The 57,671-nt window shown below is 31.1% G+C and carries 49 protein-coding genes (1 of these 49 running past the window's edge); 21 read left to right on the top strand and 28 right to left on the bottom strand.

The window, feature by feature from the left end:
- From BVC87_RS16770 to BVC87_RS16755, 4 genes are all read right to left on the bottom strand, one after another.
- On the bottom strand, positions 1-2,865 hold the 5' portion of the coding sequence (locus BVC87_RS16770) for a sensor histidine kinase (RefSeq protein WP_083629562.1). The gene continues 72 nt to the left of window position 1, outside the view; 2,865 of the gene's 2,937 nt are visible here — the first part of the coding sequence; it begins with the start codon at positions 2,863-2,865; its stop codon lies off the left edge, out of view.
- 66 nt (positions 2,866-2,931) lie between these two features.
- Positions 2,932-5,052, bottom strand: coding sequence for a Tex family protein (locus tag BVC87_RS16765; RefSeq protein WP_075343558.1), 2,121 nt, complete (start codon positions 5,050-5,052; stop codon positions 2,932-2,934).
- Between the two features lie 46 nt (positions 5,053-5,098).
- Entirely contained in the window at positions 5,099-6,163 is a 1,065-nt protein-coding gene (locus tag BVC87_RS16760; RefSeq protein WP_075343557.1) for a right-handed parallel beta-helix repeat-containing protein, read from the bottom strand.
- A gap of 52 nt (positions 6,164-6,215) precedes the next feature.
- Complete coding sequence (locus tag BVC87_RS16755; protein ID WP_075343556.1) at positions 6,216-7,118, bottom strand: histone deacetylase family protein; 903 nt, start codon at positions 7,116-7,118, stop codon at positions 6,216-6,218.
- A gap of 207 nt (positions 7,119-7,325) precedes the next feature.
- On the opposite strand from BVC87_RS16755, the gene BVC87_RS16750 reads away from it, so the two are divergent.
- The 6 genes from BVC87_RS16750 to BVC87_RS16725 all read left to right on the top strand — a co-directional run bounded on the left by BVC87_RS16750 (position 7,326) and on the right by BVC87_RS16725 (position 16,579).
- Complete coding sequence (locus BVC87_RS16750; protein ID WP_075343555.1) at positions 7,326-7,829, top strand: hypothetical protein; 504 nt, start codon at positions 7,326-7,328, stop codon at positions 7,827-7,829.
- A gap of 98 nt (positions 7,830-7,927) precedes the next feature.
- A complete protein-coding gene (locus BVC87_RS16745; protein WP_075343554.1) occupies positions 7,928-9,043 on the top strand; it encodes a hypothetical protein in 1,116 nt (371 codons plus the stop codon).
- A 138-nt stretch (positions 9,044-9,181) separates the two neighbouring features.
- Complete coding sequence (locus BVC87_RS16740) at positions 9,182-9,610, top strand: T9SS type A sorting domain-containing protein (protein ID WP_075343553.1); 429 nt, start codon at positions 9,182-9,184, stop codon at positions 9,608-9,610.
- An 881-nt stretch (positions 9,611-10,491) separates the two neighbouring features.
- Positions 10,492-11,469 carry a T9SS type A sorting domain-containing protein gene (locus tag BVC87_RS16735; RefSeq protein ID WP_075343552.1) on the top strand — a complete coding sequence of 326 codons (978 nt, stop codon included), beginning with the start codon at positions 10,492-10,494 and terminating at the stop codon, positions 11,467-11,469.
- A gap of 23 nt (positions 11,470-11,492) precedes the next feature.
- Positions 11,493-14,444 carry a G8 domain-containing protein gene (locus tag BVC87_RS16730; protein ID WP_083629559.1) on the top strand — a complete coding sequence of 984 codons (2,952 nt, stop codon included), beginning with the start codon at positions 11,493-11,495 and terminating at the stop codon, positions 14,442-14,444.
- A 134-nt stretch (positions 14,445-14,578) separates the two neighbouring features.
- On the top strand, positions 14,579-16,579 hold the full coding sequence (locus BVC87_RS16725) for a T9SS type A sorting domain-containing protein (protein WP_075343550.1): 2,001 nt from the start codon (positions 14,579-14,581) through the stop codon (positions 16,577-16,579).
- Between the two features lie 142 nt (positions 16,580-16,721).
- On the opposite strand, the gene BVC87_RS16720 is transcribed toward BVC87_RS16725, so the two are convergent.
- Entirely contained in the window at positions 16,722-18,257 is a 1,536-nt protein-coding gene (locus tag BVC87_RS16720) for a hypothetical protein (protein WP_075343549.1), read from the bottom strand.
- Between the two features lie 85 nt (positions 18,258-18,342).
- On the opposite strand from BVC87_RS16720, the gene BVC87_RS16715 reads away from it, so the two are divergent.
- From BVC87_RS16715 to BVC87_RS16700, 4 genes are all read left to right on the top strand, one after another.
- Positions 18,343-19,524, top strand: coding sequence for a helix-turn-helix domain-containing protein (locus BVC87_RS16715; protein ID WP_234974692.1), 1,182 nt, complete (start codon positions 18,343-18,345; stop codon positions 19,522-19,524).
- Positions 19,525-19,748: 224 nt separating this feature from the next.
- Positions 19,749-20,231 carry a DoxX family protein gene (locus tag BVC87_RS16710; protein ID WP_075343547.1) on the top strand — a complete coding sequence of 161 codons (483 nt, stop codon included), beginning with the start codon at positions 19,749-19,751 and terminating at the stop codon, positions 20,229-20,231.
- A 20-nt stretch (positions 20,232-20,251) separates the two neighbouring features.
- Positions 20,252-21,136, top strand: a complete 885-nt coding sequence (locus BVC87_RS16705) for a GIN domain-containing protein (protein WP_075343546.1) — start codon at positions 20,252-20,254, stop codon at positions 21,134-21,136.
- Between the two features lie 6 nt (positions 21,137-21,142).
- Positions 21,143-21,520: a CBM20 domain-containing protein gene (locus BVC87_RS16700; RefSeq protein WP_075343545.1), complete on the top strand. Its 378-nt coding sequence runs from the start codon at positions 21,143-21,145 to the stop codon at positions 21,518-21,520.
- 29 nt (positions 21,521-21,549) lie between these two features.
- Here the strand turns inward: BVC87_RS16700 and BVC87_RS16695 are convergent, their stop codons facing one another.
- The gene (locus BVC87_RS16695) at positions 21,550-23,013 is read right to left on the bottom strand and encodes a hypothetical protein (protein WP_075343544.1); all 1,464 of its coding nucleotides are present in this window, start codon (positions 23,011-23,013) and stop codon (positions 21,550-21,552) included.
- Positions 23,014-23,033: 20 nt separating this feature from the next.
- Complete coding sequence (gene metG / locus BVC87_RS16690; protein ID WP_075343543.1) at positions 23,034-25,094, bottom strand: methionine--tRNA ligase; 2,061 nt, start codon at positions 25,092-25,094, stop codon at positions 23,034-23,036.
- A 97-nt stretch (positions 25,095-25,191) separates the two neighbouring features.
- Here metG and BVC87_RS16685 point away from each other — a divergent pair, with 97 nt between their 5' ends.
- From BVC87_RS16685 to BVC87_RS16675, 3 genes are all read left to right on the top strand, one after another.
- Positions 25,192-26,151: a S66 peptidase family protein gene (locus tag BVC87_RS16685; RefSeq protein WP_075343542.1), complete on the top strand. Its 960-nt coding sequence runs from the start codon at positions 25,192-25,194 to the stop codon at positions 26,149-26,151.
- A gap of 473 nt (positions 26,152-26,624) precedes the next feature.
- Positions 26,625-26,981, top strand: a complete 357-nt coding sequence (locus BVC87_RS16680) for a YraN family protein (protein ID WP_075343541.1) — start codon at positions 26,625-26,627, stop codon at positions 26,979-26,981.
- 162 nt (positions 26,982-27,143) lie between these two features.
- Entirely contained in the window at positions 27,144-29,618 is a 2,475-nt protein-coding gene (locus BVC87_RS16675; RefSeq protein ID WP_200799207.1) for a glycoside hydrolase family 2 TIM barrel-domain containing protein, read from the top strand.
- A 1-nt stretch (position 29,619) separates the two neighbouring features.
- On the opposite strand, the gene BVC87_RS16670 is transcribed toward BVC87_RS16675, so the two are convergent.
- Positions 29,620-30,111, bottom strand: coding sequence for a TlpA family protein disulfide reductase (locus tag BVC87_RS16670; RefSeq protein WP_075343539.1), 492 nt, complete (start codon positions 30,109-30,111; stop codon positions 29,620-29,622).
- A 3-nt stretch (positions 30,112-30,114) separates the two neighbouring features.
- Positions 30,115-31,512 carry a TlpA family protein disulfide reductase gene (locus BVC87_RS16665; protein ID WP_083629555.1) on the bottom strand — a complete coding sequence of 466 codons (1,398 nt, stop codon included), beginning with the start codon at positions 31,510-31,512 and terminating at the stop codon, positions 30,115-30,117.
- A 122-nt stretch (positions 31,513-31,634) separates the two neighbouring features.
- Here BVC87_RS16665 and BVC87_RS16660 point away from each other — a divergent pair, with 122 nt between their 5' ends.
- Positions 31,635-32,429: an SDR family oxidoreductase gene (locus BVC87_RS16660; RefSeq protein WP_075343537.1), complete on the top strand. Its 795-nt coding sequence runs from the start codon at positions 31,635-31,637 to the stop codon at positions 32,427-32,429.
- On the opposite strand, the gene BVC87_RS16655 is transcribed toward BVC87_RS16660, so the two are convergent.
- On the bottom strand, positions 32,422-32,778 hold the full coding sequence (locus BVC87_RS16655) for a hypothetical protein (RefSeq protein ID WP_075343536.1): 357 nt from the start codon (positions 32,776-32,778) through the stop codon (positions 32,422-32,424). The genes BVC87_RS16660 and BVC87_RS16655 overlap by 8 nt on opposite strands.
- A gap of 63 nt (positions 32,779-32,841) precedes the next feature.
- Here BVC87_RS16655 and BVC87_RS16650 point away from each other — a divergent pair, with 63 nt between their 5' ends.
- Positions 32,842-33,369: a CvpA family protein gene (locus BVC87_RS16650; RefSeq protein WP_075343535.1), complete on the top strand. Its 528-nt coding sequence runs from the start codon at positions 32,842-32,844 to the stop codon at positions 33,367-33,369.
- A 5-nt stretch (positions 33,370-33,374) separates the two neighbouring features.
- On the opposite strand, the gene BVC87_RS16645 is transcribed toward BVC87_RS16650, so the two are convergent.
- Both BVC87_RS16645 and BVC87_RS16640 read right to left on the bottom strand, forming a co-directional pair.
- Entirely contained in the window at positions 33,375-33,803 is a 429-nt protein-coding gene (locus BVC87_RS16645) for a hypothetical protein (protein ID WP_075343534.1), read from the bottom strand.
- Between the two features lie 67 nt (positions 33,804-33,870).
- Positions 33,871-37,548, bottom strand: coding sequence for a T9SS type A sorting domain-containing protein (locus tag BVC87_RS16640; RefSeq protein ID WP_075343533.1), 3,678 nt, complete (start codon positions 37,546-37,548; stop codon positions 33,871-33,873).
- Between the two features lie 380 nt (positions 37,549-37,928).
- On the opposite strand from BVC87_RS16640, the gene BVC87_RS16635 reads away from it, so the two are divergent.
- A complete protein-coding gene (locus BVC87_RS16635) occupies positions 37,929-38,696 on the top strand; it encodes a DUF2490 domain-containing protein (RefSeq protein WP_234974691.1) in 768 nt (255 codons plus the stop codon).
- 10 nt (positions 38,697-38,706) lie between these two features.
- Positions 38,707-39,570 (top strand): MORN repeat-containing protein, encoded by an 864-nt coding sequence (locus BVC87_RS16630; protein ID WP_159439375.1) that lies wholly within the window; start codon positions 38,707-38,709, stop codon positions 39,568-39,570.
- 169 nt (positions 39,571-39,739) lie between these two features.
- Here BVC87_RS16630 and BVC87_RS16625 read toward each other — a convergent pair whose 3' ends face one another.
- The 14 genes from BVC87_RS16625 to BVC87_RS16560 form a co-directional block, all read right to left on the bottom strand.
- Positions 39,740-40,369 carry a carbonic anhydrase family protein gene (locus tag BVC87_RS16625; protein ID WP_075343530.1) on the bottom strand — a complete coding sequence of 210 codons (630 nt, stop codon included), beginning with the start codon at positions 40,367-40,369 and terminating at the stop codon, positions 39,740-39,742.
- 13 nt (positions 40,370-40,382) lie between these two features.
- Positions 40,383-42,245: a SulP family inorganic anion transporter gene (locus BVC87_RS16620; RefSeq protein ID WP_075343529.1), complete on the bottom strand. Its 1,863-nt coding sequence runs from the start codon at positions 42,243-42,245 to the stop codon at positions 40,383-40,385.
- A gap of 73 nt (positions 42,246-42,318) precedes the next feature.
- Positions 42,319-43,929 (bottom strand): SulP family inorganic anion transporter, encoded by a 1,611-nt coding sequence (locus tag BVC87_RS16615; protein WP_075343528.1) that lies wholly within the window; start codon positions 43,927-43,929, stop codon positions 42,319-42,321.
- A gap of 270 nt (positions 43,930-44,199) precedes the next feature.
- Positions 44,200-44,496, bottom strand: a complete 297-nt coding sequence (locus BVC87_RS16610) for a hypothetical protein (protein ID WP_075343527.1) — start codon at positions 44,494-44,496, stop codon at positions 44,200-44,202.
- 74 nt (positions 44,497-44,570) lie between these two features.
- Positions 44,571-45,335: a tetratricopeptide repeat protein gene (locus BVC87_RS16605; protein ID WP_234974690.1), complete on the bottom strand. Its 765-nt coding sequence runs from the start codon at positions 45,333-45,335 to the stop codon at positions 44,571-44,573.
- On the bottom strand, positions 45,332-47,092 hold the full coding sequence (locus tag BVC87_RS16600; RefSeq protein WP_075343526.1) for a BatD family protein: 1,761 nt from the start codon (positions 47,090-47,092) through the stop codon (positions 45,332-45,334). Before BVC87_RS16600 ends, BVC87_RS16605 begins: the two co-directional genes overlap by 4 nt.
- Before the next feature lie 89 nt (positions 47,093-47,181).
- Entirely contained in the window at positions 47,182-48,015 is an 834-nt protein-coding gene (locus BVC87_RS16595; RefSeq protein ID WP_075343525.1) for a tetratricopeptide repeat protein, read from the bottom strand.
- 1 nt (position 48,016) lies between these two features.
- Complete coding sequence (locus BVC87_RS16590) at positions 48,017-49,060, bottom strand: vWA domain-containing protein (protein WP_200799206.1); 1,044 nt, start codon at positions 49,058-49,060, stop codon at positions 48,017-48,019.
- A gap of 66 nt (positions 49,061-49,126) precedes the next feature.
- On the bottom strand, positions 49,127-50,131 hold the full coding sequence (locus tag BVC87_RS16585) for a vWA domain-containing protein (RefSeq protein WP_075343524.1): 1,005 nt from the start codon (positions 50,129-50,131) through the stop codon (positions 49,127-49,129).
- Positions 50,121-51,203: a hypothetical protein gene (locus BVC87_RS16580; RefSeq protein ID WP_075343523.1), complete on the bottom strand. Its 1,083-nt coding sequence runs from the start codon at positions 51,201-51,203 to the stop codon at positions 50,121-50,123. The genes BVC87_RS16585 and BVC87_RS16580 overlap by 11 nt, the downstream gene beginning before the upstream one ends.
- Before the next feature lie 2 nt (positions 51,204-51,205).
- The gene (locus tag BVC87_RS16575) at positions 51,206-52,072 is read right to left on the bottom strand and encodes a DUF58 domain-containing protein (protein ID WP_075343522.1); all 867 of its coding nucleotides are present in this window, start codon (positions 52,070-52,072) and stop codon (positions 51,206-51,208) included.
- Positions 52,073-52,075: 3 nt separating this feature from the next.
- Positions 52,076-52,405 (bottom strand): hypothetical protein, encoded by a 330-nt coding sequence (locus tag BVC87_RS16570; protein ID WP_075343521.1) that lies wholly within the window; start codon positions 52,403-52,405, stop codon positions 52,076-52,078.
- A gap of 66 nt (positions 52,406-52,471) precedes the next feature.
- Positions 52,472-53,461, bottom strand: a complete 990-nt coding sequence (locus BVC87_RS16565; protein ID WP_075343520.1) for an AAA family ATPase — start codon at positions 53,459-53,461, stop codon at positions 52,472-52,474.
- Between the two features lie 223 nt (positions 53,462-53,684).
- Positions 53,685-54,449: a UDP-2,3-diacylglucosamine diphosphatase gene (locus tag BVC87_RS16560; protein ID WP_075343519.1), complete on the bottom strand. Its 765-nt coding sequence runs from the start codon at positions 54,447-54,449 to the stop codon at positions 53,685-53,687.
- A 60-nt stretch (positions 54,450-54,509) separates the two neighbouring features.
- Here BVC87_RS16560 and BVC87_RS16555 point away from each other — a divergent pair, with 60 nt between their 5' ends.
- Entirely contained in the window at positions 54,510-55,067 is a 558-nt protein-coding gene (locus BVC87_RS16555; protein WP_075343518.1) for an MOSC domain-containing protein, read from the top strand.
- Positions 55,064-55,510, top strand: coding sequence for a nucleoside deaminase (locus tag BVC87_RS16550; RefSeq protein WP_075343517.1), 447 nt, complete (start codon positions 55,064-55,066; stop codon positions 55,508-55,510). The genes BVC87_RS16555 and BVC87_RS16550 overlap by 4 nt, the downstream gene beginning before the upstream one ends.
- A gap of 58 nt (positions 55,511-55,568) precedes the next feature.
- Here BVC87_RS16550 and BVC87_RS16545 read toward each other — a convergent pair whose 3' ends face one another.
- Both BVC87_RS16545 and BVC87_RS16540 read right to left on the bottom strand, forming a co-directional pair.
- Positions 55,569-56,054, bottom strand: a complete 486-nt coding sequence (locus BVC87_RS16545; protein ID WP_075343516.1) for a methylated-DNA--[protein]-cysteine S-methyltransferase — start codon at positions 56,052-56,054, stop codon at positions 55,569-55,571.
- Positions 56,047-56,811: a TatD family hydrolase gene (locus BVC87_RS16540; protein WP_075343515.1), complete on the bottom strand. Its 765-nt coding sequence runs from the start codon at positions 56,809-56,811 to the stop codon at positions 56,047-56,049. Before BVC87_RS16540 ends, BVC87_RS16545 begins: the two co-directional genes overlap by 8 nt.
- Positions 56,812-56,852: 41 nt before the next feature.
- On the opposite strand from BVC87_RS16540, the gene BVC87_RS16535 reads away from it, so the two are divergent.
- On the top strand, positions 56,853-57,332 hold the full coding sequence (locus BVC87_RS16535) for a retropepsin-like aspartic protease (RefSeq protein ID WP_075343514.1): 480 nt from the start codon (positions 56,853-56,855) through the stop codon (positions 57,330-57,332).
- A gap of 84 nt (positions 57,333-57,416) precedes the next feature.
- A partial coding sequence (locus tag BVC87_RS16530; RefSeq protein ID WP_143569814.1) for a hypothetical protein occupies positions 57,417-57,671 on the top strand: 255 nt, incomplete at its 3' end.

Raw genomic sequence — 57,671 nt, 5'->3', positions numbered from 1 at the left:
TTGTTTTTTGATTTGGTTATTATTAATTAAATATAATCGTTCTTTGAGTAAATCCATTCCTAACGATTCTTTTTCTGGATTTTTTATTAAACAAGAAGCTTGTCTACCGACACCATTATCCACAATTTCACAAATAAGTCTGTTATTTTCTGTATAAATGGTTAAAGAAATGATTCCATTTTTATCGTTCTTAGGCATAATACCATGCCATATGGCATTTTCTACGTACGGTTGAAGTAGCATAGGAGCAATTCTAGTCGTTTTTACATCTACATTATCATGAATAGTAATATGAAAAGAGAAAGCATTTTTCAAACGTTCTTTTTCTATAGTAACATAAAGTTTTAGGGCTTCTATCTCTTGATCTAAAGAAATAGTTTCTCTTTGAGTATGTTGAAGAATACGTCTAATGAGTGATGAAAATTGATAGATGAAATGCAGTGCTTTATCAGTATTGTTTTCTTGAATATAATACTGAATACTATTCATGGCATTAAAAGTAAAGTGAGGATTCATTTGAGAACGAAGAAGCTTTAACTCCGTTTTAATAACGCGTTGTTTTAAATATTCTCGTTTTTTTATTCTTTTAATGCGGTAGTAAACGAATATGACAATTAGAAAAATGAAAATAAGTAGGGAGGACAATATAAAATGTAAGGTTTCCCAAAAATGAGGTTTTTTAATAATGTTCAGTGTTCCTATTTCAGTACTAGAAACTCCTTGGTGGTTCACAGCTTTAATTTCAAAAGTATAATTACCTGCAGGAAGTGTTGAATATTGTACAGATCTATTTTTAGTGGTACGCCAAGTGGTATCTAAACCTTTAAGACGGTATTTATATTGTAAATCTCCTTGTTCTCTATAGGAAAGGCCTAAGTAATTTATTTGTAATAAATTATTGTTTGGTGGGATGATTATATTTTTATGATTTGTTACGAGATTATCATCAATGTTTACCTTTTCTATAAAGATTTTTGGGATGTATGTTTTTTTTGAATAATCTGTATGGATGTATGATAATCCTTTGTCTGAAGCTACCCAAATTTTATTGTCAAATTCATGTATGTCATTAATTTGGTTAGAAATGAGTCCATCTTTTTGTGTAAAATTATCAATATTAGTATAATCATCTAGTTTAATACCTGATAATCCTTTTTCGGTAGCAACCCAAACCCGTTTTTTTCCAATGTACAATCCCGTACAAATATTACCGAGCAAACCAATATTGGTTGTTATATTAATTACACTGTCTTTATCAATAACAATGACCCCTTTTTCTTTCGTAATCATCCAAAATCTACCAGTTTTATCTTTATTGATTTTGTCAATACGAGTTTTAAAAATAGGATTTTCATCTCCTTTAAAAAAGATTTTCCAAGTGTCATTTACTTCCCATAAACCTTGCCTAGAAGCTATGTAAATGGTGTTTTTGTCTTTATAGCAAATGTTTTGTATAGCAATATTTTCTTTTGAAAAACTGTAAGAAAAAAGAGGTTGCCTATGTTTGTTAAACATATGTATTTTTAATCTAGAGTATAAAGTAAACTGATTATCGTTAAAAGAAGATATATATCCACCTTTGGGGAGATGGTGGAACAACGGCTTATGATCTATGGTTTTTAGTGTTGCATCTATAATATCATTGTAAGCAATTGTATCTCTAAAATTATATAACCTTCCATGAAGTCTGTTAAAAAGAGCATTTTTAATTTTTGCAAACTTATAGTTGTTTAATAGCTTAAATATATTACTATTTTCAGATCTTAAATACAACGAAGAAGAGTTGCTAACCATATTAACAATAGCTTCATTTTCATAAGCGTTAGCATGAATATTATAAATTATTGTTTTAGGCTCATAAAATACACCTTTATCATGTGTTGCCGTCCAAGTGCCTCCTTGATGATCTGTAATGGCATTGATGAAAAAAAAATCTTTGGTTTCAATAGGCTTAATAAATGGGGGTGAGTCTAGAATAGCGAAGATCTTTTTTCGACTCATGTTATTAAAAACATATTGGTTTTTATTCTCCTCTATAACAGTTCCAGTTATTCTACCTTCGAATTTGAAGTGTATAGTTTTTAGTGTTTTTGAATTCAGATCGAAAATTAAGGCTTGATGATTATAAGAATTGTAAATTACATTATTATGAATCAACCAACTGATACCAGCGTAGCTTTTTCTTGTTTGATGATCTGTTTTTTTTGAAGGAAGAATAACTCCTTCTTGCGAATAATTTAAAATGTATTCATTGTCAAGTAACTTGATAGCATAACTAATTTCATTATTTTTTTTATAGTGTTTTCCAGAAAATATATATCCTTTATCATCTATTTGTCTCAAGGCATATTGTTCTTTTGTGGGGGTTACTTTTAGTTTGTTTTGCGTACTAAAGGTTGCTTTAAATTCTCCTTGGGCGCTACCAATCCATAGGATGTTTTTAGCATCCAAATACAATGATTTAATGTGCCCAATATCATTGTAATGAATGTCATAATCAACTGCATATATTTTGCCATTGAAGTAATAGGACAGTTTACCATTGAATGATAAAAACCACAACCGTCCTAAAGTATCCTCATAAAAATTAAAAATAGTATTATCACCTAAACCGTCTTCTACTGTATAATTTATAAACTCATATCCATTGTATTTACTGACACCTTTATCGGTGGCAATCCAAATAAAATGATGCGCATCTTCATATACCTTGTATGTTTCATTACTAGGTAACCCTTCATTAGTTGTAAAATGATAGGTATAAGTTTGTTGAGCAAATGAAAGAAGAACAAAAAAAAGTGCAACTACTAAAGGCAATCTTTTTTGAAAGAAAATGCCTGCAAAAAAATGGGGATTAAAAAGCATGTGGGGGACTATAAAGTTATTTTGATTTAGTTGTTGATTAAAAAACCATCAAATATAGTACCGAATTCAACTCTTTTTAAGCTGAATTCTTTTTCTATGAATATCAATTTCTAATACTTTCACTGTAACCTGTTGTTGTAAACGTACAATTTTATTGATGTCGTCTACAAACGTATCTGATAAATTAGAAATGTGAATCAATCCACTTTCCTTAATTCCAATGTCTACAAAACATCCAAAATTAGTAATGTTATTCACAATACCAGGTAATACCATTCCAACTCTCAAATCGTCTATAGTTTTTACCGTGTCATCAAAAGAAAAAGCTTTGGCTTTTTCTCGTGGGTCTAGTCCTGGTTTTTCCAGCTCCTTCACAATATCTTTAAGCGTCGGTAAACCAAAAGTATCAGTTACATAGTTTTGTAACTTAATCTCTTTTAGTTTAGTAGTGTTCCCAATTAGGTTTTCAGTTTTTAATCGTAAATCTTTAGCTATAGTTTTTATCAAAGTATAACTTTCAGGGTGAACACTAGAATCATCTAACGGATTATTACCTTGTTTAATACGTAAAAAACCTGCTGATTGTTCAAAAGCTTTTCCTCCTAAACGAGCTACTTTTTTAATATCGTTTCTAGTTTTAAAAACACCATTTTGATTTCTGTGATTGACAATGTTTTCAGCTAGTTTTGGTCCAATACCTGATACATAACTCAATAACGATGCGCTTGCTGTATTGATATTTACACCTACTTTGTTTACACAATGTTCTACTACGGTATCTAAGGATTTCTTCAATTTATTTTGATCTACATCATGTTGATATTGCCCAACACCAATAGATTTTGCGTCAATTTTAACCAATTCAGCTAACGGATCCGCTAAACGTCTACCTATAGATATAGCACCACGTACAGTTACATCTTCTTTAGGAAACTCATCTCTAGCAATTTTAGAAGCTGAATAGATAGAAGCACCCGCTTCGTTTACAACAAAAACCTCTAAATTTTTAGTGATTGATATACTTTTTACAAAACGTTCTGTTTCTCTAGAAGCTGTTCCATTTCCTATTGAAATGGCTTCAATGTCATACTTTTTAATTAAATGCTCAATAGTATGAGCTGCCTCGGTAGTTTTATGTTGAGGGGCATTAGGATAAATAGCGGTATTATCTAATAAATCTCCTTGTGCACTTAAACAAACTACTTTACATCCAGTTCTGTACCCAGGATCAATGGCTAAAATTCGTTTTTCACCTAAAGGAGCTCCCAATAATAATTGCTCTAAATTCTTTTTAAATACAGTAATTGCAGCTTCATCTGCTTTTTCCTTGGCTAAATTTACAGCTTCAGTAGTTAAAGAAGGTAAGAGCAAACGTTTGTAAGCATCGTCTACAGCCGATTGGATTTCTGCGCTACATTCATTATTGCTTCTAATTAATTTTTGATCGATTTTTTCTAATACTCGATCGTCATCAATTTCTATTTTTACTCGTATGAATCCTTCTTTTTCTCCACGTAAAATAGCTAATAATCGATGCGAAGGAATACGACTTAAATTTTCAGACCAATCAAAATAATCCTTAAATTTCTGTGCATTATCTTCTTCTTTTTTTGTTTTAATTATTTTGGTAGTAATGGTAGAAAAACGTTCTAACTGATAACGAATTAAATTTCGAATATCCGTACGCTCGTTAATCCATTCAGCTATAATATGTCGTGCGCCTTCCAAAGCTTTATCTACATTCTCAACATTATTATTTATATACTTAGAAGCAACATAATCTAAATCATCACTGCGTTGACTCATTATGATTTTAGCTAAAGGCTCTAATCCATTATTACGAGCAGTTTCGGCTTTGGTTTTACGTTTCTTTTTATAAGGAAGGTATATATCTTCTAAAGTGGTTAAATCTTTAGCATTTTCTACTTTAGACTTTAAATCACTAGTCAACACTTCTTGTTCTTCTAGTGCTTTTAAAATCGTAGTTTTTCTTTTTTCAAGAGCTTCAAAAGTTTCTTTTAGTGCTACAATTTCTCCGATTTCAACTTCATCTAAATTTCCTGTTCTTTCTTTTCGATAACGAGCAATGAAAGGAACAGTACAATCTTCATTTAATAACTCAACTGTATTTTGAATACTTTTTTCTGAATATGAAGTTTGAGAAGAGATATAAGATATAAGTTGCATATATACGTATTGAATTTATACTACAAAGAAAGGTTGAAAATTTGTTTTATTGTATATCGAAGTCTGAAAATTTAACGGTATTGCTAGTGTCGAAACTATCTATTACTTCTTGATCAATTTTAAAGTTCTCGTTATCTTTTATATAGCAATTAGAAAAATTATAACTGGATTTATCGTTAAAATTGATGAGCTTTCCAAAATAGGTTTTATTTCCAGAAATTTCGCTACCATCAATATAAATAGTACTATCGTATAAATTGATAATATGACTTTCTAAATTATTATTTTCAATTTTTGAAATGTTAAGGTAGCATGATCCAACATTATGTAAATCGATTCCTATATTATTACAATTGTAAATAGTAGTTTCATTAATGGTAATATAATCCACTTCATATGCAAATACACCTTCAGTACCTGATCCATTTAGTGAACAATTATTTACCATAACATTTTTATCCATACTGAATTTGAGTACTGGAGCGTTAGGTCCACATTCTTGGAATTCAGGGTTGTTATGTACAACATCACAGTTTTCAATAGTTAAATTTTCATTTTTCAGAAAAGATAAAACAGGAGAATATTGATTAGCAATTGTGAAAGTAATGTCAGGGACAATACCCTTTATAACTAAATTTCTAGTGTTTTTTATGATCAAGTGAGTGTCATTTTTTAAAAACAATTCTCTAGGTTGTAAGGTATCTCTTTCTTGAAAATCAAAACCATGATACGAAGCAATTCCTGTTCCATCAAACTTAAAATACTCATCCTGATATTCCAAATAAGCATCATCTGAATTCTCCACAGGGACCCAGTGAAACCTATTGAATAAATTCACCATTCCATTTGTGATATCAATATTTTTTGTGATTAATAAAGTACGGTCGTCACCAAGGTTATCAATAAATTCTTCAAAAGAAGAAATTTCAATTTCTAAATGATTTGAAGAGGCCTCTTCTTCTATAATTTCCTCTGTTGATGTGAAATTTTCTTCAGGAATTTTTTCGATAAATTTAGGATCATTCTTTGTTGTTAAAAAATAGTAAGTAACAGAAAAGCTTAACAATAATAAAAAGATTAATCCAAGAATGGTTTTAGCATTTAATTTCATATACAGTTATTTATAAGCTCTCAATCAAAGCGTCACAAATGTAATAAATAAATTAAAAGAAAATTTCCTGCGCTAATCGAAACGTATTGGCATGAGCTTCTACTATAATTTTAATATCTTTTGAGTACCCGCCGCCCATACTACACATTACTGGTATTTTTTGATCATAACAAGTTTGTAATACAAAACGATCACGTACCGCACAGCCTTCTATAGAAACACTAAGCTTACCTAATTTATCGCTTTCTAAAATATCGACACCACAGAGGTAGAAAATAAAATCAGGTTTATGATCAGCAATAAGTAGTGGTAGCGTTCTTTTCAAAATAGAAAGATATTCATCGTCAGAAGTTTCACTTTCTAAGGCAATATCTAAATCAGACTGTTCTTTATGAAATGGATAATTAGCCTTTCCATGCATAGAAAATGTATAAACAGAAGGGTCATCACCAAAAATTTCTGCAGTTCCATTTCCTTGATGAACATCTAGATCTACAATTAAAATTCTATCAGCTAAGCCCTTTTGTTGTAAATAACGAGCAGCAACTGCTTGATCATTCAATAAACAAAATCCTTCACCGCTATTAGAAAAAGCATGATGAGTTCCACCAGCAATATTCATAGCAATACCATTCTCTATAGCAAATTCAGTAGCTTTCATACTTCCATCAGCAATAATCATTTCTCTAGCAATTAGTTGTTCACTTAGAGGAAAACCTATTTTACGTTCTTCTTTTTTTGATAAAGTAATGTTCAATAAATCAAAAAAATATTCAGAGGTATGAACAGTGAAAAAATGCTTGTTATTAGGTATTTCTGGCTCAAAGAAATTATCTTCAGTACAGGTACCTTCATACATCAATTGTTGAGGTAACAAATCATACTTTTCCATGGGGAATCGATGATTTGCAGGCAAAGGGTGATTGTAAATTTCATGGTAGGCGATCTTAAGCATAGTAGCTATAAAGTTTAGAGCTAAATTACAGATAAAAGATTATATAGCTTGTGTGAAATTTGATTTCTAGGGTATATGATGGTTTATTTATATGTATAAATCTTAATCTGAATAGACTAGTAATAGTTTGTTATTTATTTTCACTGTATTCAGTGAGAATAAAATAGAATTGTTCTAATAAGTTTGCATTGTTAAAGTAGATTAACCATGAAAAAAACAGCATACCTTTTATTACTAACACAAGTATTTGTTTTTTGTCAAAATAAAGAAAGTCAATTAGCATTTTCTGCATTTAAAATAATAGACAAAGAAGATTTTTCATTTATTGATTTGAATGAGAAGGGTGAGGTGTATTATAATATATTCGGTGAAAAATTAGTAGCAAAAATTGATAAAAAAGCTAGTGTTATTCTATCTGATAAAGACGAAAAAATGTTATTAATAGGTAATGAAACTGTAACAGATGCAAAAGGTGAGTATGTTTTTTCTATTAGAAAAGAAGGAGATAGAAAATTTCGTTTTTTTAAAGAAAAAGGATATAGGAGAACAAAATCAGATGATAAAGTTTTTGATATAGAATGGTCATCAGAAGGCGTATTGTTTATAAATGGAAAAGAGGATGGAACTAAAATAGAGTTTTTAGAACTTCCAAAGCTATATAAAGTACCATCACTTTTATTGTTAATGTTACATCCAGGAATTGGAGACTAAACTATTTTGTATTTAAATTAATGGAGATGTTATTTTACCTTAATCATTGTAAGATACCTATTTAGAATATATCGATAATCCCAATACATAAAAACCTCATGAGATTTAAAGTAAATTTATTTAAAAAACTAATATGTTGTGTTTTAGTAATTAGTTTGTGTAATTGTTCTAAAAAAAGTGAACAAACGATTTCAGAAATTCATAATCCTTTAGAAAATCCGGATAATGGACCAGCGGCTGGAAACCCCAACGGGAATTCATCAATACCCAACGAAGCTAATTTAGAAGATGTTTCTAATCCAGATACAGTGGTAGGAAATGGAACACCAGAAAGTTGTACATGTGAAGCTGTGGTTGAAGCAGTAGCGAAAGGAGGAAAAATAGTATTTAATTGTGGATCAAAGCCAGTAACCATAAAAATGGATAAACCAGCTAAAGTATTTAATAATGCAAATGATGAAGTAGTAATAGATGGTGGTGGATTAGTCACCTTAAGCGGAAGTGGAAAAACAAGAATTTTGTATATGAATACTTGTGATAAGAATCAAGTATGGACAACAGCGAATTGTCAAAATCAAGATCATCCTAAACTAACAGTTCAAAATATAACATTCGCAGACGGAAACTCGACAAATGAAAATGAATATGATGGTGGAGGAGCGATTTGGGTAAGAGGAGGAAGATTTAAAATAGTAAACTGTCGATTTTTTAATAACAAATGTCAAAATGTAGGACCTGACGTTGGTGGAGGAGCGGTAAGAGTTTTTAGTCAGTATAATAAATCTCCAGTTTACATAGTCAATAGCACTTTTGGAGGAGCTGAGGGGTATGGAAATGAAGGATCTAATGGAGGAGCGATTAGCAGTATTGATGTTTCTTGGACAATTATTAATAGTGTATTCTCTCATAATAAAGCAGTAGGAAATGGAGGGAATCCAGCAAGTCCAAATACACCCGGTGGAGGTAGTGGAGGAGCAATTTATAATGATGGGAATACAATGACATTAAATATTCAAGGGTCTATATTAGAAAACAATGAAGTAGTAGCATTCGGTTCATCTATATTTTTTGTGAGTAATAATAAAACAGGAGATATTGTAATTAACGATTCTACAATCAGAAATAATATAGGTGGGTCATGGTATCCAGTATATCCAAGTATTTCTATGCATAAAGAGACACCTATAAAAGTTACCAATTCTATTATTGAGTAATTAATTTTAAGATAAAGTAAATCTAGAAATTAGTTTACTGTAAAAACCCCTGAATTCAGGGAGGTATTTTATTTAAATTGATCTTAATTTTGGAGGACTATTTACCAAGTAAATATAGTAATCAATCAATCCCTAAAAATGAAAACCCAACATCAGTTTTTTGTGTTGTTAAGTTTCCTTACTGTAGGAGCTACAGCACAAGTTAAAGAAAGAGTTTCTTTAGTTACCCAACAATTTAAAACTTCTACAACAGATCACAGTGTTGTTATTAATACAGAATTTGTTTCTTGTAAATCCTTATCTGTTGAAGATGTCGAAAATCCAAATGACCTGAGATTTCAAGTGTTACCGAATCCCATTAAAGGAGGTTATTGCGAAATAAAATTCCCTAATAGTTACCAAAAAGCTAAAGTTGTTATTATAGAAACTTCAGGAAAAGTATTACACGAAGTAGAGGTTTCTGTAAATCAGCCAAAAGTTTTTGTTGGTGATTTAGCTAAAGGATTTTACATTTTACAACTTAAAGCAAGGGGGCAGAAAGCAATATTTAAAATTATCAAAGAATAATTTTTTATTACTAAATTATTTAGAATCCAAGTTTGGATGGCACTTGTGATTGCAATGCTATTATGTTATAGATATTGGAAGAAAAAATAAGACTACACACTTAAAAAGTATGAAAACTTCTATGCTTATGATGAGAATAAATGAGTTAAAAAGAAGTATAGGTACAGTAGATCAACATGAAATATAAAACTTTACAAAATATATAATTGATATGGGTATTGGGCCCCATAAGGTAATTACGTCGTATAATGACAAACCTGTTTTATTACTAAAATAATAAAATAGGAGTGAGTATCCCTCAGCCTTGGGACGCAAAACGCATGGGGGTGTCAGCGTTCCAAGGCACTTTTTATACAATTTACAGATAATTCAGATTCTCATAATGTAGCCGTGAAGTAAATTAATCAAGAATAGAACGAATGTTTTAATAGTATTCTCAAAAATAGTGCTGAAAATATAGTGTATTGTGAATTTTAAACTTGTTTTTTGAACTTTTAATAAATGATGGAAACAACTATTTTTTTCACTGAAAACGGGGTAAAAGTAAAAGTGTTTTAGTTCTAGTTTTGAAGTATCAATCATTTAAATAGTATATAATCTCCTAAAAACAAAATTTATGAAGAGTACATTAAAAATCTAAAAGAAAGTACTGCTTACAAAGTATAATATCAGTATGCAAATTCTTTAACTTCAATTAAAAAAATAACCTTATAGTTCGCCTTAAGTAAGGAATATTACTAAAAAAGCAGATAAAATATTAATTAAGAAACCAGATTTTGCAAGGATCTAGTTACTTGTTATTGTCTAATACTCATTGAGTAAGGTAAATTTAAAAAATGAGAAGTAATATTATGTTTTACTTCTTTAAATCAATCAAAAAAATGAAATTAATTTTAAATATAAGTGCTGTGTTATTGTTTTTTAATACATCTTTTGCACATAAAAAATGTATTTTAAAAAAAGAAGACGTACCCACAGTATATACTTATCAAGCAGAGGATAGGACAAACCAAAACAGTACGAATAATAAGAATAATCACCTAGGATTTACAGGAACAGGATATGTAGATTTTGGAGGAAAAGACAGTTATGTAGAGTGGGATGGAATAATAATCTCAAAAAGTGAAAAAGTAAACTTTTCTTTTAGGTATGCTAATGGTTCAAATGTGAATCGTAGTTGCGAATTGTTTATAGATAACACGAGTTATGGTATTATCGACTTTTCACAAGTGGCTTCAGGAGATTGGAATCAATGGGGAATTATTGAAAAAATGATAACACTCGCTTCAGGAGAGTATAAAGTAAAATTAGTAGCCAGTACAAATAGTGGTGGGCCTAATTTAGATAAAATGGAAATTGTTACGAGTAGTATTGATGATGATACTGAGAATGATAATACTTCTGAATCGAAAGGAGCTGATCATAAATTTACTTTTGATGTAGGATTAGCAAGTTGTTCAGCTGCTCATCAGGGTGGTAGCTCTACAGAATCAGAAGGAGTGAATTATAAATTCACTTTCGATACCGAGTTAGTGATTTGCGCAGCAACACATTCTAATATAGCTGCTAATGAAAAGACATTCATTAATGAAAAAAACTTGAATAAGAGAAATTCATTTACCATTTGGCCTAATCCAACAGATGGAGAACTAATTTATTTACAGTTGCAAGAACCTATTGAACAAGAAGTACAAATTACGGTGTATAGTATATCAGGAACAGCAATATTTAATGAATATAAACCAAAACTAGAGGGGACTCGATATTCTCTTAGTTTAAAAGATGTGCCAAAGGGTGTTTATATTGTTAAAATCGTTACTGCAAAACAAAATTTACAATCAAAATTAATTATTAAATAAAAATAAAAAGAAACTCTATTTTCATGAAAAGTATAGCAAAAAAATATAGTATACTACTCATCATTGTTTTTATGAGTGTTAGCAAAGTAATTGCACAATTAGAAATTACAGCTAGAAATAATGAAACCTTAAAACTAACAGCTAGTCATTTTGAAGGAAGTCAAGAAATACAATGGCAATACTCAAGTAATAAGGTAGATTGGAATGATATTGAAGGAGCAACTACAAATAATTATGTAATAACCCTTAAAGGTTTACCTAGATATTATAGGGCTAGAATAGAAACACCTAATTGTGATACCTTTTATTCTAATGCACTTCTTGTTAAAAAGCCTGTCTTAGAAAAATTTTTATGGTCAGAGCTTGCTACTTGGGGAACAAGGGGTAAGCCTGAAGCAGGAGAAGAGGTTATGATTCCTAAAGATAAACATATCATCTTAGATGAAAATCCTCCTGCACTTGGTAAAATAATGGTCATGGGGACACTTGAATTTGCTCGTAAAGATTTGTCTTTAACAGCAGAAAATATTATGGTACATGGAGGAGAATTCATAGTTGGTACTCCAGAAGAATCTTTTACACACAAAGCAATCATCACATTGACAGATACGGATACGGAAGCAGCTAATACACGTGGAATTATGGTAATGATGGGAGGTAAATTAGAATTACATGGAGCTTCACCAGCTATTGCTTGGACTAAAATAAACGATCATGCAGAAGATGGAGCAACTAAATTAGTATTAAAAGAAGGAGTGAATTGGAAAGTAGGAGATGAAATAGTTGTTGGCCCAACGGATTTTTATGAAGCTGCCAATGGAAAATCAATTACACAACGCATAAAAATTAGTGCTGTAAATGGTAAAAATATAAGTTTAGAAAAAGGGTTAGAAGCTTTTCATTGGGGAAAATTACAATATGCAACTAACAATGGAATGAGTCTTACTGAACAAAATATAGTACCAACACCTGAAGGAGACTTTTTGTATGGAATACAGCCCAACAATCCAAAGGTATTAGATCAAAGGGCTCCAGTAGGTAACTTAACAAGGAATATTGTTGTGCAATCCCCAGATGATGCTGCATGGAAAGATCAAGGATTTGGAGTACATATTATGATTATGCGTGAATCAGAGGCCCATTTAGATGGTGTTGAAATTAAAAGAGGAGGACAACGAGGAAAGTTAGGTCGTTATCCTTTTCATTGGCATATGTTAAGTTATAAAGGTTCTGAAAATTTAGGAGATGCAACTGGTCAATACATAAAAAACTCAACCATAAATGTATCGATGAATAGAGGAATTGTAGTACATGGAACCAATGGAACTTTAGTGCAAAATAATATTGTTTATGATGTTAAGGGCCATGGAATTTTTACAGAAGATGCCGCAGAACGTAGGAATACATTCGATGGTAATTTAGTGTTAAAAGTTAGGAATCCAGAAAAGAAGTTTGCCTTAAAAAAACATGAATTAAGTGGTGACAGAAAAGGGTCTTCAGGTTTTTGGATTAGTAATCCAGATAATACTACAAAAAACAATCATGTAGCAGATAGTGAAGGTAATGGCTTTTGGTTAGCTTTTCCTGATCGTCCTTTTGGAGAAAGCGCAGGGGCTTTATATGAAGATGGAAAAATAATGAATCCTGGAAAAATGCCTTTTGGTACATTTGAATATAACACAGCTCACTCTTGTAAAGCAGATGCTTTACATAGTGATAATCCTGAAAAAGATGAAGAAGGAAATACACGACCATCAGTCTATACAGCTGAAAGATCAGGACGTCCTGGTAACCATAATGGTAACGACATGAGTAGCTGGTTACGTTTTGCCATTAAACGATTCAGCGGTTGGAAAAGTACACATGGAATTTGGGATCGTGCAAATTTTGTAAATACTTTGGAAGCAACAGCTGCTGATAATTTTGAAACTTGTTTTGCAGGCGCAGGAAATAGAGGTTTAATTTTAGGTGGTTTAGTTGTGGGAAGAAGCTTAAACTATGCAAAAAATGAATCTTCTAGAAATAATAGCCCTGTTAGAAACGCTTTTGCTAGTTATCATCATACCTTTGATGTACAAGGGAATATAGCTATTAATTTCCCTCCAATATTAAATAAACGTTCTGGTGTTTTTGGTATGTATGATTATTATGTTAGACCTGTAGAAAAAGGACATTGGTTAAGTGTAGGGAATATTTTAATTAATAGTCACCCTGGTGTAAAAATAACTGCAAATGAGTCTGAAATAAGTTGGCAAATAGGTGGTGACACTCCTCACGTAACTTTTTCAGGAGCAACATGGGATTATCATGGGTATTGGGGGCCTAAAAAAAATTATTTAGTTTATGATAGACCTTTTTATTATGGTAAAGATCAAAAAGATATTCAAGTGTTGGCACCTTGGAGTAAAGAATTAAATGGAGGAGTTAGTGTTCCTGGACCTTTTTATGGTTTAGATGAAGCAGATATTAAAGCAGCAAATGGATCATCAGAAAATCTTACGGATATGATATTTACACGTTATGATGAAAATTTAAATGTTGTAGATAAAATTCAATTGTATGAAACAACAAAGGCATCAATCCAGTGGTTTAAACATGCTGCGTTGCAAAAAGGTGGGATTTTTGAGGTGAGTTATCCCAGTTTGGATGGTATATATGATTTACAAGTTACGCTAGATAATCTTAGACTAGAAGAAGATGAAATAGTCTTAGCTATTGAGTTTACAGGAACTAAAAACGCAAAAGTATTTGCTGAACGTAGCTTTACTGATCACAAATTACAAGATTACACAAAAGTTAATAGTTTACAAGAAGTAAAAAAGGCTAATGAAGCTAGCTATTGGCAAGATAAAACAAACAATAAAGTATGGATTAAAGTAATAGGTGGTTTAGTTAATTTCCCTTTAAATATTAATGCAAGATGGGAACCACATATATATCAAGGTTTTGATATTAGAATTACAGAAGATAAATAGCTTAATAGAATATAAAATTTGTTTTTAAAATACTCATATATAGTATTTTTCCCTGAAAACAGGGTGTTTTTAAAAATAAGATGAAGCTATTTTTGTTACATAATCTAAAACTCTTACTCTGAATCCCTAAAATCATGAAACCTAAAAACATTTTATTAATCCTTTTAACATTACGGTATACCAGTCTTGCACTACTAAATGCACAGACTACTAATGAGATTTCAGTAGATAAAAAAGGAACCATTTTTACATTTAGCTTTAATTGTGAAGGAGGACCTTGCGAATATGGACAATTTGCTACTGGAGATTATTGGATCGCAACAAAAACACCTACAGGCACAGTTACCATTACAGGAATGACACCTGATGGAGAGATCAACGGAGCTATGTTAAACCCTGATTTACTTAGAGATAGTTCTGGAGAATTAATATCGTTTGAGAATCAAAAGCAAGGTATTCTAAATACATATCCTCAGCATTATGATGCAAATTTAAATGTAATGAATATCGTCCCTTTTACTACATATGGAGATGTGTCTATTATTAAAATAGAAGCAAGAACTTCAGATTGTGGAACTAAAGGAATTGCAGCAGGTTGTGTGAATACTTCAGCAATTTTAACCATTTTAAAAGAAGTACCAGAAAACAGAGGAACTACTTTGTTTAGACCACCTTTTCATGGAACATGGAAGCCCTTATTTTCCGTAGACAAAATAAAAATGAATAGACTACCTAAATTTCCTCAAGCTTCTGATGGAACTAATGGAGTTATTGGAGGTACTAAAGGTTTTGAAACTTGGTTAGAGCCACAAATAGAAATATATCATTCGAATAGAGGAGGAATGGGAGAATTTCATCGAGCTACAATTCCTCATGGGTATTTTCCTAAGTTTAATCGTTATGCATCGGCTCAAGCACGAATTTTCTTGGAGGATTTGACAAAAGTTTTTGGAAAAGAATCTGAAGAAGAGAAAAAAGCAGCAGTGTATTCTTTAGTGCAAAAAGGAATAGATATTTATGCTGTGTATAAAATGGGAATTCCTTTTCAATCTGGAGCTGGTCAACATTTAGGTAAAAAACCACCTCTAGTATTTTTTGCATCAATGTATGATGATGTTACTATTTTAGAAGATGTACGTAGTATAGCAAGTAATCAAGAGGCCATAGAAAAACGTTTTTTTCAAGAAGATGCACAAATCACCATGGGTAAATCTGGAATGCCAATTTGGGGAGATCATTTAGGTATTGATAATATTCACTTGTATTTCAATAGACTGTATCCAAAATTAGATGGTCAAGGTTCAGCAGCAGATCCATATGGTTATATAGATGGACCAGCAGGAGGTATATATCCAGATACCGATAACACAAATAGGGATAGGAATTATATAAATGTTGCAGGTGGCCCCATTATAGGATATGCGTTTTTACAGCATTTAATGCCATGGTTTAAATATGCAGCAGGAGATGATGAAGTCTTAATTTGGTCTGATCGTATTTACAAAGGATATGGCATTGATAATTTCGATGGAGGATTATGGACATTGCCAGATCCAGTAGCACCCCGTGACCCTAACGAATCTGCAGATTGTAGACCTGATAAACTATACTCCACTGGAATTACAAATTGTAAAAATTATATGAGTACTTGGGGACCTAAGGAAAATAATTTCAGAGAATTTATAGGTCATGGTAAAGATCCAAATACACATGGAAGAATGCCAGAGTTACATGGAAAGAAGATTGATTTTGTCAATCTAACTAGATTTACAAGTAGGAATTGGGATGAATTAAGACCATGTAGTGATCCTACAAATGCTAGTTATCCATGTGAAGGTTTGGGTGAATTACCTACAACTGTATTGAGTATAGATGAAGTATCAACTGGAGATGATCCTCTTTTGTCTATTGATTTTTCGAAAGACTTTTTTAAAGTCAATACAGTAAAAGAGTATAAAAAAATTACCATAGATCTTTTTTCAATTTTAGGAAAAGAATTGGCTGTTGGAAAAGGCTCGGGTAATACAATTACCTTAAAAATTTCAGATAAAGCCTTTAAGGATAATACACTGTACATCTATAGAGTTTCCCTAGATGGAGAAATTTATAGTGGAAAATTTTTAATTAAAGAATAATAGTTTGTTAGCTGCTTAAATATAAGTATCAAAATTTAAATTTAGGTTTTTTGATTACCATCTGATGTAGTATGTTTTTGTTAAAGTAAACATTAATTTTTCTACTCAGATGGTATTTTTATTTCTTCAATCAAAAAAGAGGTTAAAACTTAATAAAATGTAGTTTCTTCGTATCTTTTTCATAATAACTAAAAATTAAATCATCTTCTAATTCAAAAACGTATTCTAGTTTAATATCACTCTCTAAGTTTTCTTTAAAAGTATTTATTTTTTCAAAAACTGTTTTGGGAGTTTCTCCTTCAATAGGATCAAAGTTTTCATCTAAAATAGCAGTAAAATATGTAGATTTATTTTCTACAAAAGAATTTAAAATATCAGCATCACTATCCACAACACCACTTCGCCTAGAGTTAAAAATAGGGTAACTTCCAGAATTTAATATTGTTGGGGTTCCCATAATTGGGTCTTGAATTACAGCTTGCTTTTTTCCTCCTAGAGTGAGATGATAGCCTTGTTGATTTTTAGTGACAATGATACCAATATTACCATAAAATATTTTTTTAATAAAAACTTCACTGCTCTCAATCTCTCTATGCTCTTTATAAGCACCACCTTTTAAAATAATGGGTGAGTTCTTAAATGTAATCGGTTTACCAGAGGTAATGGTATACTCTTTTATGACTTTATTATCGGTTAAACTAAAAATTTGAAAAACTAACTTTTGTTTAGAGCATGTAGCCATAAATAAAAGATCATTGTATAAAAATGAATTTGATGTTTTTCGATGCTCAAAAACATCGTATAAAGGTTTTTTAATTTGTTTATAGCTGTAAGAATTGTCTTGTAAGTTCAAATCTAAAATTTGAGTATAGAATTTATTCTTATCTAAGGTAATTACCAATCGATCTTTAAAAGTATATAGCTTATTGAATTTAGAAGTAGTTTCAATAGTAATAGGTAATATTTTATTCCCTTTTTTAAAGTTCTCTTTGTAAAGAGTACTCTGATTAGAAAGACTTAGCATATTTGTTTCCGAAGCGTCATATTCAAAAGGATTTACTTTAGTCACGGCATAATCATTCATGACTAAATCATACAGTAACTTAGGTAAAGTGGTATTTCTATCTCTATTTCTAAGGTAATCTTCCTCTTTTACATTAAATGTTTTGGTAGTAATTTTTCCTTCAATAGTATAAGTTTTTACAAGTAACTCAGAAGTAGGTCTATACAGAAATAGAATATGAGTTTTATTTTCTTGGTTAATACTTTCTAAATAAATAATATCGTCATTAACTTGGTCTTCCGTAACAGTAACCTCATTAGTATCAAAATTAAAAGTAATAAAAGAGAAACTAGATAAATCTTTGGTTGTAGTTATTAAGGTGTATATATTACCCTTATACATTCTACCAACCAAACCATTATGCTTATCAATTTTCTTAGTGGTTACTAAGGATTTTTTTAAGTTGATGTTTTTATCTGTTAGATAGGCATATATTTTCTTTTTCTCTAAAACAAAGGAAGCAATATCTTGATTAGTAGTATTAACAATTGAAAAATAATCTTGAATATTTTTTCTTGATGTTTTTAAACTATTCGCAATTTCACCAATCTTTTCTTGAGGAAAAAGAGTAGTGACATATAGGAATAATGTAAGCGTAGCTATTTTTTTCAACATTTACCTTTTGGGGACTAATTTAAACAATCTTATGCAATGTAGTATAAGATCTGTTACAACCAAATCATATTTTATATATTTGAGCATGATGCCATATTCATTATTTGTTTTTCCTAACTTTAACCTTTACAGTACACCTTTATTAGTATTAGTATTACAAGGATTAATCTTAGGAGTAATGTTACTAGTGAGATTTATTCAAAAGAAAAATATAAATGATGTTTTATTAGCTTCCATAGTACTTATAACTTGTTATCATAGAACTACCTATACAATTGGTTTTATGGATTGGTATGATACCTTTAGAAATACCAAAATTAATTATTATCTAGTATCATTAGGTATGGTATTAGCACCATTAATTTATTTCTATGTAAAGTCAATTACAATAGCTGATTTTAAGTTTAAGAAAAAAGATTTCTGGCATTTAGTACCTTGGTTACTTTTCTTCATTATCAAATTAGGGGTATTACTTTACGATATAAATCAACCTAATTTTGATAACGTTCAAAACGGACCAGCGGTTGAAAATCTTTTATGGAAATATGTAGATCCTTTGGTAACTTTTTTCTCTACAGCGCAAATGTTATTGTACTTAGCATTTACTTTCCAACTTTTTTATAACTACAGAAAAAAAATTCAAGACTTCTTTTCGAATACTTATAAATTAGAATTAAACTGGATTCGTAATTTTCTATATGTTTATAGTTTTATCTTTATTTACGGTATTCTACAGATTTTTATTGATGAATTTATTATTGAATTAAGCTGGACACAAAAGTGGTGGCTTCAGTTTTGTTCTGCTCTAATTGTAATTTATGTAGGAGTAAAGGGCTATTTTACAGATTTAATTCCACTTACATCAATTAATTTTGATGTCAAATCGATAAAGAAATCACAAAAAAAGAAAAAAGAAAGTGAAGAGTTTAAAGATAAAAAACATATTGTTAATCAGTATTTTGAAGCTGAAAAACCATATCTAAATCCTGATTTAAATTTATCTGAGTTGGCCAATGAGTTACAAATGAATCGTGCTGAGTTATCTGAAGTGATTAATAGTGGATTTGGGCAAAATTTTAACGATTTTATTAATAGTTTTAGAGTTAATTTAGTAAAAGAGAAGCTAGCAGGAGGCGAGCATGCTAAAATCTCTTTACTTGGAATAGCACTTGATTCTGGTTTCAATAGTAAAGCAACTTTCAATAGAGTTTTCAAAAAACTTACCAATACTTCACCAACTGAATTTTTACAGCGTATGAATAATTAATTTTCATAATCTCATTTCTTAAATTCGGATGCAATCTTTGTAATACCGCACCTTATTATTTAGGAACAATGATTTTTCATTGATACTTGTTTATTGATCCTTAAAAACTGAAAATATAAGACGTCTCAAATCGTATATGAGCCCTGTTTATACGGTTTAAGTCGTCCATTCGTAAGTGAATGTAAATCTTTGTGTCATCAAAAACGAGATAAAAAATTTTACTTATGAGAGCAGTATTAAAATTATTAATCACACCAGTTTTACAAAAACATTGGGTATTAGATTTACACTTTGCTATTATCCGATTCATTTGCGGTATGTTATTAGCACTTGATTTTGGAGCAAGCAAATTTGGCATGCCTTGGACACCAGATGATCGAAATTTAAGTCTTTTTGAAGTATCAGCATGGTTTCCAGAAGATGTGGCTAATTATGGAGGGATTTTTGCTTTATTTCCAGTTTTCTTCGCTTGGATGGGAGCTTTTAGCGAAGCTGTAGGAGGATTGTTATTAGCCTTTGGATTAAAAACAAGAGTAGCTTCTTTTTTGGTTGTGTGTACCATGTTAGTGGCCATTTTTATGCAAAAATGGGGACAAGGAACTTGGGGGATGTTACCCGCTATGGGATTCTTATGGGTAGCTACTTATAACCTGTATTTAGGATCAGGAAGATTCGGACTAGACTATTTACTGTCAAAAAAAATATAACAATATAAAATTACTATATCATGAGAGTTTTAATTTTCTTACTGCTATTAACTGTAGGAACAGTTTTAGGGCAAATCAAAGGAAATGGAGTGTTAGAAACAAAAACATTTACTATTTCAACTTTAAAAAATATCAAAATAGATCTTAATGCTAAAGTAATCATTGATGCTTCAGCTGATGAAAAAATTATAATTACAGCCGAAAGTAATTTATTTGATTATATAGGCAAAAAACAAAAAGGAAATACTATTCATTTCGATCAAGTTAAATGGATTGAGCCTACAAAAGCAATTACTATAAAAATTGGAGCCCCATCATTAGCTTATGTAGAACAAGATACGCATAGCACCACTGAAATTATTAATATAAATAACGATAAACTGAAAGTATTTGCATCTGTTGGTAAAATAATACTTGAGGGAATCACAGATCAACTAAAAATTAAAGTTAGAAATGGAATGGTAGACGCCACAAAAATCAGCGCAGAAAATACGGATGTAGTTATCACGGGATATGGAAAAGCAAAAATAAAAACGGATGAGAATTTACATACAGTAATAGGAAAAGAGGGAGATTTACTTTTGTCTGGAAAGCCTAAAAAAATTACAGGGAATTATCAGGAATATCTGGCAAGACCTAAAGAAAATTTGGAAGATGTAGGAGAATGGATTGCTATAAAAATCAAAAATAATTCATGGAAACGCAATCACTTTGAAGTAGTTGGCCCGAAAAAAAGTGGAGGTAAATTTAGTTATGGATTTTCATTACTGCCAGAATTTACAAAAAAAGAAAGATGGACTACTGGAACCAAAGTATATAAGGTAAATAAGTTGGGGATGCGAAAACTATTAGTAACCATAACGGAAAACGATAAAAACAAAACAGTCAATCTATTTAAAAAATAAAAAGTCATGAGGTCAATATTTATATTATGTATAGCAATTATATTAGGAAGTTGTGTACAAAAACAACACTTAAAAACAGTAACATTAAAAGTTGATGTTAGAGGAATAGAAGATGTGCAAACAATTGGAGTAAAAGGAAATTTCACCAGCCCTTCTTGGAAAGTAGAAATGCCTTTGACAGATGAAGATGGAGATGGGATTTTTGAAGCTGAATTATCACAAGAAACAGCTGTACATGCAATAGAGTTCAAGTTTGTGAAAAATAACTCGATATATGAATTACAAGGGGAACCAAATCGAGTTTTGAAGTTTGAGTATGAACCAGAAACTATTTTCTATGTCACAAAATTTAATCAGAAAGAAAGTGAGATAAGTAAAAAATAAAAGCAGGCATTATGCCTGCTTTTGGTTATTTAATCATCAGTATATTTTTTAAACTTGTATTGTTTTGATTTGGTATGGTATTCTCCGTAAATAAAGTAATCTTTATATTTAAAGACTGTCTTAGATTTTTGTGCTATCCCAGCAATATTTAATGTAGGAATTTTATCAAATACATTTTCTTTTACATCTCCTTCGATATGATTGAATTCGTTATCAAATAAGGACTCAATTCTTGTAGACTTTGTATTTGTTGATGCATTATAAGCAAACATAGCAGGATTAAAATATACAGAAACATTACCGAAAGAAGCTACAGTTAGTCCACCAAAGCCTCCACCAAAGCCAGCCATCATCATTGCGCCTCCTTGTTGTTGTAGTTTATACCCTCCTAAAGTCATCTGATAACTATCATTATTTAACTTTCTAACAGCTACTCCTACTTTGCCACCATAAATTTTGCGTAAGAATTTTTTAGTTTTTTCTAATTCCCTGTAATTAGCATAGGCTCCTCCTTCTTGTATAATAGGTGTGTTTTTAAAGTTTATGGCTTCTTCTTTAGCTACTGAGTATGATTTTAAAACCTCACCAGTAGTATAATCAGCTATATTTAAAACTAAAACATCTTTTGTGTTTGAAACTAAAAAAATCTTATCTCCATTAATGAAAGAATTAGATTTTTTTCTGGTATTCTTAATTTGATCTAATGGTTTTTCAAATGTCTTTTTAGAAGCACTTAAATCATCTAGATTTATAGTTAAAATCTGAGTAATAGCATTATTCTGATCAAAAGTAAATACTATAGTGTTATCTCTAACATACATTTTAGTTCTATCTCCAACTAACTCTATGGTGTTAGGTAAATCAGTATCGATCTCTTTAACCTCTTCATCTTTATTTCTCAATAAGTTAGTGATTTTAGCGTCTTTATTAGAATTAGTGATAAACTTTGTTTGAGTAAGATTGATAGGAGTCCTTTCCATTTTACCATTTTCATCAAAAGTATACACATACATGATGTCCCACTCATATCTCCTTGTAATCAAATAAAACTTATTGTTAACAGAAACCGTTTGTACAAGTTTTTCATCAAAATCTTGTAGTTTATACTCTTTTGAAGTAGTGGTTTTATCTTTAAAAGAGAAATTGATAGATAAGAATTTACTTTTATTCTTATTAGCTAAAAAGATCCTGTAGTTAGTATCATCAACAATACTATTACCAAGTAAGATTTTATATTTTCTTCGTTTAGTTTCTGAAGCTAATTTATCAATTACTTTAAGGTCACTATTCAGCTTATATCCATATACATTTTTTGCATCTGCTATAAACATAGCGATGTTACCATTTTCACTATTTACTATAGGTATTACATCTTTTATATCTGTAGAATTGGTTTTTAAATCATTACTAAAAGAACCAATTTCTTCTTGTGAATAGAAAATTTGAGATGTAATGAACATCCATAGCAATAACACATTTTTCTTTTTTAACATATAATATATCTATTTTAAAATTAACAAACTTGTCCTCCGTTTTGCACCTTTTGCTGTGGTTCTACAAAAGCTAATGATCCATCAGTAGCATCAGTCATTAAAATCATTCCCTGACTTTCAATACCACGGATTTTTCTTGGTGCAAGGTTACATAATACGGTTACTTGTTGTCCGATAACATCTTCTGGTGAAAAGCTCTTAGCAATTCCAGATACTATTGTTCTAACATCAATACCAACATCAACCTTAAGTTTTAATAGTTTTTTTGTTTTAGCAACTTTTTCAGCTTCTAAGATAGTACCAATACGAATATCCATTTTGGTGAAATCATCAAATTCAATGGTGTCCTTTTGTGGTTCTACTTCTTTATTAGCAGCTTCATTCGCCTTTTTTGTGTCTTCTAATTTTTGTATTTGAGCTTCAATAGTTTTGTCTTCAACCTTAGTGAATAATAATTCTGGTTTTCCTTCCTGAATTTTATGCCCTTCAGCTAATAATACTTCTTTTTCAGCAACATCATTCCATCCTAAGTTTTCATCCGTTTTTAAAATTCCTTTTAGTTTATTTGAAGTAAAAGGTAAAAATGGTTCAGCTAAAATAGCCAAAGCACTTGAGATTTGTAATGCTACATACATGATTGTTTTTACACGCTCTTCATCAGTTTTTATAAGCTTCCAAGGTTCTTCATCTGCTAAATACTTATTACCTAAGCGAGCTACATTCATAAACTCTTGAGATGCTTCTCTAAAGCGGTAACGTTGGATAGATTTCTCTATAATATCAGGAAACTGTCGTAACTGTTCTAAAATATCCTCATCTAGCTCAGTAAACTCTACAGGAGTAGGTACAACCCCATCGTAATATTTGTTAGTTAGTACAGCTACACGGTTGATAAAGTTTCCGAAAATAGCTACTAACTCATTATTGTTTTTTGCTTGGAAGTCCTTCCAAGTAAAATCATTGTCTTTATTCTCAGGAGCATTAGCTGTTAACGTATAACGTAATACATCTTGCTGTCCAGGAAATTCTTCTAAATATTCATGTAACCAAACAGCCCAGTTTTTAGAAGTAGATAGTTTATTCCCCTCTAAATTTAAAAATTCATTAGCAGGTACGTTTTCAGGTAAAATATAATCTCCGTGAGCTTTTAACATTGATGGAAAAATGATACAATGAAATACAATATTATCTTTTCCGATAAAGTGTACCAGTTTAGTATCTTCTTTTTTCCAATAATCTTCCCAATTTTTCCCTTCACGAGCGGCCCACTCTTTAGTTGAAGAAATATAACCGATTGGAGCATCAAACCAAACGTATAAAACTTTTCCATCTGCTCCTTCTACGGGAACAGGAATTCCCCAGTCTAAATCACGAGTTACAGCACGTGGACGTAAACCATCATCTATCCAAGATTTAACTTGTCCTAATACATTTGCTTTCCAGTCATTTTTATGACCTTCTAAAATCCATTCACGTAAAAAAGTTTCATGTTTATCTAAAGGCAAAAACCAGTGTTTAGTTTGCTTTAAAACTGGTACATTTCCTGTAATAGCAGACTTTGGATTGATTAAATCAGTAGCATTATGACTTGTACCACAGTTCTCACATTGATCTCCATAACTTTCTTCGAATCCACATTTCGGACACGTACCAATCACAAATCGATCTGCTAAAAATTGATCTGCTTCAGTATCATATAATTGCTCAGAAACTTCTTCTATAAACTCACCATCAGCATACATTTTTTTAAAGAATTCTGACGCAGTTTCATGATGAATAGTATTTGAAGTTCTAGAGTAGTTGTCAAAAGAAATTCCAAAATCTTCAAAAGATGTTTTAATTATTGTATGATATTTATCAATAATTTCCTGTGGAGAAACACCTTCTTTTTTAGCACGCATAGGTATAGCAACACCGTGTTCATCTGAACCACAGATGTAAGCAACATCATTACCTTTTAGCCGTAAAAAACGGGCATAAATATCAGCAGGTACATACACTCCAGCTAAGTGACCAATGTGAATTGGGCCATTAGTATAAGGTAGTGCAGCAGTAATTGTATATCTTTTTGAAGAACTCATTTTCTGGATTTTTGAAGTCACAAAAGTACAAAACCCACGTATATTTTTTAGTATAGAGTTGTTTTTTTGAATGTATTATCTTCAGGCTATAAATCAGATGATTAAAGTTTTATTTTTTTACTTTTACGAATCCATAACAATTCTAAAATTGATTACACCACCATATTTAACAAAAGGAGATAAAGTTGCTATAGTAGCTCCTGCAGGTATTTTAAAAAATAGAGAAGAGGTTGTACAATCCGCAATAGACTTACTTGAAAACTGGGGATTAACAATTGTTCTAGGAGAAGCAGTTTTCAATCAAGGAAATCATTTTGCAGGTACGGATGAGGAACGAATGGTAGATTTTCAAAAAGCATTAGATGATCCTAGCATTAAAATGATCTGGTGTGCAAGAGGAGGGTATGGATCAGTTCGTATTATAGATCGATTGGATTTTACCATTTTCAAACAACATCCAAAATGGATTGTAGGATATTCTGATATTACGGTATTTCATAATCATGTTCACAATTTAGGAGTAGAAACACTTCATGGAATCATGTGTACAAGTATGCAAGATGCTTATACTGTGATCGAGGAGAGTATTATATCTTTTAAAAAAGCAATTTTTGGGGAGCGACTTGAGTATACTGTAAAACCTTCATTGTATAATAGAGAAGGAAAAGTTAGTGGTCAGTTAGTAGGAGGGAATTTAGCAATATTAACTTCTGTATTAGGTTCTAAAAGTCAGCTTAATACCAATGGAAAGATTTTGTTTATAGAAGAAATAGGAGAATACGAGTATGCAATAGATCGAATGTTGTATAGTTTACAGCGAGCAGGTTATTTTGATCAATTAAAAGGGATAATTGTTGGAGATATCTCTAAAGTGAAAGAAAATTCTACTACTTGGGGACAAACTATCGAAGAGTTGTTTTTGAATATTTTACCAAAACATATTCCTATTGTATTTAATTTTCCTGCTGGGCATGAACCTGATAATCGAGCGTTACTTATGGGGAGAGAAGTTGGATTATTAGTGGAAAGAGGACAAGCTTTTATTAAGTTTACCTGAGTTTTGAATAAAAAAATCTTGTCAGTTCGAGACCCTCGACAAAAAATTTATGAAACGTCTGTAATGATATTTAAGTAAGTGAAATTTGATCTGTTGATAAGAATTACTAAAAATCAAGGTAGCAGGGTTGGGATTAAGATGAAAAGTTGTTTGAGCGATAGTGAGTTCTTTTCATCTGTAGCTGGTGATATCGTAGTATTTTTTTAAATCTTGATTTTTGTGAATCCTGTCTTGAGCGCAGTCGAAAGATTGTATCAAGACAAAGGAAGAGGGAAATTATTAATTTATAGATTGTTATAAATGGTTTGTTTTCAGTGAATAAAAAAAGGTATAAATGATAGTGATTTTTTTGGTGATTGAGATTAGTCAAAATTGCTAGTAAAATCGTACTAAATCAAGTTCAGTAGATCTATCGAGGACACAGTTATTACTTATTGATAGCTCTATTGAGCGATAATCGGAAAAATAAAATTATGGCAGAGCATAATGAATTAGGAAAAGAAGGTGAAAAAGAAGCTATAGCATATTTAAAAAAGAATGGCTACGAAATTCTTGAAAATAACTATCGATTTAAAAAAGCTGAGATAGATATTATTGCTTTAAAAGAAGAATTAGTAGTAGTTGAGGTAAAAACTAGATCTACTGATTATTTTGGAAATCCTGAAGAGTTTGTAACTTCTAAAAAAAAGAAATTGTTAGTAAAAGCTATAGATAATTACATAATAGAAAAAGATTTAGATGTAGAAGTCCGTTTTGATATTATTGCAATAATAAAAAGAGGATATCTATTTGAAGTTGATCATATTGAGGATGCTTTCCTTTTCTTTTAAAGCTTTTTAAAAAACACATAAAAAGAAGTAGCGATAAATAGGCTTTTTTAAAGATCAAGTTTTATATATTTAACTCACTATATGTAAATAATGAAAAAAAACATCTTCATTTATCTCCTTTTAATTGGCTTAATTTCTTGTAAAAAAAAGCCAGTTAATTCGATGAGTTCACATACAATTAAACGGGAAATAGATTTCAATTTTAACTGGAAATTTTCCGAAGTAAAAGATACTTTAAAACCCAAAGTAGTTCCTGTAAATGATTCCAATTGGCGTGATATTCGTTTACCTCATGATTGGAGTGTTGAGCATTCTTTTGATAAAAAGTGGGATGGTGCAACTGGATACCTGCCTGGTGGAGTTGGAATGTATCAAAAACACTTTGTTACAGAACACGACTCTTCAGAAAAAAGTACGTACATACTATTTGATGGCGTTTACAATAATGCTACATTTTGGTTAAATGGAAAGCAAATTGGAGAGAATCCGTATGGATATTCCCCTATATTCTTTGATATAACAGAGTTGCTCAATCCTAAAGGTGAAGAAAATATTTTAACAGTGCATGTTGATCGTACCCGTTATGTAGATGCTCGTTGGTATCCAGGTAGTGGAATTTATAGAAATGTTAAACTAATTAAGCTTAATAAATTGCATATTCCAATTTGGGGGACTTTTATTAAAACTCCCGAAGTTACTAAAGAAAGAGCTACAATAGATTTAGATATTAAGATTGAAAATCAATTAGATGATACTAAAGTTTTTGTGTTAACTACTAAAATCATTGATTCAAATGGTACAGAAGTAGCGTCAGTTGCTAATGATTTAAGCATAGAGCCACAAAAAACTCAAGAGTTCAATCAAAATTTTACTGTAGATAATCCGAAACTTTGGCATTATAATACGCCTAACATGTATAAAGCGATTACCATTATAACTTCCGCGGGAACTGAAGTGGATAGATATGAAACCCCTTTTGGTATCCGTAAACTTGAATTTAAAGCAGGAGAAGGTTTCTTTTTAAATGGGGAGAATACATTGATTAAGGGAGTATGTTTACACCATGATGGCGGTTTAGTTGGTGCAGCTGTACCGAAGGGAGTATGGAGAAGAAGATTACAATTGTTAAAAGAAGCAGGTGTTAATGGTATTAGACCTTCACATAATCCATTTTCTGAAGAGTTCTTAGACCTTTGTGATGAAATGGGTTTTTTAGTGCAAGATGAAATATTTGACGAATGGGATTATGCAAAAGATAAGCGCTTGAATTATCATGATAGACACAATGATTATATTTCAAGAGGTTATGTAGAGCATTTCCAAAAATGGTGGGAGAGTGATCTTACAAGATCAGTATTAAGAGATCGAAACCACCCAAGTGTAATGCAGTGGAGTATTGGTAACGAAATTGAATGGACCTATCTACATTACCGTTATATTACTGGGTTTTGGAATAATCCAGAAGATCCACAAGAGCATACTGGATATTGGGGAGGAAAACCAAAATTCTCTCCTAAAGAAATGAAAGCTCGATACGATGCTTCTAAAAAAGGAAAATATATTTTAGTTGAAACGGCTAAAAAAATAAACGATAAAGTAAAATTGCTAGATCCTACACGTACAACTTCTGCAAATTTTATTATTCCACAAGTGAGTATGGTTAGTGGTTTTGCAGATATTGTAGATATTTCAGGATTTAGTTATAGAAATCCAGATATTTCTTGGTCACAAGAGCATTTTCCTAGCAAGCAAGTAACTATTACCGAATGTCCTGGGAATTATAGTGATTGGAAAACTGTGATTGAAAATCCTGGAGTGTACAGTATGTATATGTGGACAGGTATTGGGTATTTAGGAGAAAAGCATGGCGATTGGCCAGTAAAAGGAGGATGGTCTGATATGTTGAATTTAGCTGGATTTAAGGTGCAAGGATGGAATTATTTTAAAAGTATTTGGGTAGATGAACCGCACATGTCTTTTGGTACAATTCCTTTAGAAGATTCTGGATTTAAAAAAATAGGACCATCAGCTCAAGAGTTACCAGAAAATGCTAATGCTTACAATTGGAGAAATACAAATATGCATTGGAATTATGAAAACGGAAAAGATATTGTAGTAGAAGTATCCACCAATGCTCCTGAAGTAGAATTATTTTTAAACGGAACATCTTTAGGGATTAGAGAAATTGATAAAGCTCCAGACCGTATTCTTCGTTGGACAGTGCCTTTTAAAGCTGGGAAATTGGTTGCAAAAGGTGTTTATAAAGGGAGCCCAATTGAAACTGCATTAGAAACTACAACTAAGGCAACAGGATTTACTTTGAAAACAGATAAAAAGGCGTTAGAAGCAGACGCCTATGATGTAGCTCATTTGGTTGTTCAATTAATTGATGAAGAAGGTCGTGCGGTTAAAACAGAGAATAAAAAAGTGTCTTTTGAAATTTTAGGCGATGCTAAATTATTAGGGGTTGATAATGGAGAGGACGATAATATTCAAGATTTTCAAGCGAATAGCTTGCAAACAGCCAAAGGTCGTGCTTTAGCAATTATACAATCAAAAAAAGTAAGTAATCAGATAACCATAAGAGCTAAAATAGAAGGATTAAAAGACCAATCGGTAACTATAGATATTAGATAAATTATTCTTTCAAAATTTTCTCTAAAGCATTTTTTAAATTTAAGAATTCCGTTTTTTTAGTCCCACTATCGATGTAACTAAATTTTCCGTTTTTATCAACAATAAAATAAGAAGGATATACTTGAATAGGATTAAAAACTTGACTTACATCCATTGCAGAATACGCAGTTTTAAACTTAAAAAGAGATTTGTTATGAAACTCTTTTATAATTTCTTTTCTATCCAAAGCGGGAGCTACAAAAAGAATGTCATTTCTATTGTGGTATTGATCAACTAAACCATTAAGTTCATCTAGATCTAATAAACAAGGTAGGCAAGAAGTAAACCAAAACTTAAAAACGACAACCTTATTCAGGATGTCGTTTTTAGTAAGCTTACTTCCATCAGTAAGCCATAATTTGAATTCTGGTACTTCATCTCCAATAGTAAAATTTTCTTGAGAAAATGTTAGTGTTGAAGTTAATATTGTGAACCAGAATACTACATGTTTCATATATTATTTCTCAGCTTCATTCCCTTTATCGAAGTATTCTTTTACGTCTTCAATAGTATTTGGTACAGCAAGAATTTTTTTGTCTTTATCAAGGATAAAATAGGTTGGAGTAGCGTCTATTCTATATTTTTTTACTACTTCGTTATCAAACTTATATGTAGGATGTGTTCCTAAAACATTATGCCAATTATATAATTTATTTTTAGCCCATGAGTTAAAATCAAGATCATTTTCTTCAATAGCAAATGCAATTACTGAAGTACTTTCGTGATCTTTCATAAACTCATATACAGAAGGAATTTCCTTAACACAGTGACTACATTGTGTACTCCAGAAAATCATCAAGTAATTTTCTCCATCATTTAAAGTTGATAAAGTAAATTCTTTACCATCTACTTCTTTCCAAGAAAAATCAGGTGCAATTCTTCCTACAGAAACGCTTAATTCTCCTAATTTCTTGGTCTTAAATTCAGCATCTTGAAGATCAGAAGGTAGTTTGTCGTAGTATTCAGCAAATACACCGTCTACAATTTCTGAGTTTCTTTGATTGGTGAAACGTGTAATTAAATATTCTAAGATTTCCTTTTTAACCTTATTATCTTTAATAGTCTTCATGATTTTAGCAATCGACTCTTTGTATAACTTTTGTTGTAAAGTTTGACTTTCTGCTATGTTTAAGTAAAATACATAGTTAGTAACCTTGTCTACAATAAAAGGAGAGTTGTATAATGTTTGATTAGAAAAATCTACATTTTCAAAAAAACTATTAACTACATGATTTAAATATTCTTGTGTATCATCAAAAACCGAGTCAGAGTTGGTAGCCTCAGAAGCTTTAATGAAGGTGTTAACTAACATTCCTTCAGATTTACCTTCGTAGATTTCTTGTACTTCTTCTTGAGCTTTAAAAGCTTTCTTATATGCTTTTTTAGTGCTTTTAGCATCGTCCTTTAAATAGGCTACTTGTAAAGAGTCAATAGAACGTTGTGTTAAAGCTAAAGCATCTAAATATTCTCTATATACTTTATTTTCTCTAGATCTTGTGAAAACAATAGATTCTTCAGGAAATTGAGGGTTAAATACAAACTCAATATTTTCATTATTAAAGAAAAAGTCTATAAAACCAGCACCAGTGTTTCTATATGTTACACGGTATACACCTTTCTTAGCATCATTTGGTAATTTCAATTCGAAGCGACCTACTTTTTGTGTATTACCACCTAAATCAACATCCTCAAATTTTATAGTTGAATTACCTATAAATTTCTGTTTTGCACCTTCAATTTTATATAATACTACCCAGTCACTCTTTTCAGGTGGAGTCATAGTCCCCTTTACTGAAAACTGAGCATTTGCAATCGAAGCGACAAATGTTAATAGAATAAAGAAATTTTTCATCATTAATAAGGGAATTTTAATTTTATGTTATATTTAATTTTCTGCTTCTAGTATTTCAATAAACGTACCAAAATTAATATTTCTTATTTAATTTGAGTACTTTACACCAAAATTTATTATAAATAATGATTTTAAAAACTAAAATAGTTTGGATTACTGGAGCCTCTTCAGGGATCGGAAAATCTCTAGCTTTACTACTTTCGAGCCAAAATACAAAATTAATCTTATCTTCAAGAAATGAATCTGCTTTAAATGAAGTTAGAGAATTATGTTTACATAAAGAAAATGTGAAAATTTTACCTTTAGATTTAGAAAAATATGAAGGTTTTTCTGAAAAAGTTGAAGAAGCAATCGCGCTTTTTGGAGATATAGATGTACTGGTAAATAATGGTGGAATAAGCCAAAGATCATTAGCAAAAGATACTGCAATAGCTGTTGATAAACGATTAATGGATATCAATTATTTAGGTACTGTAGCATTAACTAAAGCATTATTGCCTCATTTTATACATAAAAATTCTGGACATTTTGTAGTTACCACAAGTATAGTGGGTAAGATAGGAACACCATTACGATCTACTTATGCAGCAACTAAGCACGCTTTGCATGGTTTTTTTGATAGTTTGCGAGCAGAAGTATTTAATGATAATGTAAAAGTTACTTTAGTTTGTCCTGGGTTTGTAACTACAAATGTGTCTAAAAACGCATTAACAGGTGATGGAAGCCCACAAAATAAAATGGATAATGCTACGGCAAAAGGAATACATCCAGATAGATTTGCAAAGTTGATGGCAAATGCAATTGAAAAAGAAAAGGAAGAGGTATATATAGCAGGAGCCAAAGAGAAATTAGGAGTATATGCCAAAAGATTTTACCCTAAGTTACTATCTAAAATGATACGAAAATTAAGTGTTACTTAAAAAAGTCGATGTTTTCAAAATAATTAATAATAGCTTCTTTCATTAAAACAGTTTGTTCTCCAGGTTTTAAGCTAGGTAATTCTGTAAGTGTTTTATAATGAGGCCATCCATCGTTATCAAAAAAATCAAATTCGTAATAGCCATAAGGCTCTAATAATTTACATATTGCAATATGCATTAAATTGATTTTTTCGTCTTTTTTAAACTTGCGTTGTCCTTGACCTAATTCTTGTACTCCGATCAAATAGATAATACTATCAATAGTTAGTTCGTCACCTTCAGCAAATTGTTTAGACAGTGTTGCGATTATAAAATCCCATTTTTCCTTAAGATCATTTACTTTATTCATAGATTGTAAATTGATGGACAAAGATACGAACGAGATACTTATATTTGTTAAAATTCTTAAACTATGAATACGTTAGATATTATTATTGCAGCACTACTTCTTTTTGGTTTTGTTCGTGGTTTGATGAAAGGACTTTTTGTAGAAGTCGCTTCACTTGTTGCTTTAGTAGCTGGGGTATATGGAGCAATCCATTTTTCTTATTTTTTAGGAGATTGGTTAAAGAATAGTTTAGATTGGGATGAAAAGTATATAACGCTTGTAGCTTTCGCAGGAACTTTTGTCGCTATTATATTGGTTATTGCTTTAATGGGGAAAATTTTGACTAAGATTGCTGATTTTGCTTCTTTAGGTATTTTAAATAAAATTTTAGGAGGTGTTTTTGGAGTGTTAAAAATTGGATTAATTTTAAGTGTAATATTTATCTTTTTTGGAAAGATGAATGATACTATTCCCTTTGTGAAAAAGGAGAGTTTAAATGAATCTATTTTATTTCACCCTGTAAAGAAAATTGCCCCTATGATTTTTCCTTCTATCATAAAAGGAGGCGAAGATACTGATGAAAATGAACAACACGATAATGAGTCGATTTAATTGTTTTATTTAAAACTAACTATTTTATAATAGGTTTTACCTAATTCTTTACATAAACCTTCTTCGGCTAACACAGAAATCTTCATATCAGAGGAGAAATTGATTTTTCTTTTTTTGAGGTCTTCCTGGAATGTTTTAGATAAAGCAATACAAACTTTTGTTTTTGAATTTATAGTAGTCGTTATTCCTCTACCTTTTTGAATTATTTTTTCAATTTTAATTTCGATGCTATTACTTTCATCTGTACACTTTGTTGTAGAACATGAATTAGACATTACAGTGCCACGAAACCAGATAGTATTAGGGTTTATAGATTCTCGATAATCTTGTGTGGAGAATTTAGGTTTTTTTACTTGTGCTGTAAGCGTGGTATTGTATCCGATAAAGATAAATCCAATTAAGATAAGATATAAGAAGTGGTGTTTTGTTTTCATCTATATAAATATATGCATAAAAAAAGAGGCTATAAAATATAGCCCCTTATCGTATTGTTATATAAAATTACTTTTTAATAATTTTAAACTTTCTATCTGTATTTTTTCCTTTGATATTGATAATATAAAGACCAGAAGATAGTTTAGAAGCATCCCAAGAATAATTTAAATTCGACTTGAAATTTGATTCTTCATGAACTAATTTTCCTGAAATATCAAAAATATACATTGAAATGTCATTTTCAGATGTAATAGAGCTCATATTAAAGTTGAAAACATTAGCTGAAGGGTTTGGCCATACTAAAGAGTTTAAATCAGTTTCTAAAGTAGCTAAAGAAGCTTCAGTTATTGAGTTTTCATCTCCTCCAACACCAACAATGTCTCCAAACATTTGGAAAATTTGATCTAAAGGATCTCTTCCTAAAGCAACAGTGGTAGCAGTCCAGTCAACAGCACCAGTTCCAAAAAGATCTGCAGGGTCTCTGAATTGTGTAACTTCACCAACTTTATTAGTCTCAGATGCCCAGAACCATTGGTTTCCTCCAGGTAAGAAAGGTAAGTTTACGTAAATAGAAATCCAATAATTTCCAGGATCAAGTGTAACAGGTTCTGGTAAAACAATGTTTAAGTTACTATCATCTATTTCAGAGATAGGAGTAACATCTCCACTGTTATATACTTCTTCACCAGGTGTTCCTGCATTGTTGTCGTAAATTACAACAGATACATTTGTAAATAAAGGTGCACCTCTTGTACCTCCAAAAGCAAGAATTCTATTGATAACCCATTGGTTGCCTTCAGGTACTACAAAGTCATCTGCTGCTTGAGCTAAACCATTAAAATCTAAAAAGTTTTGAGAAGGAATGCTGCTTACAGCCACATCATTTTGTTCATAAACTGGAGCTTCAGAAACTGTAACAGTAAATCCTTCAGAAACCTGCTCTCCACCAGCAGTTGCAATTAAACCGATAGCAGCACTGCCATTAGCATCTGGAGCATATGATAATGTTAATGTGTTATTTGTTAACGTAGCAGTTACTAATTCAGGATTTGAGTTCGTTAATGTTATTGTAATAGGTAGTCCTTCAGATTGTACAAATAATCCAGTAATATCAACAACTGTATCTTCACTATTAGTATCTACATTGATATCATCTAATAAAAAAGCAGTACTTAAAGTAGATTCTGGTAACGGGTTTGCAGTAATAGGGAAGCGTGCACTAAATAAACCATTTCCATGAGCAGCAATAGCTATGAAACCATCTTTTCTAGTAACTACTTCGTCAGTTACAGCATTACCAATTCTATTATTTTCTTTTCTCCAAACTGTATTTTGTCCGTTTAAATAGTTTGTGTAGTATAAACCAGTACTTGTAGCAGCAAAAATTCTTTGAATTCTTGAGTGTGAATTTCTTCCTTTTGCTCCTAAGAAAGCAGTACTTCTAACTGAAGGTCCGTTTCCAGTACCATCACGATTTTGTTCTAAATTACCACTAATATCTGTCCAAGTTTCTCCACCGTTATCTGTATAAAATACACTAGGTATTCCGTAGTTAGAGAAAGTAACAATTACTCTATCAGAATCAGAAGCGTCTACATTAATGTCATTTACAAAACCAGTAGGTAATCCTTTTCCTGTAGAAATATCCACAGCTGGTTGACCGTCGATATTAGCATTGTCCATTCTAAAAATTAGACCATTATTTGTACCATAGTATAATTTGTTTGCTACAGGGAAAGCAGAAACATCAACCGCAGTAATTGTAACATTACCCGGAGTTTGAGAGCTTGCAATATTTGTCCAGTTTACATCAGTACCACTTCTTGTGAATAAAGGAACTTCATCTAAATTTCTATTTCTCCATATTCTACCTCCAACAGGCATATACATGATATTATCATTATTAGGATCTAAAATAAATGGATTAATGAATGAGAAACCAGCAGCTGAAGCAGGTCTAACGCTTGAAAAAGAGCTGAATTCACCATTTTCATCAAAATTAAATCTAAAAAGATTACCTCTTTGAGAAGAAACATATCTTGTTCTTCCTCCGTCAGCAATAGCACTGTAAGCACCGTCACCTCCAAAATCTTCTTCCCAAATAGCTGTAGGGTCAGTAGAATTTGTATACCAAGTTCCGTTATCTTGGAAACCAGCAACTAAATCATCAGAATTAGCTTCTGGGTCGAATGCAACATGGTAAGGTTGTGTTGTAATATATCCGTTGTTTAAAGATTCCCATGCAACTGGCTCAATTCCAGGATTAGTTGCTCTAATATTTTCAGTAATAAATACACCACCATCATTACCAGATAAAGCTCTATCAGGGTTAGAAGGATAAAATACTAATGCATGTTGATCAGGATGTTGATTAGTATAAAGACTTACATTATTAAGAGGTGAATATCCAGCTATCCAACTTGCTTGCCCAGCAGGAGTAGTAAACCCAGTAGTAGATCTGTATACATTTGTACCTCCTACAAACATAACATTACTGTCAGCAGGGTGAACTTTTACTACCATATTGTATCCAGTCTGTAGGTTCAGACTTCCTACAGAACCACCTATGGTTGTAGGTAAATTAGCAGTAAGGTCTGTCCAAGCATTAGCAGCATCAGCAGTTTGGTCATACCTAAATAAGGTAGCCTCGTTAACAGGACTTAAGTCTCTTGTGAAAAAGTATACTATACTTTCATTAGATGGGTCTATCCCCATAACAGTTCTACTGTAAGTAGTGATAAAGTTTTCAGGAGTAATATTTGTCCAAGTTTCACCATCAGTAGAAGTAAAGAATCCAGCATTAGGATTACCGCCAGAACCGATAGTTGCATATATTCTTCCAGAAGAAGTAATAGCTACTTCTACGGTATTATCAAAGCCACCAGCCAATACTTCAGTGAAAGAATTTCCTCCATCTTGAGATCTCAATAAACCATTAAATGATGCTACATATAAATCACCATTTGTAGGATCTACAGCAATAGAATTTACAATATCAAAAGGTGATGCAGCTCTAGGATCGTTGTCAAATGTATTTCTTAATGGTTCAAAAGTACGTCCACCATCTTGAGATTTATACACCCCAGATCCTGAATAAAAAGCACCGCCGGCACCAGCAGAATTACCAAGTCTTTCACCAGAGGCAAAGTACCAAGTAAAGCTTCTACCTGGTCTTGGATCTTGTACGATAGCTGTAATACTTGGGTTTTGGAAAGAACGTGTAACTTTTCTCCAAGTTTCACCGTTATTTTCAGATCTCCATAGACCACCAGAAACACCTCCAGCTAAAATTATGTTTTCGTTGTTTCTGTCTATAGCTAAAGCTCTAGTTCTACCACCTACGTTAAAAGGTCCTCTGTTTACCCAATTTGAAAATTTGGTTTTACTTGAAACTCTAGTAGCTCTTTCTAAAATCTTTTTAGAATCATCTCCAATACTAATTCTTTTTGAGAATTTGATTTCTGCTTCTCTTATTCCTTTTGGAATTTCTCCTGTAGTAGGATTTTTTAGTCTTTCGAATTCAAAGTTTGCTCTTTCAATAGCATTATCAGCTTGGCGCTGAGGAGGAGTTTTTGCGTCAGTAGCTCCCGTCTTACTATCAAACATTTTTTGATTTCTGTAAACTTGATTTTTTTTAAGGGTCTTAGGGTCTGCACTTGTTTGGAGTTTTTGTGCTTGTAATGTTGACCCAATAGAAAATACCAACAGTGTAAGGACACTGCCTTTTAGTAATCTTAGTTTCATATGAAGGTTAATTAAAATTTGGATTAAAGGTACTCTTTCGTTTTAACATTATTTTTAGTTTTTTGTGAAAAAAATCTTAAAATAATTTGTTGTTTGTTAAAGAATTTCTAAATTATTTATATTGTATTGAAAAAGAGGTTATTGTGTTTTTGTGGAAAAGTAAGTTTTGCATTTTCTAACTTTTATAATCATAAAATAAATAGTATTAATATCCGTTAGTTAGACCATGGATTACAATATTTAGGTTATTCTTATGCTCATTTTCTTTTGTTTAGCTGTTTAAGAATTAAATGAAAGTAAATGCATAATCTAAAATTGTATATAATGAGAAACTATTGATGGTTAGCACATTTAAAAAGTATACTTTTATTACTTTGATTTTGTTTTCGGTTGAATTATTTGCTCAAGAAACAGCCACAAAATCTAAATTTAAACCTCCAGTTACTAAAACTTGGATTAATACCTATGGAAATTTTAGAATTTCCAATCGTTTATTTTGGGTAGCACAAACACACTTTAGATTTCAAGAGACAGAGAGTACTCCTTACGTGGGGCAAATAGGTCAAGTATATAACCGACATGCTATTGGTTATATACATTCAAAGAAATTCAACATGAGCTTAGGGGGAGTGTTAAGGTTGAATTTTAATACAGATGAATCTTCTACGGGTAGAAATTTGGTTCCCGAATGGCGTATTTGGCATCAATATATGTTTGCAGTTCCTTTTTCTTCTACTATGTTTTATCATCGTATTCGTATTGAGCATCGATGGACTAGAGGGTTCGCAGAAGATAGTGAATACATTTTTAGGAATAGGTGGCGCTACATGTTCAAGGCTAAAGTACCTCTAAATTCAAATAAGATTAAAGAAAAAACATTTTATATTTCTCCTGAAGTAGAACTGATTATGCAAAGTGGTAAAGCAGTGGTAGGCAGTGTAATGGAAGATTTAAGAATTCATGGATCTGTAGGTTATGTTATTAATCCTAGATTAACTGTAGCTACAGGACTGATGTATTCTCACGGACAAACACTTAGTGATGCTTCAGTGTTTAAACAAAGCTGGACAGCTAGGTTTCATTTGTATTTTTCACCAGATTTTAGAAAAATTAAAGATAAATTACCTGCCATTCATATGGATGATTAATCAAATTTTTATGAAAGTTTCAAAAACGAATTTACTTGCTTATGTTTTATTAGTGATCTCGCTTCTATTTTCTATATACACTAAATTACAAGAACAAAAGGCAAAAGAAGAGCTTAAAAGAATAGCCTTTAAAGAGTCAACCAATGTAAAAGATTCAATTTTAGAGAAGCGTTTACAATCTTTTGATTCCTTATTGTCTGTGGGGAAATATGAAACAGCTTTGAATATATACAGTGAGGAGTTGGATACATTAGCTAAGAATGATAAAGATTTTGTAAAGTTTAGAATAAATTTGGTGAAACAGTTTGTCCATTCTCAGAATCTCAGGAAAAAAGTAATTTCTAATGATAATGAAAACTCAGAAGCCAGTGTTACAAATTCAATGGTATCAGATACCTCTAGTCAAAATTCTTTAGACTCGCTGAGTTTAGCTTTAACGAAAACAAAATCCTTATTAAAAAAAGTGCAAAATGAGTTGAGGAGTAAATCATTTGGAGCGTATTTACGATTTAAAAATCCAAAAAGACATAAAATTCACTATGTAGGAAATACTAGTAAAGGAAAAGCTTATGGATATGGAATTGCTATTTACGATACGGGAAGTAGGTATGAGGGGGAATGGAAAAATAATTTAAGAGAGGGGAAAGGTTCATTTTATTGGACAGATGGACAATATTATATTGGCGAATATAAAAATGATTTAAGAACAGGTAAGGGAACTTATTTTTGGCCAAATGGTGAGAAGTATGTTGGAGAATGGAGAAAAGATAAGCGAGATGGAAAAGGAGTATTTTATAATAAGAAAGGAAAAATTATGACTAGTGGTATTTGGAAGAAAGATAAACTAGTTAAAGAAGATAAAAACAAGCATTAATAAAAAAGACTATCTAACGTTATCACGAATTTAATGTTGAAGCGATCTTAATAATTAGTTGGTTTAGAATTAAAAGATTTCTTCACTATGCCTGTATTGATTGACAGTCATATAGTTCTGATAACACTTTTTTAGATAGTCTCTTTTTTTATGTATTTGCTGTATAGTTTTACAGCATAGTTACTTTTCCTGTATGTAATGAATACACACCGCCTACAATAGAAATTTCTCCATTATCTTCCATTTCCTGTAAAATTTTACTTTTCTCTCGGATTCTTTCCATTGTTAACTTTACATTGTTTTCTACAGTTTTGGCTACAAATGCTGGATTTGAAGAATCAGTAACACCATCAACTTGTTCAGAAGCTAATTTTACAGCAGGAGTAATATTACTTAACATTGCTGTAATGTTTCCAAGTTCTACCTCATCGCAAGCAGCTTTTACTGCACCACAACTTTCATGACCTAAAACAAATACTAATTTACTACCAGCAACGGCACAAGAATATTCCATACTACCTAAAATGTCTGTGTTTTCAAAGTTTCCGGCTACACGAGCTACAAAAACATCACCAATGGTTTGATCGAAAACCAATTCAACAGGAACGCGTGAATCAATACACGATAAAATTACCGCTTTAGGAAATTGTCCTCCAGTAGTTTGTTCTACTAATGAAGTAACATCTGAAGCGGTTAATTTATTAGCAATATAACGTTGGTTACCTTCTAATAAATCTTCTAATACTGAGCTAGGAGTTAAGCCAACTTGTAATTCTTTTGTTAGAGCTTTATTTCTCATTATTAATTCTTTTTTAATGGTTTATTTTTACGTTTTCTTTTACCCACTCTAAACATTCAGAGAAGGTTTTAAATGTATGTTCTTTAGAGACTAAATCAGGAATGATACCAATGTTTTCCATCATGTATTTAGGTTGTTCTAATACATCTACAAAGAGTACTTGAATTCCATTTTTCTCTAAATCAATTAAAATATCTTCTAATGCAAATAGTCCTGACTGATCTACATAAGGCATTCGTCCCATTCGGACGATTACAGTTTTAGCGGTATCAGGAATTTGTTTAGCTAACTGTTGAAAGTTGCTAGTAGACCCAAAGAATAAAGGTCCGTTTATGTGTTTTATAAAAACTTCCGTAGAAAGATTCTCAGGGAAATCTGCCTCATCATCCCACGCTTCTTCCTGTAAAGGAGTAACGTCTGATCGTATAGCAGTTACATCTCCTATTTTCTTCATGAAAATTAAAGATGCAATAACTAAACCTATACCTACAGCATACACAAGATCCCAAAAAGTAGAAAGAAATAATACAACAAGCATAATGATTACTTCTGAACTTACTTTTACAAAACCGATACTAATATCTTTAGGTAAATTAGGAATAGCACGAAGACCTTTATAATCCATAACTCCAATTCCAACAGTAATTAAAACTCCAGCTAAAACAGCGGCAGGTATTTTTGAAGCTATAGGTCCTAAACCTAACAAAATGATTAATAGCATTACACCAGCAATCATTCCTGAAAGCTTAGTTTTACCTCCAGATTTAATGTTAACTACAGTTCTAATTGTAGCGCCAGCACCTGGAATACCACCAAAAACTGCTGCGATACTATTTCCAATACCTTGTCCAATTAATTCTTTATTGGGTTTGTGTTTCGTTTTAGTCATATTGTCTGCAACAACAGACGTCAATAAAGAATCGATAGCTCCTAATAAGGCGAGTGTAAATGCTGTGAATATGTAAGGTTTTATACTACCTAGACTAAAACTGGTAAAAATTTCCAAGTTTGGTATGGGAAATCCACCTGGAATTTCTTCTATAGGCCTATAATCAATATTGAAAATTAATACAATTGCAGTCATTACTACTAATGCAACAAGTGTACTAGGTATAGCGGTAGTAATTCTTTTAAAACCATAAATGATTACAATTGTACCCAATGCTAAAAGGAGTTCTAAAAAATTAATGTTCTTAAGTGCTTTAGGTAGTACTTTTAATGTTCCTAAAACACCAGAAGATTCTTTTCCAGCTAAGGTTTTAGCTTCTTTTAAAATTCCTTCTTGAGTAATTTCATTAGAACGCTTTATAGTTTCTTTGAAATCTTCTAAAACTAGAATACCTTCTCCAGCTTCATCTTTTAAAATATTTTGTAAGATTATTTCTTGGGCTTGAGGTTTAAATTGGTTTACAAAACTTGCATCTTCTTTAGCATAATATCCTATAGAAGGTAAGATTTGTGTTACCAAAATAATTACTCCAATAGCGGTCATAAATCCTGAAACTACTGGATAAGGTATGTATCTAATATATTTTCCAAAGCCTAATAAACCTAAACCAATTTGAATGATACCTGCAAGCAAAAATACCATAAGTATTGTAGGTAAAGCTTGTTGTACGTTTCCATCATTAGCGGCAATGATAGTAGCAATTACTACCATACTGACTGCGGTCATAGGTGCGGTTGGTCCAGAAATTTGCGTATCAGTACCTCCAAAAAGTGAAGCAAAAAAAGCGATTAATATGGCGCCATATAGTCCAGCACTCGGGCCTAAACCAGATGAAACTCCAAAAGCTAATGCTAAAGGTAATGCTACAATACCAGCTGTGATACCACCGAATAAATCTCCTTTAAGATTGGAAAATAAGTTTTTCATTTCAGTTAAATTGAATTACGTATAGTTTATGTTGAATTGTGTCATAAATTTAACACATTCGTGAAATACCTACCTAACTTATTTTAGGATTTAATTTAAAGAATTCAATATAACTTGGTGGATTTTCAACAGTACCACGTTCAGAAATTAATGTGATATTAATGTTGCGTTCTTTAGCTTTGTAAGCAAAGTCTTCTAAAATTTCAATAATATCATTATCTAAGTATCTTGTTTTAGTAACATCTAACTCTAAAGAAGAGTTTTCTGGTAAACTATCTAATTCTTTCAAGATTGCTCCTTTATTAAAAAAGGTTACTTCTTCAGCTAAAGTCATTTTTATTCTACCATCATTAACATCTTCTCCTTCCTTATGTAAGAAGTGTGAATTTTGGAAACTTTTGAATAAAATCACAAAAATACCAACTGCAAGTCCTAAGCCAATTCCTAATAATAAATCACCAGTAATAGCCATTGGTAGTACAGTAGTTATAAAAGGAAGCCATTGTTTCCAACCTAATTTAAACATAGTTTTAAATGTTGAAGGCTTAGCTAATTTAAATCCAACTACAAATAATACAGCTGCTAGTACAGACAAAGGAATCTTGTTTAATAAAGTAGGAATTAAGATCACTGAAATTAATAAGAAAAACCCGTGAATAATGGCAGACATTTTACTCTTACCACCTGATTGAATATTTGCAGAACTTCTAACGATTACTTGAGTAATTGGTAATCCTCCAATTAATCCTGAAATAATATTTCCCGTTCCTTGTGCAATAAGCTCTCTATTGGTAGGAGTCACATTTTTATCTGGATCTAATTTATCTGTAGCTTCAACACATAATAAGGTTTCTAAACTTGCTACAATAGCAATAGTAAAGGCAATAACCCATACGTTTTTATCTCCAATAGCAGAGAAATTTGGAAAGCTAAATTGTCCTTTAAAGCTATCAAAACTATCTGGTACAGGAACAGAAACTAATTGTTTTTCTAGTAAACCTAATGAACCTCCTTGAGTTACTATATAAAAAATAATACCAACAACAACAGCTACTAATGGTCCTTGGATTAATTGGAAAATTTTAGCTTTTTTAGAAAGTACGTTAGACCATAAAAGTAAAATACCTAAAGCTACAAAACCAATTACAGTAGCTCCAATACTAATGTTTCCACTTATCAATGCATTGAAAGAATTTAATAAACCAGAAATTAGATTATCCCATTCTACTTGAAGAAATGAAAAATCCCCTGTAGGATTCTTGTCCATTCCAAAGAAGTATGGTATTTGTTTTAATATGATAATTATTCCAATACCAGTTAGCATTCCTTTAATTACTGATGAAGGAAAGAAATAAGCAATAATACCAGCTCTAGCTACTCCTAAAAGTATTTGAATAACACCTCCTAGAACTACAGCTACTAAAAACTTTTCAAATCCACCGTTCTCTAAACCGCCAAGGGTTACTATAGCGGCTAATACTATAGCGGCTAAACCTGCTGCTGGTCCACTAACACCAATACTAGATCCACTAATGCTGGCTACTACTATACCACCAACTATACCAGCAATTAATCCAGAAAATAAAGGCGCTCCACTTGCCAATGCAATACCTAAACATAAAGGTAATGCCACAAAAAATACCACTATACTAGCGGGTAAATCATTTTTTATTGTTTTAAACATGATTATTTAAAATTTGTCAACTTTTATATAAAGTTGAATTATTTATAGTTAATTAATTTATAATGAAAGATAATTTAGATGCTCATACGATTTTTGGAGTATAATTTCGCATAAATATTTTGTCACTTCTAGTAAAATTATTCGTAATTGAATGAAGAATAATTTTATATCGAGAAGTAGTCGGATAGCTCTCGATACATTTTTTATTACATTAACACTTCATAAAAAATACTCGAACTGACATACACGAAAAATTAATCGTAAATCGTATTAACTATAAATTTCCGGAGGAGGAGAATCAAGATTTTGAAAAATAGAAGTATACTTTTTAGAAAAATGAATTACACTTTTCTGATTTGTGGTATATGTATAGGTCAAAAATGAAGTATTAAAATTAACTATTTTCAGTTCTGTGTCTTTTGTAAGTTCTACATCTTCAGATTCTTCTTCTAGATCAATTGCAAATTCTACTTCATAACTCAACTCTAACAGAGATACATAGGTAGGCAAGGCAATAGATGTAAGTAATACACTAACTAGAAAATATGTGAAAAATAGTTTTTTCATTTATGATAAACATAAATTTAATTTATGATTGCCATAAATATACTAAAGTGAAATGCTAACTTTTGTTAAAATTGTTAAAAAAGATGAAGAATATTAATGTCTTTGTTCTTCAACCAACCTATTTTACCATCTAATAAACGTATTTTTTTCCATTCATCAACTTGATCAAGAACATATACTTTAGTTCCTTCATGAATTACAAATGCCTCATCTGCATTTTTCGTTGGTTCGTTTTTAACAGAAACTTCAGAAGTGTATACAATGGCTTCAATTGTATTTGAGTATTTATTAAATTGATGATAGGTAACGCTTAAAGAAATAAGCAATAGTATAAAGCTTAATATACTAGTGGTAAAAAATAATCTTTTCTTTGATGGGTTGATAGAAAAGTAATATAAGATAAATAAAATGGCAGCCAAAAATGAGAATATAATGCTTATAGTTGCCCATCCATTAAAGCTTATTTTACTGATGTAATTGATATTGAATTTTTGAAGTATAGATTTAGGTAGTTCTTCAATTCTATCTAAAGCTAGACGCTTCGCAAAAATTAAGTTGTTTTGTGCATCCTCATTAAACGCATCTAATTGCAATGCTTTTTCATAGTTGTAAATTGACGGTCCAACTTTATTAAGTTTATAGTAGCTATTTCCTAGGTTATGATATAGTTCTGAAGAAACTTCTCCCGAACTTATAATTTCTTCGTATAATTCTATAGCTTTCTTATACTCACTATTTTTATATAAATTATTTGCCTTGTCAAAAGTTTCATTAGCACTTTGAGCAAAAATTAAGTTTGATATAAGTATTAGAAATAAGCAGGTTATTTGTTTTATCATAACTGTTTATCTAATTGAATTATTACTTGTTTAGCCTTTTCAAATTCTGAGTTCATTTGAACATCAGTAAATGGTGTATATCTTGCAAAATCACAACTCTTTAATACTTCTATAAAATCAGATATTGTTGAGTCATTAATATTTTTATCCCTTAAGAGTTCTGAAATTTTTTCCCTACTAATGTCAGAAGTTTCTACTCTTAATTTAGCTTTTAGATAATTATGTAACGCACGCTCAAGAGCTTCATAAAACTCTTCCTTATTCCCTAATTGCTTATTGGCTTCAGCTAAATATTTTTTTGCTAGTTTATCAGCTTTTCTTGATTTATTACCAATAATATCAGCATTTCTTTCATCTTTTTTCTTTCCAATGAAAATTGCGATAGGGATACTAATTAACGGTAACAATAGTAAAATATAAAATGGAATAGATTTAAAGAAGTTAGTATTACTCTGTGTCGCTAATGTTGTAGAGGTTTGTATAAACCTAAAGTCTTTACCTGTAATAGTAACATTTTGTTTTTGAACTGGTGTATTTGATGTGTCTACAGGTAGTTCTTTCCCTTCAGTAACATCTACAAATAAATCTTCAGTACTAATAGTGTAATATTTCTTTTCTTTAGGGTTAAAGTAAGAGAATTCTGTTTTAGGAATTTTGTATTTTCCTTTAAATTCAGGAACTACTGTATAATTGTCTGTTATAGAGCCTTTCAAGCCTGAAGATGTAATTCTTACCTTTTCTTTACGTTCAGGTTGATATACTTCTAATTCTTTAGGAGTTTCAATTTTAGGTAATTCAAATAATTTAAGATTTCCTTTTCCAGCTACACTAAGTTTCAACGTTGAAGATTCATTAGCTTTTAATACGTTTTTACTTGAGGTCAGCGCATAAGTAAAGTCCCCAACAGCTCCAGTAAAGCTTTCAGGTTTATTTTCAGTTGGTAATTCTTTCGCAAAAACAGTTTTCCTTGCAGAAGAATATTCTTTACGGACCCTTCTAGTTATAGCATTCCCAAAAAAATCTGCTCTACCTGTAGGAACAGCTACAAGAATATCCATTTTCATAGGATCTATAGTAAGTTTCCCAGATTTAGTAGGAATTAATAAAGCTTTATGCAGAACAGCATATCTATATTGCTCTCCATTATAAGTTGCTGTTTTTACCTGAGAACCATTTCCTTTTATTTCTTGATTCCAAAAACCTATATATTGAGGAGATTCTGTAACTGCATTGTCATAAATACCTACATTATTACTGAAATATAATCGATATTCAACATAAATTCCTTCTCCTACATAAGGTTTTGCTTTAGATACTTCAGCAACTAAATGAATGTTTTGCTCCGCAATATAATCTGGATCATTTGGATTTTTAGGAATAGCTACTGGATCAGTAACAATTATTTTAACGGGTTTAGATTTTAATGTTTTACCGTTAAATTGGATACTTGCAGAAGGTAAGTTAAATTCCCCTTTTCTAAGAGGTTTAATAATATACGTATATGATTGTGTAAAGCTGCTTTTACCATTAATCCAAGATTGACTAACAGATTGACTAGGTCCTCCTACAATTTTAAAATTCTTAAAGTTTGGAGCTTTAAAATGATCTGCTCCTTGTTTATTAATAGCAAACTCCACACGTAAGCGTTGGTTAACGCCTAGCTTGTTTTTACTTACAGTAGCTGTAAGTTCAGCATCTTGAGAAAAAGCTGCTAGATTGAATAATAATATAATAAATGTTGTAAACTTCAAATTCATTTGATATTCAAAAACGCACAAAAATAGTTATTTTACACAGTATAAATTACTTGATTTTTAAGATTTTGATCTTAAATTTTTCATAATTCTTACCAATCTTTTTCTTGCTTTATTTTTCTACCCTTCGACTTCTTAACATTCATTTTCTTTTGCGTTTTTTTCTCTTCATTATTTAAACTTTCAAGCAATTGCTTCATTTGTTCAGGAGTCATTTTTCCAGGTCTGGGCTTTGGTTGTTGCTTGTCGTTTTGGTCTTGTTTATTTTTTTGTTGATCCTTCTGGTCTTTTTGATCGTCTTTATTGTTCTTGTTTTTATCCTTGTTCTGATCTTTTTTGTCTTTGTCGTCTCCTTCTTTCTTGTCCTTATTTTGATCTTTATTTTCCTGCTTATCTTTATTTTTATCCTTGTTCTGGTCTTTTTTATTGTCTTTATTCTTGTTGTTGTTATTTTGTTTCTGCTCTTTCTTTACTTGTTTTTGAGCGGCAGCTAAGTTATAACGAGTTTCATCATCATTAGGATTATTACGCAGTGCATTTTTATAAGCTTCCACAGCTTGTTCATATTGTTTTTGCTCCATCATTGCATTCCCAATATTGTGATAAGCTTCAGCTTTTTCTGCTTTAGATTCAGCTGTTTTTGTGGTTAATTCATATTGAGAAACAGCTTCTTTATAGTTTTTTCCTTGGTACAAAGCGTTCCCAAAATTGTAACTAGCTTTATCATACTTACTGTCTTTTCCTAATGCTTTTCTGTAGGCAATAGAAGCTTCATTGAACTTTTCTTTATTGTAAAGTTCATTTCCTTCTCTTAATAAAGAACGAGCTTCTCTTTGCAATTTTAATGTGTCTTGTTGTGCGTTAACTAAAGCACTCATCAGTAAGAAGAGTAAAATGAAGTATGTTTGTGTGACTATTTTTTTCATATTATTTCGACTCTTTATCGTTAAACAGGTTTACCTTTTTTATCCATTTCGTTTTTCTTTCGAAAAAGAAAATATCAATAAGTAAAAACAATATTCCAATACCAACAAACCATTGAAATTGATCTTTATAATCAGAGAATTGTTTAGTTTCAAATTCACTTTTCTGAGCATTAGTAATTACTTTTTCAATAGCTTTTACTGGCAACTCAGTTTTGTTTCCATCTATATATTCACCATTAGATCCAGAGGCAATTTCTTGTAGAATCTCCGGTTTTCTTTGGGTTATTACAGTTTCTCCTTGTCTATTTTTCTTATAGCCAATATTACCACCGTTTAATTCAATAGGAATTGGTCCACCTTTTTCGGTACCGACTCCAATGGTGTATACTTTTACACCTTCATTAGAAATATCTTGTACTTTTTGTTTTGTTTCTTCTTGATGATCTTCACCATCAGAAATTATAATTAAGTACTTATTAGTTTGCTCTTCGTTATTGTAATACGTTCTAGCTAAGTCTAAGGCTTCATTTATTGCTGTTCCTTGACTAGATACCATATCAGGATTCGCATTTTGTAAAAACATTTTCGCTGCAGCGTGATCTGTAGTAATAGGAAGTAAAGGATAAGCATTACCAGCATAAATAATAATCCCTACACGATCACTACCTAATTTGTCTACAATTTTAGAAATAATTTGTTTTGATTTTTCTAATCGATTAGGAGCAATGTCTTTAGCTAACATACTTTTAGAGACATCAAGTGCGAATATCACATCTACACCTTCTCTTTTTACAGTCTGTAACTTAGTTCCCATTTTAGGATTTACAAGTGCTACAATTAAAAAAGATAATCCTAAAAGTAAAAACACAAACTTTAATACAGACTTAAACGTAGATGAATTAGGAGCTAAACGTGCTAATAATTCACCAGTGATAAATTTATTTTGTGTTTTTTTCTTCCACCATAAAACCAATAAGAAGATTAATACCATTACAGGAATGATACTAAATAAATAAAAATATATTGGTTCTTCTAACTTATACATATTTTGTGTAAATGTTTAACCGTTAATTAGTTTAATTGTGGTCTTATAATTAAACATTATCAACTATTATATAAAACTTTTAAATACAGTGTTTTTAAGTACAAATTCTAGTAGTAAGAATATTCCTGCTAAAAATACCCAGAATCTATATTTCTCAGTATAATTGTAATACTTAAACTCTTCTATTTTTGTTTTTTCTAATTTGTCTATTTCGTCGTAAATCTCTTTTAGGCTTGAATTGTTAGTTGCTCTAAAGTATTGTCCTTCAGTTTCACTGGCAATAAACTTTAGTAGTTTTTCATCAATTTCTACCTGCTGATTTCTAAATGACAATTTACCGGTTCTAGGATCTTTAGCCCAAGGAAAAGGAGCCATACCATTAGTTCCAATACCAATGGTATACACTTTTATGCCTATTTCTTTTGCCAATTCGGTAGCTGTTTTTGGATCAACAAAACCAGCATTATTAACTCCATCAGTTAATAAAATAATTACTTTACTTTTTGCTTTACTTTCTTTTAATCTATTCACTGCAGAGCCTAATCCCATTCCAATTGCAGTTCCACCTTCTAATTGGCCCCAGCGTATTTCAGAAATGGTTCTTTTTACAATAGATTTATCACTTGTTATAGGTGTTTGTGTAAAACTCTCACCCGCATAAACTACAATCCCAATTCTATCATTAGGCCTTCTGTTTACAAAGTCTATAGCTACTCGTTTTAAAGCTTCAAGTCTATTAGGTTTTAAATCTTTGGCTAACATACTTGCAGATACATCAATAGCCATAACAATATCGATACCGCGATTTGTTTTCGTTTTTTTACTTACAGAAACGTTTCTAGGTCTAGCTAATGCTACAAATAATGAAGCAAGAGCAAGTAATCTAAAAACATGAAGGAAGGGTTTGAGTTTAGCTATAATAGAACTACCACCCTCAAAACCTTTAAGATTAGGTATAGATAAAAGCGTATTGTCTTTTTTTCTAGAATAGAAAAACCAAAGTGCTAGTATTGGAATTAATACCAATAGCCATAAAAACTCAGGGTTATGGAATTCAAAATTATTGAACATTGGTTACTGGCGGTTTTAATGAGTTAACTAATGGCCCAGCATTTGAAATTGATAATGCAATAAAAACAACTAATGCTAGCAAAATGATAATAGTAATTATTTTGGTAAGTAACGAAGGCTTTTTAACAACTGGTTTCTCAATGATGATGACAGGTTCTATACTAGTTTCAGCTGTATCAGACTCTACTACATTTGGCTTTAAATTATCTATAATATGTTTGGCAACATTTCTATCAGCTTCAATTTCATGCGCTAAAGGCTTAGATTTTGCAAATTTTACTAAATCTGCTTGTTGTAAAAGTTTTTGAAGACTACCTATAGTTTCTTTATCAGTTATGATAGAATTACTGTCGCTAAAATCAGTTAAAGTTTCTACTAAACCGTCAGTAGTTGTTTCCAAGGCAGGAACATGTAATTCTCTTTCAATAAAGTTTCTAATGATATGAGTTAGTTCACTATAATATTTTTTAATTTCATTATTCTGCCATAACAACTTTCCATCAAGTAATTTTAAGTTTTTTAAAGCTTCTTGATATGGTGATAGTAACTGTTCTGTGGTTTTGACTTGATCATCAGTAGTTCTCTTAAGTGCAAAAAATAGCACAGTACCAACAACTAATAAAATACCGACAATCCAGAATAAAATATGTTTATAATCTCTAAATTGATAAGGTTCGCCTTTAATTCCCTTTATCTCAAACATTTTTATTTTAGTTGTATCGATAGGAATCGTAGCTACATTAACTAGCAAGCTATCTGTAAGATATACTTGATTTTTTATAAAAATCTGTTGTTGAGGAATGTAATAAGAACCACTATCAAAACCTGTTAGAATATATTTTTGGATTAATTTACTTTTTAGAGTGTCAAGTTTTAAACTATCAACAACTTCTAATCCTTTTAGTTCTAACTTAGGAATGATGACATTTTCGGTTTCATCAATAGAAATTTTATATTGGAATTGCTCACCAATACGAATATTCATTGTATCAATTTCTACTTCTACAGGAGAAGTCTGAGAAAAACCATTAATAGCGATTAAAAATATTATAAAGTGTAATAATCTTTTCAATGTTATGCTTTGTTTTTAAAATAACTTAGTAATTTCTTTACGTAACTCTCGTCAACTCTAATATTTATTGTTCCTAAACCACTTTTTTTGAAAGAAGTTTGAAACTCATCTTTTAATCGTAAAGCATTTGCTTTGTATTTTGTTCTTAAGGATTTAGATCCTGTGTTTATCAGACGAACTTCATTAGTTTCGTTATCTAACATAGGAACCATACCTAAATTTGGAATTTCTTCGTCAAATTTATCATAAATCCTTATTCCTGTTAAGTCATGTTTATTACCAACAATCTTAAGCGTTTTAGTATAGCCTTCATCTATAAAATCTGAAAGCATAAAAACAATAGCTTTCTTCTTTAAAACTCCAGATAAGAATCTTAACGCCTCATTAATATTGGTTTTTTTACTTTTTGGTGAAAATTCAATCAGTTCACGAATAATTCGTAATACATGACTTTTCCCCTTTTTCGGAGGAATAAAAAGTTCGATCTGATCTGAGAATAAAATCAGACCAACTTTATCATTATTTTGTATTGCTGAAAAAGCAAGAGTCGCGGCTATTTCTGTTACAGTGTCCTTTTTAAACTGAGTAGACGTGCCAAAAGATTCAGAACCAGAAACGTCTACCATTAACATCATGGTTAGTTCTCGTTCTTCCTCAAAAACCTTGACAAAAGGTTCATTATATCTAGCGGTAACATTCCAGTCAATAGCCCTAATGTCATCACCAAATTGGTACTGCCTTACTTCAGAAAAGGTCATTCCACGACCCTTAAAGGTCGAATGATATTCACCTCCAAAAATATGATTAGACAAACGTTTTGTCTTAATCTCTATTTTGCGAACTTTTTTTAGTAATTCTTTGGTGTTCATATTTTAATTCAACCACTCCAAAGGCAAAGGAGGTAATGCTATATCTTGATCAACAGATGCTTTTTTAATAGCAAAAACAGGAGCTTCTTGAATGGATAATTTCACATTATTTTTTTGTCCTATTTCTTTAATTACATCTTTGATGTTCCTTTTTTGACACAAAACAAGATAATTCATTTGAATGTTTGATTCTGTTTGTAAATCAAAACAATCTACCCAAAATGAAGGCCTATTATCTTTGTAAATAATTGCTTGTGTGCTTTTTTGATTTGTGGTTTCTAAAATTTGTTTTTGTCCTGTTAATGTTTTGTACGTTGTTAATTTAAATGTCATTCTTAGCAAGATTTTTGTGTGTTAATAATTAAGTTTTCTTTCAGTTTAGCTAGTTTTTGGTTTGGTTTAAGGGACTTGTACTTCATTTATGATTGCATTAATTATGTCAACTGAAGTCATATTTTCGGCTTCAGCTTCATATGTGATTCCAATTCTATGACGTAGCACATCTTTGGTCATTGCTCTAACATCTTCAGGAATAACATAACCTCTTCTCTTAATGAATGCATAACATTTAGCGGCTTTTGCTAATGCAATACTACCACGTGGAGAAGATCCAAAACTAATCAACGGTTTTAAGTTTGATAAATTATATTTTTCTGGATATCTAGTAGCAAAGATGATGTCTAGTATATATTGCTCTATTTTTTCATCCATATAAACCTCATTAACAGCTTCTCTAGCTTTAAGGATTTGCTCTAAAGATATTACAGGATTTACTTTTCCAAAGCTGTTGTTTAAGCTTTGTCTCATGATAAGTTGTTCATCTTGTAATTTTGGATAATCGATTACTGTTTTCAACATAAAACGATCGACCTGAGCTTCAGGTAATGGATAGGTACCTTCTTGTTCAACTGGGTTTTGCGTTGCCATTACTAAGAAAGGTTCGTCTAATTTAAACGTCTCATCACCTATTGTAATTTGACGTTCTTGCATTGCTTCTAATAGTGCAGATTGAACTTTAGCAGGGGCACGGTTAATCTCATCCGCTAACACAAAGTTGGCAAAAATAGGTCCCTTTTTAATAGAAAAATCATTTTCTTTTACATTGTATATCATAGTACCGATTACATCGGCAGGAAGTAAATCAGGAGTAAATTGTACTCTGCTAAAACTACCTTGTACAGCCTTAGAAAGTGTATTAATCGCTAATGTTTTTGCTAGTCCAGGAACTCCCTCTAAAAGAATATGACCATTTCCTAATAAACCAATTAGAAGTCGCTCGATCATTGTTTTCTGACCTACGATAACTTTATTCATTTCATTGGTTAATAGATCAACAAATGCGCTTTCTCTCTCTATTTTTTCATTGATGGCTCTTACGTCTACGTCCATATGTAAAGAAATTATTAATTATAATTTTAGGTGAACAAAGCTACAATATTAACAATTTTTTTCTTGTTAAAAGTTGGTTAAAGGTAATTTACCTTTTTCACATAAAAGCGTTAAGAGTTTGTAATTAAAATGATATTTTAAGATTTAATTTAGATATTGGTTATTAAAACTTAATATTGATTTAATTTTTTTTGAAAATATAGTTTCGTTTTTGAGGAAATATTTATTCGTATGTTACCAATGAAAAATCGGATTCATTATAGATTCCATAGGTAAAATAAGTAACCCAGTCTCCAAGATTAAAATACTTACTTTGTTCATTTAGTTGAATGTCTAAAGGCAAATGACGATGACCAAAAACAAAATAATCATAATGTTTGGTCTCTAGTTTACGTTTGCAATATTGGACTAGCCATTCTTTTTCTTCACCTAAGAATTTAAAATCTTCATCACCTGAAATCATTTTATTTTTTACAGACATATATTGCCCTAACTTTACTCCTAGATCAGGATGTAACCAACGGAACAACCACTTAAATAAAGGGAAGGTAAAAACTTTTTTCATTCGTTTATAGCCTAAATCATTAGGTCCTAAACCATCGCCATGTCCAATTAAAAAAAGTTGGTTGCCAATTTTAAATTCCTGGGGGGTATGAAATACAGGGATATTTAATTCAGTTTCAAAATAATCGCGCATCCATAAATCATGATTTCCTACAAAAAAGTATATGGGAATTCCATCATCTCTTAATTGAGCTAACTTCCCTAAAACTCTAACAAAACCTTTAGGTACTACCGTTTTGTACTCAAACCAAAAATCGAATAAATCCCCTAAAAGAATAATTGCTTCTGCATCTTTTTCAATGGCATTCAACCAACGTAAGAATTTTTTTTCTCTAGGAAAACTCTTTTCTTTTGTAGGTGCTCCTAAATGTTGATCTGAAGCAAAATATACCTTTTTATTTGTTGAAATATCTATAGAAATCAAATCGATAATTTTGGTAAAAATAACTATTTTATTTAGCTAACTTTGTAAAAAAGCATTTATATGGAAATTGTATCTACAAATATCGGAGAGCATAAAGAAATAGATTGGAAAGGTAAAAAAGTGACTACAGGAATCTTTAAGTTTCCCGTGGACCAGCCTATTTTTTTGGATGTAGAAGATGTAAAAGGAGATGTAATTTGTAATCGAGAAAAACATGGGGGGATTGATCAGGCAGTATATGCATTTTCAGAAAAACACTATGAACATTTCAAAAAGATCTATCCTAATTTGGATTGGGAATTAGGGATGTTTGGAGAAAACCTTACGCTAACGGATTTAGAAGAGTCTGAAATTCATGTTGGAGATCGATTTAAAGTAGGAGAAACGCTTTTAGAAGTTACCAAACCTAGGCAACCTTGTATGAAGCTAGGTGTTCGATTTAATGACATGTCTGTAGTAAAAGAATTTTGGAATACTACGATGAGTGGTGTGTATTTTAAAGTTCTACAGACTGGGTTTGTAAAAGCGGGAGATGTTTTTGAACAAGTAGCATCAAAACCTGAAAATCCTACAATTGCAGAAGTATATAGAATGAAAAGAAAGAAAAAATTAGGATGAAGCCTTTTGATGATGCTTATTTTATGAAGAAAGCCTTACAAGAGGCTGTATATGCTTTTGAAAAAGGTGAAGTGCCAGTAGGAGCGGTTATTGTATTAAATAACCAAATTATTGCTAGAGCGCATAACTTAACAGAACGATTAAATGATGTTACTGCTCATGCAGAAATGCAGGCATTTACATCTGCAGCTGATTTTTTAGGAGGGAAGTATTTGAAAGATTGTACACTATATGTTACACTAGAGCCTTGTCAGATGTGCGCAGGAGCGAGCTATTGGACACAGATAGGAAAAATTGTATATGGTGCTAGTGAGCCTAAATCTGGTTTTACTGTGCTAGGGACTAAGTTACATCCCAAAACTAAGGTTGTTTCTGGTGTTTTAGAGGAAGAGTGTAGTGCGATTCTAAAAAAATTCTTTATTCAAAAACGAAATTTGAACTAGTTTTAGCAGTCTGAAGTCTGAAGCTGGAAGTCGGAAAAGTGTGCCAAAAGCCAAAAGCTTAAAACAAAGTTTGCTGTTTACTCTCGCTCTCATGTTCTAATAGCCACTTTTTTCGCCAAACTCCTCCCGCATAACCCGTTAATGATCCATCAGAACCAATGATTCGATGACAAGGGATGATTATAGAAATTGGGTTTTTACCATTTGCTGAAGCTACAGCTCTGATGGCTTTTACATCACCCAACTTTTTTGATTGTTCTAAGTAACTTCGAGTTTTTCCAAAAGGAACACGTAGCAACTCATTCCACACTTTACCTTGAAATTCAGTTCCCTTAGGAGATAAGTTTAATTCAAATTCTTTTCGTGTTCCTGAGAAGTATTCATCAAGTTGTTCTACACATTTTTTTATTTCTACAGAAGAGATTTTTTCTGAATTGATAATATCATCATCTATAAAAAAAATGGAATGTATATAGCTATTGTCTCCTTTTATTTCTAGAGTACCTATTGGAGATTTATAATATGTAGTTTGTACATCAGACACCGAATATTTGTTTAGAGTTTTGAGTAGTAATTTCGGCAATTTCTTGAAAAGAAAGCCCATAAATGTCTACTAATTTACCTACAACTTTTTCAATATAACTACTTTCATTTCTTTTTCCTCTGTATGGAGTTGGTGCTAAATAAGGAGCATCGGTTTCTAAAACAATATGTTTGAGATCTATCTTGTGCAGAAATTTATCGATCTTTCCGTTTTTAAAAGTTACAACACCTCCAATTCCTAATTTCATGTTGTAAGAAATAGCTTTGTGTGCTTGTTCAAGAGTTCCGGTAAAGCAATGAAATATCCCATATAAATCATCATCTTTTTCGCTTTCTAAAACTTCAAAAATTTCATCAAAAGCTTCTCTACAATGAATTGCTATAGGTAATTTTTTTTCCTTTGCCCATTGGATTTGTATTTTAAAAGCTTCTTGTTGTTGTGGTAAGAATGTTTTATCCCAATATAAATCGATACCGATTTCTCCAATAGCGTAAAAGTCACGTTTGTCGATCCATTCTTTTACATGTGCTAATTCTTCTTTGTAATTTTCTTTTACAGAAGTAGGGTGTAATCCCATCATTAAAAAAACATCATTAGGATAGTTTTTTTCCAATTCAAACATGCTTTTAGAGTGAGAGCTATCTATAGCAGGAATAAAAAAACGAGATACTCCTGCTTCTTTGGCTCTTGTCATCATTTCATCTCTATCGTCATTGAATTGCTCAGAATATAAATGGGTATGTGTGTCAGTTATCATATGATTTTAGCTGTATCTTTGTGGAGACAAAAGTACAAGAAATGGCAAGTTTGAAAAAAGTATTGCGCAAAAAGAAATATGTTCGCATAAAGTTGAAAAAAATGGTTACCAATCATTTGGAATTACAAGCAAAGATTAATGGTGTGAAAGGAGTTTTTATTTTGGATACGGGTGCTTCAAATACTTGTGTAGGATTAGATTTATTAGATTATTTTAAGTTAACTTCTGAGATAAGTGAGATTAAAGCTGCGGGAGCAGGAGCAACAGATATGGAAACGTATACATCAGAAAATAATTATTTAAAAATAGGGGATTGGAAAATAAAAAATTGTGACTTGGTACTTTTTGATCTTACTCATGTTAACACCGCTTTAACCCAGCATAAAGCAACAAAAGTGCATGGAATTATAGGTGCTGATGTTTTGGAAAAAGGTAAAGCTTTCATTGACTATGATAGGAAGGTCTTGTACTTAAAAAAAATTAAAAAGAAAAAGCAACGAACATTGTCGTTGCCTTTTTAAATATTAAAATAAATTTATAGAAAAAGAGATATGAATAAGTCTAGTGTAATAATCTTTTTTATTGTGTTTTTTAGCGTAACTAAAATGTTAAGTAATACTATACCTCATGTAATTGGTGTTGGAGAAAATAATCTTGAGGGAACTGTAGCTCAGTATCATGTAAAGGATTTAAAAGAATTTCTTGGAGCTATAGGAAATGACAGGATTATTTATATTGAAGATAGTATTAACATCTCCAAAGAAATACAACAGGTATTTGCAATAGAACAATTTGCTCTTGAAGATTATGATTGTACATTTGATGAGTACCTTTATCCAAGAGAGAAAGGTATATTTATT

Source organism: Tenacibaculum agarivorans (assembly GCF_001936575.1).
Lineage (GTDB): Bacteria > Bacteroidota > Bacteroidia > Flavobacteriales > Flavobacteriaceae > Polaribacter > Polaribacter agarivorans.
This window is presented reverse-complemented; position numbering and strand designations above follow the sequence as displayed.

Bases quoted from the DNA above. Each gene is read 5' to 3' on its own strand.
- BVC87_RS16695 (WP_075343544.1), bottom strand. From the start codon at position 23,013: ATGTTAAAAAAGAAAAATGTGTTATTGCTATGGATGTTCATTACATCT.
- BVC87_RS16570 (WP_075343521.1), bottom strand. From the start codon at position 52,405: ATGACATTTAAATTAACAACGTACAAAACATTAACAGGACAAAAACAA.
- BVC87_RS16625 (WP_075343530.1), bottom strand. From the start codon at position 40,369: ATGAGAAATAAAGCTCTAACAAAAGAATTACAAGTTGGCTTAACTCCT.
- BVC87_RS16655 (WP_075343536.1), bottom strand. From the start codon at position 32,778: ATGAATAAAGTAAATGATCTTAAGGAAAAATGGGATTTTATAATCGCA.
- BVC87_RS16675 (WP_200799207.1), top strand. From the start codon at position 27,144: ATGAGTTCACATACAATTAAACGGGAAATAGATTTCAATTTTAACTGG.
- BVC87_RS16725 (WP_075343550.1), top strand. From the start codon at position 14,579: ATGAAACCTAAAAACATTTTATTAATCCTTTTAACATTACGGTATACC.
- BVC87_RS16615 (WP_075343528.1), bottom strand. From the start codon at position 43,929: ATGTTTAAAACAATAAAAAATGATTTACCCGCTAGTATAGTGGTATTT.
- BVC87_RS16735 (WP_075343552.1), top strand. From the start codon at position 10,492: ATGAAATTAATTTTAAATATAAGTGCTGTGTTATTGTTTTTTAATACA.
- BVC87_RS16605 (WP_234974690.1), bottom strand. From the start codon at position 45,335: ATGATAAAACAAATAACCTGCTTATTTCTAATACTTATATCAAACTTA.
- BVC87_RS16555 (WP_075343518.1), top strand. From the start codon at position 54,510: ATGGAAATTGTATCTACAAATATCGGAGAGCATAAAGAAATAGATTGG.
- BVC87_RS16565 (WP_075343520.1), bottom strand. From the start codon at position 53,461: ATGGACGTAGACGTAAGAGCCATCAATGAAAAAATAGAGAGAGAAAGC.
- BVC87_RS16640 (WP_075343533.1), bottom strand. From the start codon at position 37,548: ATGAAACTAAGATTACTAAAAGGCAGTGTCCTTACACTGTTGGTATTT.
- BVC87_RS16745 (WP_075343554.1), top strand. From the start codon at position 7,928: ATGAGATTTAAAGTAAATTTATTTAAAAAACTAATATGTTGTGTTTTA.
- BVC87_RS16645 (WP_075343534.1), bottom strand. From the start codon at position 33,803: ATGAAAACAAAACACCACTTCTTATATCTTATCTTAATTGGATTTATC.
- BVC87_RS16700 (WP_075343545.1), top strand. From the start codon at position 21,143: ATGAGGTCAATATTTATATTATGTATAGCAATTATATTAGGAAGTTGT.
- BVC87_RS16585 (WP_075343524.1), bottom strand. From the start codon at position 50,131: ATGTTCAATAATTTTGAATTCCATAACCCTGAGTTTTTATGGCTATTG.
- BVC87_RS16665 (WP_083629555.1), bottom strand. From the start codon at position 31,512: ATGATGAAAAATTTCTTTATTCTATTAACATTTGTCGCTTCGATTGCA.
- BVC87_RS16720 (WP_075343549.1), bottom strand. From the start codon at position 18,257: ATGTTGAAAAAAATAGCTACGCTTACATTATTCCTATATGTCACTACT.
- BVC87_RS16650 (WP_075343535.1), top strand. From the start codon at position 32,842: ATGAATACGTTAGATATTATTATTGCAGCACTACTTCTTTTTGGTTTT.
- BVC87_RS16575 (WP_075343522.1), bottom strand. From the start codon at position 52,072: ATGAACACCAAAGAATTACTAAAAAAAGTTCGCAAAATAGAGATTAAG.
- BVC87_RS16550 (WP_075343517.1), top strand. From the start codon at position 55,064: ATGAAGCCTTTTGATGATGCTTATTTTATGAAGAAAGCCTTACAAGAG.
- BVC87_RS16535 (WP_075343514.1), top strand. From the start codon at position 56,853: ATGGCAAGTTTGAAAAAAGTATTGCGCAAAAAGAAATATGTTCGCATA.
- BVC87_RS16765 (WP_075343558.1), bottom strand. From the start codon at position 5,052: ATGCAACTTATATCTTATATCTCTTCTCAAACTTCATATTCAGAAAAA.
- BVC87_RS16755 (WP_075343556.1), bottom strand. From the start codon at position 7,118: ATGCTTAAGATCGCCTACCATGAAATTTACAATCACCCTTTGCCTGCA.
- BVC87_RS16740 (WP_075343553.1), top strand. From the start codon at position 9,182: ATGAAAACCCAACATCAGTTTTTTGTGTTGTTAAGTTTCCTTACTGTA.
- BVC87_RS16685 (WP_075343542.1), top strand. From the start codon at position 25,192: ATGATTAAAGTTTTATTTTTTTACTTTTACGAATCCATAACAATTCTA.
- BVC87_RS16600 (WP_075343526.1), bottom strand. From the start codon at position 47,092: ATGAATTTGAAGTTTACAACATTTATTATATTATTATTCAATCTAGCA.
- BVC87_RS16630 (WP_159439375.1), top strand. From the start codon at position 38,707: ATGAAAGTTTCAAAAACGAATTTACTTGCTTATGTTTTATTAGTGATC.
- metG (WP_075343543.1), bottom strand. From the start codon at position 25,094: ATGAGTTCTTCAAAAAGATATACAATTACTGCTGCACTACCTTATACT.
- BVC87_RS16705 (WP_075343546.1), top strand. From the start codon at position 20,252: ATGAGAGTTTTAATTTTCTTACTGCTATTAACTGTAGGAACAGTTTTA.
- BVC87_RS16610 (WP_075343527.1), bottom strand. From the start codon at position 44,496: ATGAAAAAACTATTTTTCACATATTTTCTAGTTAGTGTATTACTTACA.
- BVC87_RS16670 (WP_075343539.1), bottom strand. From the start codon at position 30,111: ATGAAACATGTAGTATTCTGGTTCACAATATTAACTTCAACACTAACA.
- BVC87_RS16540 (WP_075343515.1), bottom strand. From the start codon at position 56,811: ATGATAACTGACACACATACCCATTTATATTCTGAGCAATTCAATGAC.
- BVC87_RS16660 (WP_075343537.1), top strand. From the start codon at position 31,635: ATGATTTTAAAAACTAAAATAGTTTGGATTACTGGAGCCTCTTCAGGG.
- BVC87_RS16710 (WP_075343547.1), top strand. From the start codon at position 19,749: ATGAGAGCAGTATTAAAATTATTAATCACACCAGTTTTACAAAAACAT.
- BVC87_RS16590 (WP_200799206.1), bottom strand. From the start codon at position 49,060: ATGTATAAGTTAGAAGAACCAATATATTTTTATTTATTTAGTATCATT.
- BVC87_RS16760 (WP_075343557.1), bottom strand. From the start codon at position 6,163: ATGAAATTAAATGCTAAAACCATTCTTGGATTAATCTTTTTATTATTG.
- BVC87_RS16750 (WP_075343555.1), top strand. From the start codon at position 7,326: ATGAAAAAAACAGCATACCTTTTATTACTAACACAAGTATTTGTTTTT.
- BVC87_RS16715 (WP_234974692.1), top strand. From the start codon at position 18,343: ATGATGCCATATTCATTATTTGTTTTTCCTAACTTTAACCTTTACAGT.
- BVC87_RS16595 (WP_075343525.1), bottom strand. From the start codon at position 48,015: ATGAAAAAAATAGTCACACAAACATACTTCATTTTACTCTTCTTACTG.
- BVC87_RS16620 (WP_075343529.1), bottom strand. From the start codon at position 42,245: ATGAAAAACTTATTTTCCAATCTTAAAGGAGATTTATTCGGTGGTATC.
- BVC87_RS16730 (WP_083629559.1), top strand. From the start codon at position 11,493: ATGAAAAGTATAGCAAAAAAATATAGTATACTACTCATCATTGTTTTT.
- BVC87_RS16680 (WP_075343541.1), top strand. From the start codon at position 26,625: ATGGCAGAGCATAATGAATTAGGAAAAGAAGGTGAAAAAGAAGCTATA.